We start from the raw sequence: 57671 nt of genomic DNA, 5'->3' as shown, positions 1-57671 counted from the left end.
GAACCATCCAATACAGAGAAAACGAATACACAAACTGACGCTTTCTACGTACCCGCCAGATGTAGTTCAGGTTGGTATCGATAGCTGAAATCAAAAGTAGCGCTGCCACAAACAGGAACAGCAGACCGATCGTGGTCATCTTACCGGTATTGGCAATGAACTCATTGAGCGTGGTCTGTATCGCTTCTCCTGCGGTAGGTACGAAGTTAGAGAAGATAAACGCCTGTATGGTGTCTCCCACCCCTTCAAAGGCAGGAAACTTAGACAAGGCAGTCAGTGCAACCGTGGTTAGGGGCACCAGAGAGAGCAGGGTTATATAGGTCATATAGCCTGCGTTGACAGGCAAGCGGTCATGCTTGGCCCTTTGGTATAGATACCCTGCATAGTGCAGTAACACGTGCACCTGCTTGGGTAGTTTGAGCATAAATTGCATCCTGCCGCTCACCTCTTATCCGATACTGCTGGCTAAGCCAAGCGTATGAAATCTTTTAAATTCAGTCCGTTATGCAGATATTTTAGTAAAAAAAAAGCCCCGCTGAAAGCGAGGCTTAGTATGCAATTTAGCTAATCTTATTTAGCTGCGCGAGAGGCACGTTTACGATCGCTTTCCGTTAGGAACTTCTTACGGATACGGATGCTCTCTGGCGTTACTTCTACTAGTTCGTCATCGTCGATGAACTCAAGTGCTTGCTCAAGAGTCATGATGATTGGCGGAGTAAGAACCTGTGCGTCATCCGTACCAGATGCACGAACGTTGGTTAGCTGCTTACCCTTAAGCACGTTTACAGTCAGGTCATTGTCACGGCTGTGGATACCAACAACCATACCTTCGTAAACCTCAACACCGTGACCGATAAACATACGACCACGCTCTTGTAGGTTGAATAGTGCGTTAGTTAGCGCCTTACCCATACCGTTAGAGATCAGAACACCGTTGATACGCTGACCGATTTCGCCACCTTTGTGTGGACCGTAGTGATCAAACGTGTGGTAAAGAAGACCAGAACCAGAAGTCAGAGTCATGAACTCAGTTTGGAAACCGATAAGACCACGAGAAGGCATTACGAAGTCCATGCGAACACGGCCTTTACCATCAGGTGCCATATCAGTTAGCTCACCCTTACGCAGACCAATGTTCTCCATGATGCCGCCTTGGTGCTCTTCAAGAACATCGATGGTTACCGTTTCGTACGGTTCCATTAGCTGGCCATCTTCTTCCTTAAGGATTACTTCAGGGCGAGATACTGCAAGCTCAAAGCCTTCACGACGCATGTTCTCGATCAGGATAGATAGGTGAAGTTCACCACGGCCTGATACACGGAATTTATCTGGATCATCTAGTTGCTCAACACGTAGTGCTACGTTGTGAACAAGTTCCTTTTCTAGACGCTCAAGGATGTTACGTGAAGTTACGAACTTACCTTCTTTACCAGCAAACGGAGAGGTGTTTACTTGGAAGGTCATAGTTACTGTAGGCTCATCTACAGAAAGAGCAGGAAGCGCTTCTACATTGTTCTGAGAACAGATGGTGTCAGAGATCTTAAGCTCGCCAAGACCTGTGATAGCGATGATGTCACCCGCTGCTGCTTGATCAACTTCGTGACGCTCTAGGCCAAGGTAACCAAGAACTGTACCTACTTTACCGTTACGGGTCTTACCGTCAGAACCAACAACAGTTACCTGCTGATTTGGTTTAACAGTACCGCGAGTTACACGGCCAACACCGATAACACCAACGTAAGAGCTGTAATCTAGCTGAGAGATCTGCATCTGAAGGTCACCGTCTTGGTCAACCTGAGGAGCTGACACTTCTTCAACGATGGTTTCGAACAGTGGTTCCATGCTCTCACCGATTTCGCCTTCTTCGTTAGTCGCCCAACCGTTAAGTGCAGAAGCGTAAACAACCTTAAAGTCTAGCTGTTCGTCAGTTGCACCTAGGTTATCGAATAGGTCGAATACTTGGTCCATTACCCAATCAGGGCGTGCACCTGGACGGTCAATCTTGTTGATTACAACGATAGGCTTAAGGCCGTGTGCGAAAGCTTTTTGAGTTACAAAGCGAGTTTGAGGCATCGGGCCATCAACCGCATCAACGATAAGCAGTACGCAGTCAACCATAGACATAATACGCTCTACTTCACCACCGAAGTCTGCGTGTCCAGGGGTATCTACGATGTTGATACGATAGTCATTCCAGTTAATTGCTGTGTTCTTAGCAAGAATGGTGATACCGCGTTCCTTTTCGATATCGTTGGAGTCCATCACTCGCTCTTCAACTTCGCCGCGAGTCTCTAGGGTACCGGACTGCTGCAGCAGCTTATCAACCAGGGTAGTTTTACCGTGGTCAACGTGCGCGATGATGGCAATGTTTCTCAACTTTTCAATCTGTGTAGACATGAATCGAATTCACTCAGTAAGGTCGCGGCTACTTGCCGGCAACTAGGTTTAAAATTGGGCGTAATGTAGCAGATTTTAGCCAAAATCCCAACAAGATGTGATCCAGACCAAAGTTAATCAAACTGTCTTCTAGCTTTCACTCAAAGCCACAGCTCGTGGACTACATTTGCACCGTATTTGGGCAAAATTGATTTCTTGCTGTTGTTCGCACCAAAAAGTAACAAATCTTTTCTACCCTTGCGCGCCATTATAGAACAAATGCACCAATGCGGTGCGAATACGGATCATTCTGGTGCAAATGCATTTTATGTAAACCACGCCAAATACACTAAAGCATTGATAAATATGAACTTTAAAAAGTTGGCACGGGTTTGGCATATAGGGAAGCAGTCGAAAAATATTTATTGTTCGACGACGAGTAAAGAGTGTAGATTAGATTTCAGGATTTAAACGCTCACTCGAAATTGAGCAATCACGTTTTATAAACACTGGAGGTTATCCAAGATGTCAGTAGAAAATGTACTATCGCTGATCCAAGAAAATGAAGTTAAGTTCGTTGACTTACGTTTTACCGATACTAAAGGTAAAGAGCAGCACGTATCTATCCCAGCACACCAAGTTGACGCAGACTTCTTTGAAGAAGGAAAGATGTTCGATGGTTCTTCTGTTGCAGGTTGGAAAGGTATCAACGAATCTGACATGGTTATGATGCCAGACGCGGCAAGTGCAGTACTTGACCCGTTCACTGAAGACGCAACGCTAAACATCCGTTGTGACATCCTAGAGCCTTCTACAATGCAAGGTTACGACCGTGACCCACGCTCTATCGCACACCGTGCAGAAGACTACATGCGTGCAACTGGTATCGCAGATACAGTTCTAATCGGTCCTGAGCCAGAATTCTTCCTGTTTGACGATGTTAAGTTCAACACTGACATGTCTGGTTCTTTCTACAAGATCGACGACGTTGAAGCTTCTTGGAACTCAGGTGCTGATTTCGAAGACGGCAACAAAGGTCACCGTCCAGGCGTTAAAGGTGGTTACTTCCCAGTAGCTCCAGTTGATTCATCTCAAGACATCCGTTCTGCTATGTGTCTAATCATGGAAGAAATGGGTCTAGTAGTTGAAGCACACCACCACGAAGTAGCAACTGCAGGTCAGAACGAAATCGCTACTCGTTTCAACACGCTAACTACTAAAGCGGATGAAATCCAAATCTATAAGTATGTTGTTCACAACGTAGCTCACGCTTACGGTAAAACAGCTACTTTCATGCCTAAACCACTAGTTGGCGACAACGGTTCTGGTATGCACGTTCACCAATCTCTAGCAAAAGATGGCGTTAACCTATTTGCTGGTGACAAGTACGGCGGTCTATCTGAAACTGCTCTTTACTACATCGGTGGTATCATCAAGCACGCTCGCGCAATCAACGCATTCGCGAACGCATCAACTAACTCGTACAAGCGTCTTGTACCAGGCTTCGAAGCGCCAGTTATGCTTGCTTACTCTGCACGTAACCGTTCTGCTTCTATCCGTATCCCAGTGGTACCAAGCCCGAAAGCACGTCGTATCGAGCTACGCTTCGGTGATCCAACAGCTAACCCATACCTATGCTTCGCAGCAATGCTAATGGCTGGTCTTGACGGTATTAAGAACAAGATCCACCCAGGTGAAGCTATGGATAAGGACCTTTACGACCTACCAGCTGAAGAAGCGGCAGAAATCCCAACTGTTGCAGCTTCTCTAGAGCAAGCTCTTGCTGAACTAGATGCTGACCGTGAGTTCCTAACAGCTGGCGGCGTATTCTCTGATGACTTCATCGATTCTTACATCGACCTTAAGTCTCAAGACGTTGAGAAAGTAAACATGACAACTCACCCACTTGAGTTCGAACTTTACTACTCTGTTTAATCGTCACAATTAAACGCTCAGGCCTGCCCATCGGCAGGCCTTTTTTTTACCCAAACATCGGAGGTTTGGGCAAGGATTTTGCATTGTTTATATTAGGACGCATCGCAAAAGCCATTTTGCACCATAATTGTGCAATAATTTATTCGTATAGTGCTCGTGCACCAAAATGAAACTAAGAGCAGAGAAAAGGAAGATTTGTGAACAAGCCTCTAGCAGAAACCATATTGGAACAACTCGTCACCGCAACCCTGCTTATTGATGAGTCGCTCAATATCGTCTATCTCAATCCGGCGGCTGAACAACTTCTAGGCTATAGCAAGAGTCGCTGTATCGACCAACTACTGCCTAGCCTGATAGAGCACTCTTCTATCGACTTCTCTTTGTTTGAACAGCCACTGATTTCGGGGCAGAGCATTACCGACAGTGACGTTACCTTTGTGGTTGATGGCAAACCGTTATTGCTAGAACTCACGATAAGCCCTGTCTCTTGGAGCAAGCAGCTAATGCTATTGGTGGAGCTAAAGCAGGTAGACCAACAGCGTCGCCTCAATCAAGAGCTAAACCAGCATGCCCAGCAACAGGCCGCCAAGCTATTGGTGCGAAGCCTAGCTCATGAGATCAAGAATCCGCTCGGCGGGTTGCGCGGAGCGGCGCAACTTCTGGAAAAGATGCTTCCATCTGATTCACTGCGCGAGTATACGCAGATCATCATTGAGCAAGCAGACAGACTAAGAAACCTCGTAGACCGACTACTTGGCCCACAAAGACCCGGCACCAAAAAACCAGAGAACGTCCATCTCATCTTAGAGAAGGTACGCCAACTGGTAGAGTTGGAGTCACACAACAAGATACAAGTGGTTCGAGACTACGACCCAAGCTTGCCAGACATAGTGATGGACAGCGAACAGATAGAACAATCTCTGCTGAATATCGTCAGTAACGCCGCACAGATACTACAAGGTCGATCAGACGGTGAGATCGTCCTAACCACACGAACCGAACATCAGGTGAATATCCACGGTAAGCGAGTGAAATTGGCTGCGCGTATCGAGGTAACAGATAACGGTCCCGGTATCCCAGCCGAGCTTGTGGATACCCTTTTCTACCCTATGGTCAGTGGCCGTGAGGGTGGGACAGGTCTAGGACTCTCTATCTCACAAAACCTGATAGACCAGCATCAAGGCAAGATCGATGTAAACAGCTGGCCGGGCAAAACCACCTTCACCGTCTACTTACCGATTTTAGATTATTAATATTAAGCGCTAGGAGTCTCGTTATGAGTAAAGGATACATTTGGGTGGTCGACGACGACAGTTCCATCCGTTGGGTATTGGATAAAACCCTAAGCAACGCAGACATCAAGTGCGAAACCTTTGCCGATGCAGAGAGCGTACTGCAAGCGCTAGAGCGCGAAACCCCAGATGTTATCATCTCGGATATCCGCATGCCTGGCATGGATGGCTTGGACCTCCTCAAACAGATCCAAGAATCAGAGCCTGAGCTACCGGTTATCATCATGACTGCTCACTCAGATCTGGATGCCGCGGTTAAGGCTTATCAAGAGGGTGCATTCGAATACCTGCCGAAACCGTTTGATATCGACGAGGCTCTGGCCCTTGCTGAGCGCGCAATCACTCATAGCCAAGAGCAAAAGCAGAGCCAAACGGCGCTGAATGCTAGCAAGACAGCCAGCCCAGAGATCATAGGTGAGGCACCTGCAATGCAGGAGGTATTCCGCGCTATCGGTCGCTTGTCTCGCTCGTCTATCTCTGTACTTATCAATGGGGAGTCGGGGACGGGTAAAGAGCTGGTCGCGCATGCGTTGCACAAACACAGCCCACGCAACAAAAATCCGTTTATCGCGCTGAATATGGCTGCAATCCCTAAAGACCTTATCGAGTCCGAGCTATTTGGTCACGAGAAGGGAGCCTTCACCGGCGCTAACAGTGTGCGCCATGGTCGCTTCGAGCAAGCCAACGGCGGCACCCTGTTCTTGGATGAGATCGGTGATATGCCACTGGATATCCAGACCCGACTGCTTCGTGTATTGGCCGATGGCCAGTTCTATCGCGTCGGTGGTCATCAGGCCATCAATGTGGATGTGCGCATCATAGCCGCGACCCACCAAGACCTAGAATCCTTGGTGCACGCGGGTGATTTCCGTGAGGATTTATTCCACCGCCTAAACGTGATTCGTGTGCATATCCCATCTCTGCGCGAGCGTAAGCAAGACATAGAAAAATTGGCCCTGCACTTCTTGAATCTGGCGGCAGAAGAGCTTGGAGTTGAGGTAAAAACCCTGTCTCAAGATGCCATCGATATCCTCACACGCCTTAGTTGGCCGGGTAACGTGCGTCAGCTAGAGAACACCTGTCGCTGGCTTACCGTTATGGCCAGTGGTAGCGAGATCTTACCTTCAGACTTACCGCAGGAACTGGTTGAAGAGAAGTCTCTAGCCAACACCTCAGAGAACGCCAATTGGCAGGCACAGCTTGAGAAATGGGCGCGCACCGCACTGGCCTCAGGTGAAACGGAACTGCTCTCTTACGCACTCCCTGAATTTGAGCGCATCATGCTTAAGGTTGCCCTGAACCATACCAATGGTCACAAGCAGGAAGCGGCTAAAGTTTTAGGCTGGGGACGCAACACATTAACGCGCAAGCTCAAGGAATTGAGTCTCGCCGATTGATGAGATTGTAATCGTTTGCGTAATACTGGTACTATATACGGTATATTGTTCCCTATATTCTACCAGTCATGCTAAAAATCTTCTCTGCACCTATATCACTGCGTCAGGCAGTGTTCGTGCCTCTGGTAGTTATAATACTGGCTATTGGCGTGGTGGTATCTGTGCTGCTTACCAGTCATTACGAGCGCGTAATCCATCACGTTAGCCAGAATCAACTTGAAGCCACCACTAGTAACCTGCGCTCATCGCTGAACCTTTTCCTAAAGCAGCCCTTCGATGCCAGCTTCTCCCTCGCCTACACCATAAAGGGCAGTCAGCTCTACAAACAAGGCGATGTCAGTGCCATACAAGACTATATCCATACCAGTTTCGATGAGCTCTACTCTAGGATTGATCATCTAGACGTGATTGCCTTTGGGGGCAAGCACGGAGAGTTTGTAGGTTATAGGCGTAACGACCAAGATAACTACTCTTTGATGCTCAAGGACCAAAGAACCCAAGACAATCTAGTTATCTTTATGGGCGAGGAAACCCAATCCGGTGCAACCCAAGTAACCCCTGACTATGACCCGAGAACTCGCCCTTGGTATGCCAAATTCGATGGTCCTAGTTCTTGGAAACCAAAATGGTCCCCTATCTATGTAAATTCAGATGAGAAGCAAGAAACCACACTTTCAGCCTTGCAGCCCTTAGTTGGTGATAATGAACTACTCGGGGTCCTGGTGGCGGATATCAAGTTAGATACCTTTAATAAGTTCTTGGTGGAATCGCGACGCCTTACCCACTCGCACTTCTTTGTATTCGATGACAAATACCAACTAGTGGCCCACTCAGAGCCCACTAGCATCTCAACAGGTGGCGCAAGGCTTCATATCACCAATAGCCCTACCCCGCTGAACCAAGCCATCAGTGAAGCACTATTGGAGAAGTATGAACATATCTCCAACTTCGAACAGGTATTCGAGGTAAAGAGTGACTACCAAAGATACTTCGTTAAGTTAACTCCCTATGACGATGAGAAGGGCTTAAATTGGTTTGTGGTCACCGCCATATCCGAAAGCAATCTACTCGGTACCCTATGGTATTCACAAATGAGTAGCCTAGTCACCGCCTTGCTCATCATGGTGATCGCTATCTTAGTTGCTGTATACGTGTTTGAGCGCGTCACCTCACCGATCATAGACACCGCTGATGCAGCCCGCAGATTGGCAGAAGGCGACCTACAGACGCAGATCACCACCAGCACCCGAATCCATGAAACTCGCCAACTGGTGGAAACCTTTAATGATATGGCGCTAAACCTAGACCAATCCTTCCAAGAACTGCACAAGCAGATCACCTATGACAGCCTCACGCATCTATACAGTCGTGTCGGCTTTATCGATGCATTGGAACACCATGCTTGTACTGATGGCACCCTGTATGTGATTGGTCTAAACAACTTCAAGCGCATTAACCTCACTCACGGCCACCACATCGGAGACAAGGTACTAAACCGAGTGGCGAACCGCTTAAACCGCCTTCTGGATTCGTGTGAGATATTAGGCCGAGTGGCTGCGGACGAGTTTGCTCTTATGCGATGTAAAGATGCCACTGAATATGACTTCCAGCTAATGGCCAGTAGGCTACAACAAGCCTTCATAACCCCGATTCCGGTGGAGCAGCACAGGATAAGGGTGGATATCTCCATAGGCATAGTGCGCTCTTGCCCAACCACCAATATGGAGCAATGGTTACGAAAAGGCAGTATTGCCCTTTCCCTCGCTCAGAAAGAGAAAATTGCGGTTAACTTCTATCAAGAGCAGATGTCTACCGAACATCAACGTAAAGACGAGATGCGTGACCATATCAGGCGTGGTATCGCCAACAATGAGTTTGTTCCCTACTATCAGCCTATCGTAGACCTAGATACCGACCGAATTGTCGGAGCAGAGGCCTTGGCACGTTGGCACTCCTCATATCTGGGTCTAGTCTCTCCCATCGAATTTATCCCTATCGCTGAGGATAGCGGCCTAATCAACGAGATCGGCAGGCAGATTTTGTTCGGCGCCTGTCGAGATGGCATGGGCGGAATACAGCAAGGCCTATGGGAAGATGATTTTCATATGCACGTCAACGTATCGGTAACCCAACTTAAGCAGGCCAATTTTGCTCAAGTGGTGCTAGATACCCTAGAGCAAACCCAGTTCCCTGCGCGTCAACTCACTCTAGAAATCACCGAATCACAGATCCTTGAGTCTCATCCAGATGTGACCGAAAACCTCAAACAGATCTATAAGGGCGGTATCAATATCGCTATCGATGACTTTGGCACGGGATACTCATCGTTGGCGTACCTGCACAAGCTACCATTCAGTACCCTCAAAATAGACAGGTCCTTCGTCTCAGAACTGAATGAGAGCAATGCCGATAACTCTATTGTCTCGGCCATTATCAACATCATAGATGGCTTCGATGTTACCGTAGTTGCGGAAGGAGTTGAGACCAAAGAGCAGCAAGGGATATTGCGTCACCTAAAGTGCAAGCAGGCTCAGGGCTATCTTTACAGCAAACCAATTCCATTTGATGAATGGCGTCTATCTAAAGCCCTAGATAAAGAAAACCACCTCAGTTGAGGTGGTGTCTAGAAATTAAATAACGCGGGAGAACTGCTGTTGTCTGGCTTTGGCTCGGAAGTATTTATCAAAGCTCATGCAGATATTGCGGATCAGCATACGACCACGCAGGTTAACTGCAATCTCATCGTCCGACACATCCACTAACCCATCATCGATAAAGGTTTTGAGTAGCTGTAGGTCTTCCTCAAAGTAGCTATCGAATTTCACGTTAAACTCAGCTTCGATGTCACGCTTATTAAGATGGAAGTTACACATTAGTTGTTTGATAAGCTCTCGACGAAGCAGGTCATCATGGCTTAGAGAAACCCCTTTCCACAATGCGTGGCGCAACTCGTCCATTTGAGCATAGTAGTGCTTGAGCTCTTTTTGGTTCTGCGCATAGGTGTCACCCACCATAGAGATGGCCGATACACCAAAGCCGATAAGGTCGCACTCACCCTGAGTGGTGTAGCCTTGGAAGTTACGATGAAGCTTACCCTCACGCTGAGCCACAGCTAGCTCGTCTTCCGGAAGAGCAAAGTGGTCCATACCGATAAACTGATAACCCGCATCGGTTAGGGTCTCAATGCTCTGCTGTAGGATACTCATGCGTTGCTGAGGCTTAGGTAGATCCTCTTCCTTGATCTTGCGCTGCGCGGCAAACAAAGACGGCATATGGGCATAGTTAAATACCGATAAGCGACCTGGGCGTAGGGTCAATACCTGCTCAAGAGTCTTAGCAAAGCTCTCTGGGGTCTGTAGTGGCAGACCATAGATAAGATCTAGGTTGGTCGAGCGGAAGCCGAGTTCGCGGGCACGATGCACCATATCAAAGATAAAATCTTCATCTTGCTCACGGTTAACAACCTTCTGCACCTCTTTATTGAAATCCTGAACACCGATACTCAAGCGGTTAAAGCCATGCGAGCGCAGGTGGTCCAGCATATCTAGCTCAATCTCGCGCGGGTCTACCTCGATACTGATCTCAGCAGTCTCATCGAAAGTGAACTCTTGGTAGATGGTTTCCATCAGACGAGAGATCTGTTCTTTGGTCAGGAAGGTAGGCGTACCACCGCCAAAGTGCAATTGAGTAACCGTGCGTCCACCCAGTAGAGCGGCGCGCTGGCGAATCTCAAACTGCAGAACCTCTAGGTACTCGTCAGCTTTATGCTGATGGCGAGTGATCACCTTATTACAGCCACAGTAATAACAAAGCTTGTGACAGAAAGGGATATGGATATACAGCGAAAGCGGACGCTCAGGATACTGCATATAGGCTATGTCTAGTTCAGATACAGTAAATGCCTCGTGGAACTCAACCGCAGTTGGGTACGAGGTATAGCGAGGGCCAGAGTAGTTGTATTTATCCAACATGCTCTGATCCCAAATGATTTGTTGATTAGACATAGCGAGATCCTAGGTACGACATCAGGGAGGCTATTTTGCCACAGCAAGATGGCGTACCCTCCTTATGAGCTCAAAATGTAAGCCGTAACTGTTAAGGAGATCACGCCATCAAGAGTGCATTACTGCATTTGAATGGAGATTTGATTGTTTAGGGGAGCAACACGAGACCTAAGGTCTTCAAGCTCAGTGATGATGGTGTCGGTTAGGCGACTCTCTGCCTTATGGCGGGCAAGGTTTTGGCGCATACGCTCTTGCTTCGCCAACTCTTGGCGGTCTTCGCCGCGCGCCATGTCCTTAACCACCTCGAATAACTCATGCAGTGCTGGGTAGGTTTTTGCTACATCGATACGCTGCTCACCCTGAACATAATCCAAGATGTTGCAAAGACGAATGCTGATCTCTGATAGGTCGCACTGACCCTGGATGCCCGCAAGGCACAGGGTATCCACGCTCTCAAAGATCTTGGCATTGCGCTTTTCGATAGCGAGAGCCTTATGTTGCTCTACCAGCTGATTCTGTTTACGCAGCTTCAGCAATAGGTGAGCGGCATAGCCTCCCAAGCCCAAGATAATAATCCCGCCAATGGCCGCCAGCACTAAGGTGTTCATCCGTTATTAACCCTTAAAGTCACTCAAATCTAGGTCTTCAAATTCAGATAGCAGGTCAGCTTCCGACTTCGCTGCTGCTGGTTTTTGTTTTGGTTGTGGCTCAGATTCAACCTCTGGCTCTTCATCTAGAAGACCAAGCTTCTTCATTAGAGCCTCGATGCGATCCAGCTTCTGATCCACATAAGATTGCAGGCCAGAACCCAGAGACTCACCGTTTTCAATACGGTCTAGCAACACATTTAGTTGTGCATCGTTCTCTAGAGCTTCAAGCTCTTGCTGAGCGTTTAGCTTACGTTGAGCCGGTGTCGCCTTAGGCTTCTTCTCAACGATAAGTGGAATCTTCTTCTTAGAACCGATACGTGGGTCTTTTGCTACCTTGCCCGTGATATCACGGTTATCGCTACCCTCAGAATGACGGCTACCCGTTTTCAGTCCCTTACGCTTCTTCTCTTTCTTACGCAGGCGTCCTTCAACATCCGCTTGAGAACGGTTGCGCGTTACAATTAGGTCCATATCGCCAGTAGAGCCTGGCTTTCTCGATTTTTTACGTCGACTCATGCTTCGACTTCCTCAATAAAATTACGTCGTTTCCGATAAATTCTAGATCTAGGCTATCTCGCTCAGCCAGATATTCAAATGTGGCTCGGCTAAAGAATAGTACGTGTGTCTGGTCATTTTTGTAGTGCCAGGTTGAAAAGGCTTCTACATCTTTTACGAGCTTGGTCATCAGTCCCAAATAAGCCCCCAGCTTCAATAGGCTGAGCCACTGCTGCCACACCTCGTCTGGCTGATACAAATGCTCTATTACCTCAGTCGCCATTACAAAGTCATACTGCTTTTGCAGTACCTCTGAGTGAGGGTAGTAATAGAGATCATACAGGTCTACGTTATGCCCGCGCTCTCGCATCATTTGTGCCAGTGCTGGCCCCGGACCACAGCCGAAGTCTAACCCTTGCTGATTGCTACCCAAACGCTCATCCATTGGCTCAGCAATGCGCGACAGAAAACGTCGATAACCCTGATCACCTGGGTCATTTTCATGCTGGTCATAGATGGCTTTTTCTTGCTCTGGGGTCAACCTCTGACTCGGGTCTACAAACACCAACTGACAGCTTTGACACTGTAGATACTGCCTGCGTTTATCCTCGTGGTAGAACTGGTTGTCTGTACCTTTACAAAGGGGACAAATGTACATTCGAGACGCCTGAAATCAATAAGAGGCGCAACTTACCAAAATATGAGGAAAGAGTGTAGAAAAATTCCGCAATTCCAGAAAATAAAAAAGCGATAGGTTGCCCTATCGCTCTCAAAATTCCTTTTGTTTTTAGCGCTTTCCTTGCCAGAATTTTTTGTTTTTCATCTTCCTAATGAGTTTTACAGTCCCTAGCAATTTTCCGTTTGCGGTGGCGGTTCCTTTGCCATTCCTATCTGGGTTCTCGACCTGAGAAATCAAACCATCCGATGTTTTCCCACGATTCGCGCTTTGCGAAGCCACTCCCTAAATCGTCCTGATGAAGACACCAAGCCTTTAGTGCCATCGCTTCCTTTCGACACCGCCTACTCTACTCCTGCTGTAAAAATATGCAATCCGGTTACAAACCATCCAGATCACAGTTTTATCAATTGGTAATAAAAACCATAATTTTCAGTTATTTAAGTAATAATACAAATGCAAATTTGTAGGCTAGATAGCCAATCTCTCAACGCTTTGGAGGATAAAAGACACAAAAAAGCCCCGAGAAAACTCGAGGCTTGGTCATTCGATTGGCTCTACTAGTGAAGGCCGCCAACGTACTTAGATAGAACGTCCATCTCTTCTTCAGTCAGCTTCTTCGCAATGTCGTGCATCATACCATTCAGGTCATTGTTACGCTCTGCAGAGGCAAACTTCTGTAGTGAAGCCTTAATATAATCAGCATGCTGACCTGAGATCTTAGGGAAGCCCGACAGGCTAGTACCATTACCACGCGGACCATGACAAGCCACACAAGCTGTAATGCCACGCTCAGCGTCGCCAGCTAGATAAAGCTCGCGGCCCTGCTCAACAACGTTCTCAGGAGTCGTATTCTCTGAGATAGGAAGAGAGGCATAGTAAGCAGAGATATCCGCCATATCCTCTTCGCTTAGAGGTAGAGCCATTGCACTCATCGCAGGGTCCCAACGACCTTGCTTACCGCCACTGGTTGCACCTAGCTTAAGGTCTTTAAGCTGTTTCTCAAGGTACTTGGCGTGTTGACCAGCCAGCTTAGGATAGGTGGTGATCATGCTGTTACCATCAACACCGTGACAGGCAGCACACGTTTCTGATTTTGCTTTACCCGCTTCGATATTGCCGCTCGCCATAGCCGAACAACTGACCAAAACAGAGAAGATTAGCGCTAATTTTTTCATGACATTCCATTACTTGTTTGAGCTTCCGAAACTACAATTTGCTCAGAGTTATTTATTATCGGGTTTGAAAAAAGTACCTGAAATGGGCAACTAGCCCTAGGTGCCGCCTTTTGTCGTGTTAGAATAGGCGAACTGATGCCGAGCACGGTCATTTTACACAATTTCACAAAAAAGTAATCAACCGACTACACAAAGTCGCGATGGAGTTAACAGTGAGCGCAAAAATTCATTATCAAAACACGCATTTTATAACCAGTGCGCCAGATATCCGCCATATGCCAGCGGACGAAGGCATTGAAATCGCGTTTGCTGGCCGCTCAAATGCGGGCAAGTCGAGTGCTCTAAACCGCCTCACCAACCAAAGAAGCCTAGCTAAGACCAGTAAAACCCCTGGTCGTACACAATTAATTAACCTTTTTAAGGTGGATGAAAACTGTCATATAGTGGATTTGCCAGGATACGGCTTTGCTCAAGTTCCACTGGAAATGAAAAAGAAGTGGCAAAAGAGCCTAGGTGAGTATCTACAAAAGCGTGAGTGTCTAAAAGGCCTAGTGGTTCTGATGGATATCCGCCATCCGATGAAAGACCTCGACCAACAGATGATCTACTGGGCAGTAGATTCAGGCATCCCAGTTCAGGTGCTACTGACTAAAGCAGATAAACTGAAGAGTGGCGCACGTAAAGCGACCCTACTTAAGATCCGTGAATCGTCACTGGGTTTTGGTGGTGATGTTCAGGTAGATGTTTTCTCTTCTCTAAAAGGCATCGGTGTTGACCAACTTCGTGCCAAGCTAGATACCTGGTTTGCTCCTGCATTTGAAATGGCAGAGATAGATGAAGAAGCTGGAGATGAGCAAGAGTAATCATCTTGCCTATATAGATAGACAAAACGCGACCCTAGGGTCGCGTTTTTTGTTTGTAACTTTCATACCTAGCCTTAGACGCTAAGTCGGCTGGTAGAAGCATCAATTAGGCTCTAATTGCTACGGTGTAAAAAACAGCACCTTAGTAATTATCTTATTTAGAAAACTGGCTTTGGAGCTATTAAGCTGCGGATAATAACCTTAGTAAAGCCAACCAGAGCAGTGGCTAAAACTTTCTTTAGCACAATAAAAAACGCCTCAGCCAAATAAACGGCTGAGGCGTGTGAATTTAGTAAAATTCAAATAACGTGAAACAAAAGGTCTGAAAGATGGAACATCTTACCTCTGTACCCTACGCGATTAAATTTACCCGATCTGAGACCATTTGCAAACACTTTTTGTAGTTTTTTTTCAATCAGATTGAGTTTTACAACGTACGCCAATCGATTCACCAAACTGGTGCAACTGCACAAAAAAAGAGCCAACTCTGTGAGTTGGCTCTCTGTTTAGGCGAAATATGATGAAAAACTAGACTAGTGGGCTTGATCCCAGTTGTCACCATGACCTGCATCCGCAACCAGTGGAACATCCAGTTCGGCAGCCGATTCCATCAATTTCTGTATGTTACTTTCAACATCCTGTAAGGCATCTTCACGAACTTCAAACACCAATTCATCGTGTACCTGCATCAACATACGTACTTTTGGCTCACCGGTTTGTGCTTCGATCCACTCATCAACCAGCAACATTGCCTTCTTAATAATGTCTGCTGCCGTGCCCTGCATTGGTGCATTGATTGCCGCGCGCTCAGCCGCTTTTCGACGCATTCCGTTACGAGATTTAATCTCTGGAAGATGCAGGCGGCGACCATATAGGGTTTCCACGTACCCCTGCTCGCTCGCTTGAGAGCGGGTATCTTCCATATATTGCATCACACCAGGATAGCGCTCGAAGTAGGTATCCATATAGTGCTGTGCCTCACCGCGAGGAATACCCAGCTGTTTTGCCAAGCCAAACGCACTCATGCCGTAAATAAGACCGAAGTTAACCGCCTTAGCACGGCGACGTTGCTCGCTAGAAACGCTATCGATATCAACACCGATGATCTCTGCTGCAGTCGCAGCGTGGATATCTTTACCCTCACGGAAAGCATCCAGCAATGCTTGGTCACCACTCAGATGCGCCATGATGCGCAATTCAATCTGAGAGTAGTCCACTGCTAGAATTTTCCAGCCGTGTGGCGCAACAAAAGCCTGACGAATGCGACGCCCCTCTTCATTGCGGATCGGGATGTTTTGCAGGTTTGGATCGGTAGATGACAAACGACCTGTCGCCGTCACCCCCTGATGATATGAGGTGTGCACTCGACCTGTGGTCGGGTTGATCATCTTAGGTAGCTTATCTGTATAGGTAGACTTCAGCTTCGCCAGACCACGATACTCAAGGATCAGCTTGGGCAGAGGATAGTCTAGCGCTAGCTCTTGTAGCACTTCTTCATTGGTCGAAGGTGCACCCGATGGGGTCTTCTTGATAACCGGAAGCTTCATCTCATCAAACAAGATGGCCTGTAGCTGTTTTGGCGAGCTTAGGTTGAACTCTTTACCTGCCAACTCATATGCTTTGGCTTCTAGCTCATCCAAACGCTGAGCAATCTCTTGAGATTGCGCTGATAGCAACATGTCATCGATAAATACACCAGTACGCTCGATGCGAGATAGTACAGGCACCAATGGCATCTCGATCTCTTTGTAGACGCGGTTGAGCTTTTCATCCGCCTCAAGCAAAGCATTGATATGATTGTGCAGTCTTAGGGTGACATCTGCGTCTTCCGCCGCATAAGGAGAAGCCTGCTCTAGATCGATCTGGTTGAAGGTCAGCTGTTTTTTACCTTTACCTGCAATCTGTTCGAACGAGATGCATGGATGCTGTAGGAAGCGTAGTGCCAAGCTGTCCATGTCATGCTTGCCGCCAACGCTGTTGTAAACATAAGAAGCTAACATGGTATCAAAGGCGATACCGCGCATTTCAATACCATAGCGAGATAATACCGAAGCATCATACTTCAGGTTCTGACCCACCTTGGCTTGGTTCTCATCTTCTAAAAGGGGCTTGAGCTGCTCAACCACATAGTCGCGGTCTAGTTGCTCTGGAGCATCCAGATAATCGTGCGCCACTGGAACATAGGCAGCCTCACCCTCAGCAGTAGCAAAAGAAACACCCACTAGGTTAGCTACCATGTAATCTAGGCTGTCGGTCTCAGTATCGATAGCAAACACGTCTGCCTTGGCGAGTTTCTCAAGCCAAGCCTCAAACTGAGCCTTCTCTAGGATGGTTTCATACTTGCTACGGTCAATCTTAACCGCAGCGGCTTGCGCCGCCGTTGCAGCAGGTGAAGAAGAAGCAATTCGGCCTGATTTCTCATCGGCTTTGATTTCACCGGTGCCACCCTCAAGCAGTTCGTTAAGCCAAGACTTGAACGCAAGCTGGCCATACAGGCTGATAAGCTGGTCTTTATCTGGCTGAGCTTTTACCAGCTCTTCAAGGGTAACCTCAAGCTCAACATCGAGCTTGATAGTCGCTAGCTTATAAGAAAGATATGCCGCGTCTTTGTGCTCGGTAAGTTTCTTAGCCATGGTCTTAGAACCGCGGAAGCCAAGAGGTGCAATATCATCTAGGTTGTCATACAGCGCATCTAGACCACCGATACCTTGCAACAGTGCAGTTGCCGTCTTGTCACCCACACCCGGTACACCAGGAATGTTATCCACTTTGTCGCCCATAAGCGCCAGATAATCGATGATAAGCTCTGGCGGAATACCGAACTTCTCTACCACGCCCTCACGGCCCATAACCACATTGGTCATGGTATTGATAAGGGTAACGTTCTCATCCACCAGCTGAGCCATATCTTTATCACCGGTGCTGATCAGAACAGGCATGCCCTTTTTGGATGCCGCAGCAGCTAATGTGCCGATAACATCATCTGCCTCTACCCCAGGAATTGAGATAAGTGGCAAGCCCATAGCGCGAATAAGATTGTGCAGAGGTTCAATCTGACTGCGCAGATCATCTGGCATAGGTGGGCGATTCGCCTTGTACTCAGGGTACATATCGTCCCTGAAGGTCTTACCCTTAGCATCAAAGATAACCGCGATACGCTCGCTAGAGAATTGGCGCATCATGCTTCTAAGCATATTCGCTACACCGTAAACGGCGTTGGTTGGGTGTTCACCATTACTCATGGTGCCAGGGAAAGCATGAAATGCTCGATACAGATAAGAGGAGCCGTCGATAAGAATCAACGGATTTTCAGGAACAGTGGCCATGTAATGTTTAGTCCTAATAGATCACTTAGGTATAGGATGCCATGAGTAATATTGCTTATCTACGCTAGCCCTTTTAAAGCAAGGTCAAAAAGTTGTTCTCAACAGCCTTGGCCTGTGGATAACTTTGTGTGCAAATTCTTGTATGAATAAAAAACGTTGTAGATAAACTCTAAACAAAAGACAAAAATTAATTTAAAAACAATAAGTTAAATAAGATCAACCGATCGCACATTAGATCCTTGATCGATCGCCGTATGTGGAAAAAGATTTTGTTGCGCAACGAAAGCCTTGTTCGCATTCAGATACAGCTAGGAAAATATAGTCGTTGTGAAAGTGGTTTGGGTAAGCAAACGGCTTTTATATCCCAAATGAGAAAGAACCCCCAAAAATGGGGGCTCAAAATTGAGTTTTACTTATTTCTTTTCTGCTAACCACTCTGCGACGTCTTTCGCAAAATAGGTCAGGATGCCATCGGCACCGGCACGCTTAAAGCACAGCAGGGATTCAAGTACGGTTTCGCGCTCTTTTAGCCAACCATTTTGGATAGCCGCTTTGTGCATCGCGTACTCACCAGACACCTGATAAGCGAAAGTCGGAACCTGAAGTTCTGCCTTCACGCGACGAACAACATCAAGATACGGCATACCTGGCTTCACCATAACCATGTCAGCGCCCTCAGCAATGTCTAGAGCGACTTCATGCAGAGCTTCATCACTGTTGGCTGGGTCCATCTGGTAGTTTTTCTTGTCTGCGCCCTTAAGGTTACCCGCAGAGCCGACCGCATCTCGGAATGGGCCATAATAGTTAGACGCATACTTAGCCGAATAAGCCATGATCTGCGTATTCACATAACCCGCTCTCTCTAGTGCTTCACGTATCTTACCGATACGACCATCCATCATATCGGAAGGAGCAACCACATCGGCGCCTGCTTCAGCGTGAGAAAGAGCCTGCTTGACTAGTACAGCTGTGGTTTCGTCATTCAGTACATAACCATCTTCATCGATAATGCCGTCTTGACCATGAGTAGTGAAAGGATCAAGAGCAACGTCTGTGATAACACCTATCTGAGGCACGTGTTCTTTTAGAAGACGCACCGCGCGCTGAACCAAGCCTTCTGGATTGTGAGCCTCGGCTGCACAAAGGCTCTTCGCATCTTGGTTTACCACAGGGAACAGAGCAATAGCCGGAACCCCTAAGCTAGCAAGATATTCCGCCTCTTCAAGCATCAGGTCGATAGAAAGACGCTCGATACCCGGCATAGATTCCACCGCTTCACGGCGATTTTTACCCATAAGGATAAACATTGGGTAGATAAGGTCATCGGCAGAGATCTTGTTTTCAGCCATCAGACGGCGACTAAAGTCATGCTTACGCATACGGCGCATACGGCGCAATGGAAAAGAACTTTGAATAAGTGCGGACACAACACATTCCTTGTCTATCTAATACTGGGGTAAATCATACCACTTACAGAGGTAGTTAATTGTGTCGTATACAAAAAATTAGAACCGCTTAGCGGGTTAAATTAAGCCATTTAACTATCAAAACAGGCACCTCATCCCTATTTGATAGGTTTTGCCTACTAAATCAATAGAAACTATTGAATTTATCAATGCACGCTCCGAGGGCAATATAAACCCATCAGCGCAACGGACGCTAACAAACAATCAAATAGAGAGAATTAACTTATGATCAATACGGAAATCAAACCATTTAAAGCCACTGCATTCAAAAACGGTGATTTTGTAGAAATCACTGAACAAGACGTTAAAGGCAAATGGGCTGTATTCTTCTTTTACCCAGCAGACTTCACTTTCGTATGTCCAACTGAGCTAGGTGACCTAGCGGATCACTACGAAGAGCTACAAAGCCGTGGCGTTGAGGTTTACTCAGTATCTACTGACACACACTTCACTCACAAAGCATGGCACGACAGCTCAGATACTATCGGCAAGATCAACTACTACATGCTAGGTGACCAAACTGGGACTATCACCAACAACTTCGGTGTTATGCGTGAAGGCCAAGGTCTTGCAGACCGCGCTACATTCCTAATCGATCCAGAAGGCGTTATCCAAGCAATGGAAATCACTGCTGAAGGTATTGGTCGTGATGCTGAAGACCTGATGCGTAAGGTAAAAGCAGCTCAGTATGTTGCAGCTAACCCAGGCGAAGTTTGCCCAGCAAAATGGAAAGAAGGCGAAGAAACTCTAGCTCCTTCTCTTGACCTAGTAGGCAAGATCTAAACAAATCCGTGGGTACACCTTGCCCTCGCTCCTAGGGGGATTGGTGTACCATTTTAAGTCAAAGCCACCTACCAAACGGGTGGCTTTTTTTTATTCAATTAATAGATTTTGCCTACCAATTTAATAGAAACGTTCGATTTTATCTATCAAGAGATTCACGGCAATATAACCCCATCAGCGCAACAAAGCGCACCGAATCATAAATTAAAAAAGAAATAGGGCCGACCATGCTAGACCAAGCAATGAAGCAACAACTAAAAGCATACCTTGAGAATCTAAAAACAAATGTTCAGCTGGTGCTAAGTTTAGATAGCAGCGAGACCGCAACCAAGCTGCAAGCGCTAGCCAATGATATTGCATCACTTACCGATAAAATCGACGTCGTTCTAGACGACAAGGCTAGCTCGCGTAAACCTATCATGCAGGTGGTTAATCAGGAAAAACAAACCGCTATCGGTTTTGCCGGCCTGCCTATGGGGCACGAATTTACCTCGCTAGTGTTGGCACTGCTCCACAGTGGTGGTCACCCAATCAAGCTAGATGCTGAAACTATCCAACAGATAAAAGAACTTCAACAGCCGCTAGAGGTTGAGATCTTTATCTCTCTATCATGCCAGAACTGCCCAGAGGTGGTTCAAGCCTTCAACATGATGTCAGCTATCAATCCTCTGATCCGCACCACTATGATCGACGGCGCAGCCTTCCAAGACGAGGTGAAATCTCGCGACATTATGGCGGTACCTAGTGTATTTGTGAACGGTGAGTTATTTGGTCAAGGCCGCATGTCTCTGGCAGAGATCCTAAATAAGGTAGATTCAGGCGCAGCAGAGAAGAAAGCAGCTAGCCTTAGTCAGCAAGCACCTTTCGACGTACTGGTTGTGGGCGGAGGCCCAGCAGGTTCGTCAGCAGCCATCTATGCTGCGCGTAAAGGTATTCGCACCGGTGTAGTGGCTGAGCGCTTCGGCGGACAGGTAATGGACACTATGGCTATCGAAAACTTCATCTCAGTAAAAGCCACTACAGGTCCAAAGCTTGTCGCTAGCCTTGAAGAACACGTTAAAGAGTATGGTGTCGAGGTCATCACCGAACAGCGCGCCGCTAACATCATAGATGCTGAAAATACCGATGACGGTTACATCCATGTGAAGCTAGAAAGTGGCGCAACACTGCGTGCTCGCACTGTGATTACTAGCACGGGTGCACGTTGGAGAGAAATGAACGTACCGGGTGAGCAAGAGTATCGCAACAAAGGCGTGGCTTACTGCCCACACTGTGATGGCCCACTGTTTAAAGGCAAGAAGACTGCGGTTATCGGTGGTGGTAACTCAGGTATTGAAGCTGCTATCGACCTTTCTGGCATCGTTGAGCATGTTACGGTTCTGGAGTTTGCTGATACCCTTCGTGCCGATCAGGTGCTTATCGACAAGGCCAATTCAACACCAAACATTGAGATCATCAAGATGGCACAAACCACCCAAGTGCTAGGTGACGGCAATCGTGTAACAGGCCTAGAGTACAAAGACCGCAACACAGACGAGCTAAAACAGATTGAGCTATCAGGTATCTTTGTGCAAATCGGTCTAATGCCAAATAGCGAATGGTTAAAAGAGACTCAGGTAGAGCTGTCACCACGTGGCGAGATCGTGGTAGATGCTCACGGAGCTACAAGCATGAAGGGTGTGTTTGCTGCAGGTGACGTTACAACCGTGCCATACAAGCAGATCATCATCGCTATGGGTGAAGGGGCAAAAGCAAGCCTAGGTGCCTTTGACCACCTGATCCGCAACCCTGCTCCGACGAAGACCACTGAGCAGGCGTAATCCCTTAGGTCAACAAGCCCTAGGGTCACTTTAGACAAAACCCCAACAAGTAACACGCTTGCTGGGGTTTTATTGTTTTAGTCTCAAGCAAGATAAAGGTGCCCCTGTACTCAAGCCAGTACATCCAATAGCAACTGATATATACTTGGACTATCAAGTTTAAAATCTAGTTGTATTCATGATAGACACCCACGCCCATATATATGCAAGCGAGTTTGATCAAGACCGTGAAGAGGTTGTTCAACGAGCATTAGCACAAGGCATTCAACATATCTTACTGCCGAATATCGACCTCGACTCCATACAACCTATGCTGGAAACCGAAGCGCAGTTTCCTGATATCTGCCGCTCAATGATGGGCTTACACCCATGTTATGTGGACCAAGATGTCGACAAGACCCTAGAAACCATACACTCCTGGTACGACAAACACAACTTTATCGCAGTAGGTGAAATAGGTATCGACCTATACTGGGACAAAACCTATCGCGCAGAGCAAGAGCACGCCTTCATTACTCAACTAGGTTGGGCCAAAGAGATGAATCTACCTGTGGTGATTCATACCCGTGACTCCATCCAAGAGACGCTAGCCCTTCTAGAAAAAGAGCAAGATGGTAGCCTATCTGGCGTATTCCACTGCTTCGGTGGCAGTGTGGAAGAGGCTCAAGCAATCAATGCGTTAGGCTTTCATCTTGGCCTAGGCGGCGTTACTACCTTTAAAAACGGCGGTATGGATAAGGTGGTTCCTCATCTTGACCTAAGCAAGGTAATACTAGAAACAGACTGCCCATATCTGGCGCCAGTCCCGCACCGTGGTAAGCGTAACGAACCTGCCTACACGCAGCTAGTTGCAAAACGCATCTCTGATCTCACCGAGCGCCCTATCCAAGAGATAGAAGAGATCACCAACAACAATGCTAAGGCTTTGTTTAAGATATAAAAAAATCCCCATCTGGGGATTTTTTGTTATTCCTGTTCGGTTTCTTCTTTCTCTTCCGGCTTGGTATAGAAGCGCGCAAAGAACAGACCTACCTCAAACAGCAAACACATAGGGATAGCCAGTAGCGTCTGCGAGATGATGTCAGGTGGCGTTAGAAGCATACCGATAACAAACGCCGCCACTACGATATAGGGACGCTTTGCCTTTAGCGACTGTACATCCGTTGCTCCGGTCCAGCACAGCAAGATAATGGCTACCGGCACCTCAAAGGCGATACCGAATGCCAAGAACAGCGCCAGTACAAAGTCCAGATAGCTGGAGATGTCGGTCGCAAACTCTACCCCACCTAGCGAGATGGCGGTAAAGAAGCCAAACACCAGTGGGAACACCACATAATAAGCAAAGGCTACACCGAGATAGAACAGCAGTGAGCTTGAAAACATCAGCGGCATCACTAGACGCTTTTCATGCTTATACAGACCCGGCGCCACGAATGCCCATACCTGATACAAGATCATAGGCACAGCGATAAACACTGAGGTGATCAGGGTCAGCTTAAGTGGGGTGAAAAACGGCGACGCTACATCTGTCGCTATCATGGTTGCGCCCTCAGGCAGCCTATCAATCAAAGGCGCCGACACGAACTCATAGATGTGATTTGAAAAATAGATCAGGCCAATAAAGATAACCAACACCGCACTGATGGAGCGCAATAGGCGCGTGCGCAGTTCGATTAAATGACTGATCAAGGGTTGGTTGGAATCAACCGAAGACATACCTACCTCGATTTACGAAAAAGGGGCGTAGAGCCCCTCGAATGCTATGAAGCTGTATCTGAACTCTTGGCCTTAGGCGCCTCAGCGGGAGAGCTAACCGACTCAGAGCCTTTGCTAGCATCATCCTTCTTGTAAGGCTGTTGCACACTCTGCGCCGCTTGCTTCAACTCTTCTACCGACTGCTTGAGATCCGGTGCCAACTCTTCCATGCCCATTTTCTCGGCCTTGCGAAGGTTTTCTTGCAGCTCCTGAATCTTCAGCTCATGGTCCAACTCTTCTTTCACATTGTTGGCCATAGATTTTGCTGAGTTCACGAACCGCATCACACTGCGGATAGCAACCGGAAGACGCTCTGGGCCTAACACCACCAATCCCAATATTGAGATGAGTATCAGCTCCCAAAAACCGATGTCAAACACGGGTTACGCCTGCTCTTTTTCTTTCTGCTTTTCAGATTCAGGTTGAGACTCGCTCTTCTGAGCAATGTTTTTCTGCTCAAAGTCTGCGTCTTTGTCTTTCTTCTCGTCTTCATCTGACATGGCTTTCTTGAAGCCTTTCACTGCTGAACCTAGATCGCCCCCGATACCGCGAAGTTTCTTGGTACCAAAAAGCAGTACCACAATTACTGCGATGATCAACAGTTGCCAAATACTAATTCCACCCATGATTCTTTCCTAACTGTGAGTATTCAAAAATTATTTGCGGTAAGTGAACCAACTCATGAGCCAAGCTAAGGCTCCGAGGCCACCAATTCCCGCTGAAATCAACAAGTTATTGTTAACGAATAGGATTGACGAGCATACGATAAATGTCGCACCTATTCCAAACAAAAATTGTCCTGTTGCGTGCTGACGCTTTATTTGGCGGTACCCGTGGTACAGGTGATCCACCTTCTGCGTCAATTGCTTACCATGCTTTAAATTATCGTACAAAAGTTCAGGTAACTCAGGAAGTTTCTCAGCCCAGAACGGAGCACGCTCTTTTACCGAGTTAATCACCGCCTGAGGGCCTACTTGTTCACCCATCCATTTTTCTAGGAATGGCTTAGCCGTAGCCCATAGATCCAACTGTGGATAAAGCTGTCTACCTAACCCTTCTACGTAGAGAAGTGTCTTTTGCAACAATACTAGCTGTGGCTGCACTTCCATATTAAAACGTCTTGCTGTGTTAAAAAGATTAAGAAGTACGTGCCCAAATGAAATTTCACACAATGGTTTAGCAAAAATAGGCTCACACACCATGCGAATCGCAAATTCAAACTCCTGCACATTGGTATCAGCCGGTACCCAGCCCGAATCTACATGCAGTTGTGCAACCTTGTAATAGTCGCGATTAAAGAAGGCGAGGAAGTTCTCCGCCAGATAGCGCTTGTCGTCCGCATTTAGCGTGCCAACGATGCCGCAATCCAAGCCGATCCACTGAGGGTTCTCAGGATGATCGTATTGAACGAATACGTTGCCCGGGTGCATATCCGCATGGAAGAAGCTATCGCGGAACACCTGAGTAAAGAAAACGGTCACTCCACGCTCAGCCAGTAGCTTCATGTTAGTGCCGTTGCGCTCAAGGCCTTCGATATCGGATACCTGAATGCCATAGATACGCTCAGAGACCATCAGGTTCTTGCTGCTAAGGTCGCTGATTACTTCTGGAACATACAGCTCTTCACTGCCCTCAAAGTTGCGACGCAGTTGCATAGCATTAGCCGCTTCACGGCGCAGATCCAGCTCATCGAGCAGGGTTTTCTCATACTCGGAAACCACCTCGATAGGCTTAAGACGACGTGCTTCTGGCACCATCTTGGACACGATACGCGCCATGCGGTACATCAGCTTAATATCGGCATTGATAACCGGATAGATATCCGGACGGATCACCTTGAGCACTATCTCTCGACCAGACTCTTTTAGCTCTGCGGTGTGCACTTGCGCAATCGAGGCCGAAGCTAAAGGCTCGATATCAAAGTTGTTAAACCAGTTTTCCAGCGGACCACCGAGGGCTTTTTCCATCTGCTGTTTAGCTAGGGCACCATCGAAGGGTTCGACTCTGTCTTGCAGCAGAGCTAGCTGATCAGCGATATGTGGAGGAAAAAGGTCACGGCGCGTGGACATCATCTGTCCAAACTTGATCCATACTGGGCCAAGCTGCTGCAAGGCGAGGCGCATACGCTCACCCAAAGGCTTTTCGGGATGCTTGTTCTTGATCCAAAACAGCGCTTTTCTAGCCAGCTTTGGAAGCTTTGCTAGCTCGTGCTCTGGAATCAGCTCATCGAGGCCGTATTCCAGTTGCACTTTAGTGATGTAATAGAGGCGTTTTAGCTCGGTTGGGGTCATGCTTGCTCCACCAAGCGCGTCAGGCGCTGATCTAGTTGGCGAAGCTGTTTGTTAGCTTCTTCTACTTGATCGCAAAAGTCTGCCACTGCCAATGGAGACGGTGCTAGCTTCCACTCTTCAGTAATAGCACCCGCAATATGGGTACGGTGACGTTCAGCACGCCCCTTAGCAAAATCAAAGCCGTTCTTCAGCCCAGTAACTAGCGTATGAGCCGCCACGTCGCCGATGTATTGAGACAGTATCTCGGCAAAGTCTGGTTTGCTCAGCTGGATCAGGGTCGCAAACTGCTGACCTATCTGCATATCACCCGCCACCGACAGCTTATCTTGCTTAAACAGCTCGTTAATATTGGCTTGCTGCTGAAGATCTCTTAGGGCCGTAATGCTCAGGGTTAACTCACAATCGGCTTCACCCTCAAAGGCCGCCAGTACATCCACCTGCTGACTGCAGACGAAGATTAGGCTCTTATTCAGCTCTTTAAGATTAAGGCGAACGATGCGTCCTTTTAGGCGCGCTAACTGCTTTTGACTGGCAGGTTGCTGGGCAATCAGAGCATTGAATGAGGTCTCGATAGCCGCTGTCACTAAGGTATCAAAAGGCATTAAACGTCCCTAATTAGAATTTGTAGCCACGGTGCAAAGCAACAATGCCACCGGTCAGGTTGTAGTAGTTGGTGTTCTCAAAGCCTGCCTCTTGCATCATACCTTCCAAGGTGTCTTGGTCAGGGTGCATACGGATAGACTCTGCAAGATAACGATAGCTGTCACCATCATTCGCAATCAACTCGCCCATTTTAGGCAAGATATGGAAAGAGTAGTTATCGTAAATCTTAGATAGCGGATCTAGGATAGGTTTTGAGAATTCCAGAACCAACAAACGACCGCCCGGCTTAAGCACGCGGAACATAGAGCGCAATGCCTTGTCTTTGTCGGTTACGTTACGCAGACAGAAGCTGATAGTGATGCAATCGAAATAATCGTCTGGGAATGGCAGTTCTTCAGCGTTCGCCTGAACGTAGTTAACATTTCCAACCACGCCAATATCACGAAGCTTATCGCGACCCACATTCAGCATAGAGTTATTGATATCCGCAAGGATAACGTGACCCTTTTCACCGACGATGCGAGAAAACTTAGCGGTAAGGTCACCAGTACCACCACCTAGGTCTAGGATACGCTGACCAGGGCGTGCGCCACTGCAATCGATAGTAAAGCGCTTCCACAAACGATGGATGCCACCGGACATCAGGTCGTTCATCAAATCGTATTTACCTGCAACAGAGTGGAATACCTCTGCTACCTTAGCCACCTTTTCTTCTTTCTTTACCGTTTCGAAACCAAAGTGGGTAGTTTCAGTATCGATTTGATTGCCTTGCTCTTTACCGCTCATATCCATTGTTACATCTCTAAACTTAATCTTCAGACCCGGCGCGCGGCCTAGTATCTATCAAGAATGTTGCAGTTTACTTTATACATTGTGAATTGTCTTTGCTGACTTATATCACAGCTGTTTGAAAGGGGCATAACTGTGACATAAATACTGTTGGTGAAGCACATAAAAGTCGCTAGACTGATGCTCACTCTTTTCAAACATCCAGTTTCATGAACGAACGTAAAGCCCTTACCCTCGGACTTAGCGCCGTCCTACTATGGTCTACGGTAGCCACAGCCTTTAAGCTGACTTTGGCTGAATTCACCCCTATTCAAATGCTGACCATCGCCAGCCTAGTATCGGCCATTGCACTGTTTTTGGTGTGTCATTTCCAAGGTAAGACAAGCTCTATTATGAGCACCTTCACCTCTAACCCTATGTATTACTTAGCGTTAGGCTTGATTAATCCCCTCGCCTATTACCTGATACTGTTTAAAGCCTATGATCTATTGCCAGCTTCTCAGGCGCAGCCAATCAACTACAGCTGGGCAATCACTCTAACCCTGATGGCGGCGGTTTTCCTAGGGCAAAAGATTCGAGTTCAGGACTGGATAGCCTGTGCGCTCGGTTACTTTGGGGTTGTGGTAATCGCCACTCAGGGCAATATTCTTGGATTGGAGTTTGAAAGCCCACTCGGGGTTGGTCTGGCTCTGTTATCCACCTTGCTATGGGCGGGATATTGGATATTGAACACCAAAAACAAGGCAGATCCGGTAATTGGTGTACTGCTTGGCTTCTTAGTTGCACTGCCGTTTGCCGTAGCACTGTGTATCTGGGAAGGAAGTTCGTGGGATATCTCAGGCAAGGGTTGGCTTGCGGTAACCTATGTTGGCCTATTTGAGATGGGGATTACCTTTGTGCTCTGGTTGGGCGCGCTAAAGGCTACTCAGAATACGGCGAGAATAAGCAACCTTATCTTTATCTCACCGTTTATCTCATTGGTATTACTGTGGCAGATCTTGGGGGAGACCATTCATGTCTCCACCCTATTTGGCCTAGTGCTGATTGTCAGCGGCCTAGTGATCCAGCAGCTTAAAAGAAAGAGCTAACTATTTGCGAGCAAGTTTGTGGTGGGCACGAGAAAAGTGCCCAGCACAGAAGGCACCCACAATAGACAACTCACCCGCCAAACACAAAGAAGCGGCTACTTCGGCCAAGGCCTGAGACTTACCCGCGCCATGCAGACCCATGAGGTCCAAACACGCTTTTTGGCTAGGAAGGCCAGTACCACCACCGACTGTACCTACCATAAGGTTAGGCAGGGTCACGCTAGCGTACAGATCACCAGTTTTACTTACTTCAAGGCGAGTCATACCCACCGCAGATTCCGCTACGCACGCCGCATCCTGACCACAAGCGATATACAAAGCCGCTAGCGCATTCGCATAGTGTGCATTGATACCGATAGTGCCGCTTAGGGTGCCACCTACTGTGCTCATCTGAGCAAACTGCATCATCTTCTCTGGGGTAGTGTGTAGGTATTTCTCAACCAGTTCCGCTGGGATATGCGCTTCGGCAGTCACCTTCTTACCACGCACACCGCGCAGGGTATGAGCATTGGCCTTTTTGTCACCAGAGAGGTTGCCATCAAGGAAGGCATATTCAGGCTCTATCGGCGAGTTTTGCATTATGTACTCAAACACGGCATTGGTAGCGATAGTCACCATGTTCTGTCCCGAGGCATCGCCAGTCAGAAATTCAAACACCAAGTAAACATGGTTACCCTCGATGTTTACGCTGATATCTTTCAGCTTACCGTGGGAGGTTGTAGATTCTGCGACTTCTCTAAAATGCGAATACTGAGTTACCGCCCAAGCAACGAACTGACCCGCGAGGATCAAGCTGTTAAAGGCAAAAACCGGCGTTCGAGTCACACCCTCGTTAAGCAGCATGGCAGATGCACCGCCGCTAGCAGTTAAAAGCTGTGAGCCACGGTTATAAGAAGCCACCAGCGCAGCCTCTGAGGTAGCCAGTGGGATTAAGAAATCGTCTTTAGCGAATAAACCATTAATACGCAGCGGTCCGGCAACGCCTACAGGCACCTTCACCGTACCGATAAAGTGTTCGATGTTCTTGCTGTATGCATCCATCTGCGACTGGGTATGAGAATCTAGAAGTTGACTCTGCACCTCTGGCTGATTTAGCTCTTTCCAGCGCTTAGAGACATTCTTATCCGTTAGGTAAGGGCTCTTGGTGATCTTACGGCTTGGCTTCTCGAAATGCGGACGTAACAATTCATTATCAATTGCGTCATCAAGGTGGTCACGCAAGGTAGAAGGATGTTCGTTCTGATGTAGATTTAACTTGGGCATAACTCAAACTGCGATACTAGGTTAAGAAATCACTGCCCCATAAATCCCTCTATTTCGGTGACAGAATCCCCCCTTGTGCTTGTCTGGCTCAAGATAAGGGATGCCGCAGAATACGCATAATCTATGGCAAATTCAACGCCAACCACTTGTATAGACTGAGATCTTGTCGCTCAAACCCCACAAAACCCAATACCGATATAGCTGACATTTATGTATAAAAATCAACCAAGTTATCCCGCTTTTATTTATAACTGAGTGAGCTCTGTTCTCGGAAACGCAACATTTAACCAGAAATGTAACTCAATGTTACAAGTGCAATCAGACACTTATCCAAACTATTACCAATCACAGAATGAACGGCCAATATTGGTCGAATCAAACACTGCGGTGATATAGTGCGCGGATTGCTAACATGGAAACATTATTACTATGCACTCTTCAGACGTAATCAAATTGGCTCAACTTGGTGTAAACATCGAGATCGCCAAAGACTCATCACTTCACCCTAAGGACGTTCTTGAGATCGTAAAACTGGTCACTTCAAACGGCCACACCATCACTATTCGCAAGAAATATCATATGGATACCCTGCTAGAGATCGCCGAAGTCGGCGGCGATAAAGTCACCATTGCCGTTTAGTCAGTACTAGCTCGCAAGCTCTGTTCTCATCACGTCGATAGTCGTTCGATAATCCGTGCTATCGAAGATTGCAGAGCCTGCCACAAATACGTCCGCACCAGCCTCGGCTATCTGCCTGATATTGTTAATCTTTACCCCACCATCTACCTGCAGCAGTATCTTCCTGCCCGAAGCATCTATGCGCTTTCGGATCTCTGTGAGCTTATCCAGAGAGCTTGGAATAAATGCCTGACCACCAAAGCCTGGGTTTACTGACATCACCAAGATAAGGTCAAGCTTATCAATCACATAGTCCAATACACTCAAAGGGGTAGCTGGATTCAACACCAGACCAGCCTTGCATCCATGCTGTTTGATCAGCTGTATGGAGCGGTCGATATGTTCGCTCGCCTCGGCATGAAACGAGATATAACTGGCTCCAGCATTGGCAAACTGCTCAATCAGGGCATCTACAGGTTTTGCCATCAAATGAACATCGATGGGAGCGGTAATGCCGTAATCTCGAAGCGCTTGGCACACGGGTGCACCAAAGGTCAGATTAGGAACATAGTGATTGTCCATTACATCGAAATGAATAAGGTCAGCACCCGCATCTAAAGCCTTTTGTACATCGGCACCAAGGTTTGCAAGATCTGCGGAGAGTATAGATGGAGCAATTAAAAAGTTTTTCATATTGTCACGGCCATAGAATGAAAAAAGTGCAACACAGGGGGGATGCATTGCACTTAGGTTTGCCAACTTAGGAGCGGCGTTTAATCAAAGAGTTGTGGCAATCCAGCATGGTCGCATGCCTGATTCAAACGAGTCTGAGCGATACGAATGTTCTGCTTCCAGTTTTCATCCTGCGCCCACATCTCAATCACCAAGGGCACCACACATTCGGTCTGCTTCAGGGTGTCGAAGATGGCATTGAAGTCCACTTCACCCTCACCGATCACTAGGTCTCTAAACTGCCCTTTGTAATCAGCGGTCACCTTGTAGGTATCCTTCAGATGGATCTGCGTAATGTGTGGTTTACTTAGCTTTAGCTCAGTCACTATGTCGTAATTCCAGCCTGAGATATTGCCCACATCTGGATAGGCGGTGAAAAACGGAGAATTTACCTCACGATTCAGCACCTCAAACTTACTCAAGGAATTGAGATAGTCGGTATCCATGATCTCAACCGAGAGCATGATGCCGGCACGCTCTGCCATCTTGGCCGCATCTTTCATGCCTTGGATAAAGCGTTGATGGGTCTCCTCGCTCTTTGGCTCATAGTAGACGTCGTAGCCCGCTAATTGGATATTGCGAATACCCAGCTTATAGGCCAATGCAATCGCCTTCTCCATATGGATATAGGCTTGCTTATGAGTCTCAGGGTTTAGTGAACCAAATGGGAATTTACGGTGTGCGCTCAGGCACATGGACTGCAATGGCAGTTCGTACTTCTCACACAGCCTGCGCAATGAATAGATTGTTTCATCATCCCAATCCAATCGGCTGCGGCGCTCATCGGATTCATCAACAGAGATCTCTAGAAAATCGAAGCCAAGCTCTTTAGCGGTCTCAAACTTCTCTTCCCAACTCAGCTCATTGGGGAGGGCCTTTTCATACAGGCCCACTCGATGTCTTTGTAGGTTTTGATACATACAGACTCCAATCAGTTCCAGAAGCGATCGATCTGCGCTTTAAGAGCCTCTGCAGTCTGCTTACCCTTCTCACCTGCCAATGCACGGCCAGCGATAAAGGTCTTGGCATTAATGCCCTCAAACAAGTAGATGTCTTCCGGCACTATGCCACCTGTGATTGATAGCTCGATACCCAACTCAGACAGAGCGCGCATCTTATGAAGGTCAGCCTGGGTCCAACCCACGCCCGCCAGTTCCGCGTCACGAGATCTGTGGTAGATAGCCTGCTTAACTCCCAGATCAACCCAAGCCTGAGCGTCTTCTAGTGTCCAGTTGCCATAGATCTCAATCTGGATTTCACCACCAAACTCGTCTGCTACCTTCTTACACGCCTCGATAGTGGCGATATGCGCAGCGGCTGAAACCGTAATCCAGTTTGCGCCGGCCTCGAACGCCATGCGCGACAAGATTGCGCCACCATCTGTGGTCTTCATATCACACACTAGGATATGGTCAGGGTGGTTCTTGCGCAGGGTAGATACCGCATTCATGCCGTCGGCAAACGCCAGAATCGTGCCCACCTCGATTACATCAACAAAGCTCTCTACATTTTTCGCTACTTCAATCGCCGCAGGTAGGTTGGTTTGGTCTAGAGCGATTTGGATCATAGGTTTAGTCATGGAATTATCCTTTAAAATTTTCACGTATTAGATGGGCTAAGCCATCCTTGTTGTTATCTGTTTTACATACCGCTTGGGCGTGGGATTTCACTAGGTCATCGGCGTTTTTCATTGCCACGCCTAGGCCGGCAAACTTGAGCATTGAGATATCGTTGTGGTTATCGCCCACAGCGATGACTTGTTCCGCATCTAGGCCAAGCTCAGAGATATACTCGGCAAGACGAAGCCCTTTGCTGTTGCCTTTGGCGGCGAAGTCCACACGGTTTGACCATGAGCGCTCGCCATTAAACGCCTCTTGCACCCAAGGGTGTTTTACTAATTTATCTACCGACTCAGGCTCTCCCTCGACCACGAATTTCCAAACGTGCTCGCTGTTTTTCACCATCTCGGCGAAGGAGTCGATCTTGAATATCTTGGGCCTATGCTGCTCAGGCGCCGTCAGAGCCCATTCCTCCAACACCTCCATATAGGTGATAGGGTTGTAGTTGGAATAGGTCATGGCATCGGTAACGTACATCACCATCTTGACTCCAAACTCTTGGGTCAACTCGATAAACTTAAGAGCACTCTCTTTTTCTATCGCCTGATGCTTGAGTACCGACTCGGTGGCATAGTCGTAGATGTAGGTGCCATTGCAACAGATGATCGGCGTATCAAGGCCCAACTCGTAGTAGTAGGGTCTCGCGGCAGTATGGTGTCTGCCGGTGACGATCAGCACATGCCACTGTTTTTGAGCCTCTGTAATGGCCTGTTTTACTTCAGGATGGATACCGTGCTCATCATTAAGCACAGTGCCATCTAGGTCCAACGCTAAGACTTTGTACATAGGGAAACCTCAAACTTGGATTAGTTCTGGCCGTAGTAAGCATTCTCACCGTGTTTGCGCAGGTAGTGCTTATCCGATAGCTCCGGCTGGATCTTGATGTTCTGATTCAGTGAGCGCGTAGCCAGTGCCATAGCCGACACTTCTTCGAGGACCACGGCGTTGTGCACCGCATCAAAGGCATCTTTACCCCAAGAGAATGGCGCATGCCCACTCACTACTACACTCGGTACCGCCGCAGGGTCTAGGTCGCGCTTACTAAACTCTTCGATGATTACTGTGCCTGTGTGTCGCTCGTATTCATCCTTGATTTCTTCCGCTGTTAGGGGACGAGTACATGGGACGTCTCCGTAGAAGTAATCCGCATGAGTGGTGCCAAGTGCTGGGATATCCAGACCGGCTTGAGCCCAAATAGTGGCATTTCGAGAGTGGGTATGAACTATGCCTCCCACACCAGGAAACGCCTTATAGATTTCAATATGGGTCTGGGTGTCGCTAGATGGATTGAGCGTACCTTCGATGCGATTGCCTTCAAGGTCTAGGATCACTATGTCCTCAGAGGTCATAGCGTCGTACTCCACGCCCGATGGTTTGATGGCAATCACGCCTGCTTCGCGATCAATCTCAGAGACGTTGCCCCAGGTGAAAGTCACCAAGCCATATTTAGGAAGCTTGAGGTTTGCCTCTAGCACCCTCTTTTTCAGTTCCTGATACATATCTGCCCCCTTAAGCGAACTCTTCTGCCGCCATCAAGGCTTCTTCAATCAGGTTCGCTACCTGCGCTGGAGTCTTACACGCACGCAACTTAGAGAAGTCTTCATCAAACTCAATTAGATTAGCCACCTGCATAGTGCCCTCGATATGCTCATCAGAGTCTTTACCCGCAAGGGTTACTAGCACATCAACAGGCTCATCCACACCCTCGAAATAGATAGGCGTCTCAAGCACAGTCAGGGCAAAACCTGTTTTGATAACTCCGTCCTCTGGGCGGCAATGAGGCAGAGCAAAAGCGTCATGGATACAGATGTAAGGGCCTTGCTCTTCGATAGCTGTGATGATTGCGTCATAGTAGCGAGGCTCTACTACGCCAGCCTTAACCAAGGCATCTGTGCCCAGCTTGATTGCCGATTTCCAATCGCTCGCTTGAGCGTTAAGTAGGATAGAGTTGTTTGAAGTTAGGGAATCTTTCAGTTGCATAATCTTACTCACTTATAATCTGTTTTATGGTGCGCTCAGCAATCTTACTGAGCGCTATTGTTGTTATTTGTGGAAGTTGTTCTTGATGATTGAAACTAGGTCATCAGCAAAGGTCTTAGGCATAATCATGTTCTTCACGCCTAGCTTGAACTTGCCCTCTGGCAGTTCAATAACCTGCTCAGCCAGCGCTACCGAGGTGACTATGATGTCGAAGCTATCGACACGAGACTTGTGGTCTGTAATGGCACAGTTGCTGGTTGTGCTTGGGATACCTTGCTTATCTAGATAAGACTTAATCTTCTTAGAGCACATCATTGATGAGCCTTGCCCAGAGCCGCAACACACTAGGATGCGCACTGGTTTTTGTTCTACTGCTTGGCCTGAAGTCACTTGAGTTGCTTCACGTTCCGCTTTTACCTCAACCTCGAAGCCTTCTGGGGTTACTGCTGTCATGGTTGCGGCTTTCTCTGCATCCTCTTCAGCGCGTAGCTTGGCTGATGCGAAGTACATATACACACCTGCTAGCGCCACGACTACGAAGAAGAACATGCTCGATACAGACAGGCCTTGCATAATAGGTGGGAATACCAGAGCCCAGTCCGCCATACCCATCCAGCCATTAAATTCAGTGCCTGATTGAGCGAAGATATGGATAGCCCATGCAGAACCAACAACTTCGATGATGCCCATCACGAAACAGATCTTCATAACCGCTTTCCAGCCACCGAAGTGGTTAGCGAATACGCCAATGGTTGCGTTGGAGAAGAACATAGGGATGAAGCCAGGGATGATCATAATTGGCGCATCGAACGCTAGCAGAGCCAGAACCGCGACGAATTGACCTACCGCACCCCACATGAAGCCGAATACCATAGCGTTAGGCGAGTATGCGTAGATAGCCGCACAGTCGATAGCCAGGACCGCATTAGGGATAAGACGCTCAGAGATACCGTTGAATGCCTCAGACAGTTCAGCAACGAACATACGCACACCGGTTACGATAACCTGGATAGCTACGGCAAATTTAAGACCAGTTTCAAAGATATAGATAAGCCAGTGAGTGCCACCTGCCATCTCTTGCAGGTTATCAAGGCCGAATGACAGCATGATGATGCCGAAGAACACCGTCATTACGATAGTGGTCGCCGCTATGCTGTCGTGGAATATGTGCAGCCATTTAGGCAGGTTGATGTGGTCTACGCTGTCATTCTTGTCACCAAGTTTTGGGGCAACCTTAGTAGCAATCCATGATGCGAACTGTTGTTGGTGACCGATAGAGAAGCCAGCACCGCCAGTAACCTCTTCTGTCGCCTTGAACATAATGTTTGAGGAGATACCCCAGTATAGCGCCATCAAAATCGCAGAATAGATGATGGTCTCCCACATGCTTGCACCAAGCACGAAGTAGAACACCGCGATCAAACCTGCTTGCTGGAACATGATGTGTCCAGTCAACATAATGGTTCGGATACCGGTAAAGCGGCGGAAAGCCACCAGAAGAATGTTAAGGCCCAGGGCTAACAATACTGCATAGCCTACCCATGAGTAGTTCTCACCCATGGTTTCCATGGTGGCCATCATCGAGGTGTAGGGGTCGATAACCGAGCCGGTTAAACCGTGGATTTCACTTAGCTTTTCTATAACAGGTTTGAAGCCAGCTACCAGAGTGCCTGCACCCACCTGAACAATCATAAAGCCTACGATAGTCTTGATGGAGCCGGAGATGATGGTAGTAGCGTCACGCTTGAGAAGAATATAACCGAGACAGGTAACTAAGCCGAGCAGGAGCGGGGCTTTGGTCATGACTTGGCTGTAAAATATATAGAAGATATCGTACAAGAACTCCATATCTTTACCCTTTTGATTAATTTTTTAATTCTATTTAGTTGTAGGTTCGAGTGATTCCTTCTTTGAGAAATCTACCCTCTGTTTGCTCACGTAAAGATAATTAACAATCACAAATAATCATTCAATGCACATTTGTGATTAGATTGATTTCGGTCAATTTTCACCCCATAAAACTCCTACTATTGAGCACTAGATCACGACAATTTAAATTAAACCAATAAAATCAATCACTTATAAATATACACATTCTAGGTCACATTTTTACCGATGCAAAGTTTGACAATCAAATTGGTGAGCAATATAATCAAAACAAATCAAAAGTAATCATAAAGCAATCACACACTAGTATTGCGAAACGCTCAGAAATGAGCACAAGGTGATGGCATGAACGAAACGCAAAGACATAACGGGATTCTGTCTCTATTAGAAGAGAACAAATCCATTAATGTCTCCAACATAACCGAGAACTTTAATGTCTCTCCTGCGACAGCTCGCCGAGACATCTCCAAGCTGGACGAACTGGGCAAGCTACGTAAGGTTCGCAATGGTGCAGAGCGCGTTCAATCGAACAAAAGCAACTGGTCACCGCTGACGATCAACAGTACAGAGTACTATGAAGAGAAGACGTTGATCGCAATCAAGGCCGCAGAACTTTGTCAGGCGGGAGACAGCGTAGTTGTGAACTGTGGCTCAACTGCTTTTCTATTGGGACAGCAATTATGCGGACGTGATGTACAGATCATCACCAACTACTTCCCACTAGCCAGCTATCTAATTAATGAAGACCACCAAGATGTGATCATCATTGGGGGTCAGTACAACAAGTCTAAGAATATTTTCCTTAACCCTACCCCGGATGTGCTAAACGGGTACGCAGGCAACTGGATGTTCACCTCAGGCAAAGGTTTAACTGAAACTGGCCTATATAAGGCGGACATGCTAACTGCAGTAGCGGAGCAGCAGATGCTAGAACAGATAGACAAGCTCGTGGTGGTGGTGGACAGCTCTAAGGTAGGACAGAGAACCGGAATGCTTTTCTGCCCTGCTCAAAAGATAGATGTGGTGATCACAGGCAAAGATGCCAACCCAGAGGTCATCGAAGCTATCAAGCGGCAAGGAACTGAGGTCATCCTAGTGTGACCCTAGCCTAACCCTCTAAACCCAATAACAACAAAATACGCTAAGTGCCTTAAATTTTAAGGTGCTCGGCCCCCTACATCCTGAATATATAAAATCGTGAATAAAAAGGTGCTGAAATGAGCAACGTAAATGAAATTACTCGTGAGTCTTGGATTCTTAATACTTTCCCTGAGTGGGGTACCTGGCTGAACGAAGAAATTGAAAACACTAAGGTTGAGCCAAACACTTTCTCTATGTGGTGGCTAGGTTGCACAGGTATCTGGCTAAAGAGTGAAGGCAACACTAACATCTCTATCGACTTCTGGTGTGGTACTGGTAAGAAGACGCAAAAGAACCAGTTCATGAAGAACCAACACCAGATGATGCGTATGGGTGGTGTTGAAGCGCTACAACCAAACCTACGTACCGCTATCTTCCCGCTAGACCCGTTTGCAATCAAAGAGATCGATGCAGTTCTAGCCTCTCACGACCATGCTGACCATATCGACGTAAACGTAGCAGCAGCGGTACTGCAAAACTGCGGTAGCCATGTGAAGTTTATCGGTCCACAAGCCTGTGTTGACCTATGGACTGGTTGGGGTGTGCCAGAAGAGCGCTGTGTTGTGGCTAAGGTTGGCGATGTGCTTGAAGTGGGCGATATGAAGATCCGCGTTCTAGATTCATTCGACCGTACTGCTCTAGTTACTCTACCTGAGGGCACCTCTTCTCATGATAAAGAGATCCTAGACGGTATGGACAAGCGTGCAGTGAACTACCTAGTCGAAACCACTGGTGGCTCTGTATACCACTCAGGTGACTCTCACTACTCAAACTACTATGCGGCGCACGGCAACGAGTATCAAATTGACGTGGCACTGCTTTCTTTCGGCGAAAACCCACGCGGTGTAACCGACAAGATGACCTCATCAGACATCCTACGTGCTGCTGAATCTCTAGACTGTGACGTAGTGATGCCGTTCCACCACGATATCTGGGCGAACTTCCAGAACGACCCTCGCGAAATCGAGGTGCTGTGGAATATGAAGAAAGACAGACTGCAATACAACTTTGCCCCATTCTTCTGGCAAGTAGGCGGTAAATACACCTACCCAACGGACAAGGGTCGCATGCACTATCAGCACTTCCGTGGCTTCAAGGATATCTTCCTGAACGAGCCAGAACTGCCATACAAAGCGTTCCTATAACCCCTCAAAGTGGAAGCTCAGGCTTCCACTTTTGCCTTTAGCCAACCGAACTAGGTAGAAGAATGACAAATATACTGGCTCAACTGAGTGAGCTCACCACCATAGTGGCAGATACAGGCGAGATTGAGGCGATAAAAAAATACCAACCTCAAGACGCCACCACCAACCCATCTCTTATTCTAAAAGCGGCCCAAATCGATGAGTACCAAGGGCTTATCCAACAGGCCATCGAATACGCCAAGAATCAAAGCCAAGATAAAGATGAGCAGGTTCAATTTGCCTGTGACATGCTGGCGGTCAACATAGGCAAAGAGATCCTAAAGACCATTCCTGGACGCATCTCCACCGAGGTGGATGCGCGTCTCTCCTATGACACAGAAAAGAGTGTGGCCAAGGCTCGTCAACTGATCGCTATGTATAACCAAGCGGGGATTTCCAATGAGCGTATCCTGATCAAGCTAGCCTCTACTTGGGAAGGTATCCGCGCCGCAGAAATCTTGGAAAAAGAGGGCATTAACTGCAACCTGACCTTACTGTTCTCTTTTGCTCAAGCCCGCGCCTGTGCTGAGGCAGATGTCTATCTGATCTCCCCATTTGTTGGTCGTATCATGGATTGGTACAAGGCCAAAGAAGGTCGCGATTTTGAACCTAGCGAAGACCCAGGAGTGATCTCCGTTACCCAGATATACAACCACTACAAACAGCACGGCTACAGCACAGTAGTTATGGGTGCAAGCTTTAGAAACATCGATGAGATTCTCGAGCTTGCGGGCTGTGATCGCCTGACTATCGCACCACCTCTTCTAGCAGAGCTTGAAGCAAGCCAAGGCAAAGTTGAGACTAAACTTGTGGACTCGAAAGGCACTACTGAGCACCCTGTCCCTATGACCCAAGCCGAATTCCTATGGCAGCACAATCAAGACCCAATGGCGGTAGAAAAGCTGGCGGAAGGCATCCGTAACTTCGCTGTTGACCAAGGTAAGCTTGAGTCGATGATCGCTGAAAAGCTGTAAACCACACAAATAACCAAAGGGAGCCCGGAGCTCCCTTTTGTATCTAAATACTGGAAACAAATATGGACAGAAAAAACCTCGCCAATGCAATCCGCGCGCTAAGTATGGATGGTGTACAAAAAGCTAACTCTGGTCACCCAGGCGCCCCAATGGGGATGGCTGATATTGCCGAAGTATTATGGCGTGGTCACTTGAACCACAACCCTTCAAACCCAGAGTGGGCTGACCGCGACCGTTTTGTACTTTCAAACGGCCACGGCTCTATGCTGATCTACTCTCTGCTTCACCTATCAGGTTACGAGCTATCTATCGATGACCTGAAAAACTTCCGTCAGCTTCACTCTAAGACTCCTGGTCACCCAGAGTATGGCTATGCACCGGGTATCGAGACTACAACTGGTCCACTAGGTCAGGGCGTGACTAACGCAGTAGGTATGGCAATTGCTGAGAAAGCGCTAGCTGCTCAGTTCAACAAGCCAGGCTTTGATATCGTTGACCACTTCACTTATGTATTCATGGGTGATGGCTGTCTAATGGAAGGTATCTCTCACGAAGCGTGTTCTCTTGCAGGTACTCTAGGCCTAGGCAAGCTGATCGCATTCTGGGATGACAACGGCATCTCTATCGACGGTGAGGTTGAAGGCTGGTTCTCTGACGATACTCCTAAGCGTTTTGAAGCGTACGGCTGGCACGTAATCCCAGCAGTAGACGGTCACGATGCTGAAGCTATCAATGCAGCAATTGAGGCGGCTAAGGCGGACCCACATCCTACTCTTATCTGTACTAAGACCATCATCGGCTTCGGTTCTCCAAACAAAGCAGGTTCTCACGACTGCCACGGCGCACCACTAGGTGAAGCAGAAATCGCAGCGGCACGTGAATTCCTAGGTTGGGAGCACGCACCATTTGAAATCCCTGCTGACATCTACGCTGAGTGGGATGCTAACGAAGCGGGTAAAGCGAAAGAAGCGGCTTGGAACGACAAGTTTGACGCCTACGCAAAAGAGTTCCCAGCGGAAGCCGCTGAGCTTAAGCGTCGTGTAAACGGCGACCTTCCTGCTGAGTGGGAAGCGAAGACAGCAGAAATCATTGCTGACCTTCAAGCAAATCCTGCGAACATCGCATCACGTAAAGCATCTCAAAACGCGCTAGAAGCGTTCGGCAAGATGCTACCTGAATTCATGGGCGGCTCTGCGGACCTTGCACCATCAAACCTAACCATGTGGTCTGGCTCTAAGTCTCTTGAAGCTCAAGACTTCTCAGGCAACTACATCCACTACGGTGTGCGTGAGTTCGGTATGACAGCGATCATCAACGGTATCACACTGCACGGTGGCTTCGTACCTTACGGTGCAACCTTCCTAATGTTCATGGAGTACGCGCGTAACGCTATGCGTATGGCAGCTCTGATGAAGGTTCAGAATATTCAGGTTTACACTCACGACTCAATCGGTTTGGGTGAAGATGGCCCAACGCACCAACCTGTAGAGCAACTGGCTTCTCTACGTGTAACTCCAAACATGAGCACATGGCGTCCATGTGACCAGGTTGAGTCTGCAGTGGCTTGGAAATTGGCTATCGAGCGTAAAGATGGTCCTACATCTCTGATCTTCTCTCGTCAAAACCTTGCACAGCAAGAGCGTGACGCTGAGACTCTAGCAAATATCGCTAAGGGTGGTTACATCCTGAAAGATTGTGAAGGTACGCCTGAGCTAATCATCATTGCAACCGGTTCTGAGGTTGAGCTAGCAGTAGCAGCCCAAGCTGAACTAGCAGCCCTTGGTAAAGCAGTACGCGTAGTGTCTATGCCTGCAACTGACGTGTTCGACAAGCAAGACGAAGCATATCGTGAAGCGGTTCTACCATCTTCAGTAACTAAGCGCATCGCAGTTGAAGCGGGCATCGCTGACTACTGGTACAAGTATGTTGGCTTCGGTGGCAAGATCATCGGCATGACCACCTTCGGTGAGTCTGCACCAGCAGATGAGCTATTCAAGATGTTTGGCTTTACTACAGAGAATGTGGTGAAAAGTGCACAGGAACTTTTAGGCTGAACAGCCGTGAATTGAGGAAAACCGAGTCACATGACTCGGTTTTTTAAAATTATTTTCCTGAATAGAAAATAGCCAACTCATTGATATGAATGAAGATCACACTTTCGTGCAATATTTAGACACTCATTTTTCATTTTTGGGACTTGATTAAAGTTTGTACAAGTGCAAAATACGCGCACCTGAATAGTCTTCCGAGGGTGTGAGCTAAAGATGTTGTTTTTCTACGCTGTTGCGACCGCTTCTGCGACCGCATTGAGTCTACTGAGCATTAAACGATTCACCGAAACAAGAAAGAAACAAAGTGTAGAAAGTGAAATCCAGCAACAACTAAGCCAATACCTCAACATCTATATCGATGCTGAGCGCAAATACGATGCTATCAAGAGTGAATTTGCAGTGAAGTCTCGCTTCTATCAGCAAACCCCGGTTACAGTTCGTGGCGAGTATTCAGATGAGATGATGGTGCTACAAGCACAACTTGAAGCACACAAACACCGCTACTTTGAAGCGAAGCGCAATTACCTAAGCCTAGGTAAAGCTCTAGTTTGATAAGCAGGCCTTTCGGCCTGTTTTTTATGCGTTCTGCCCAGCTACGAAGCCTGAACTCCAGCACCAACAGAAGTTGTAGCCACCAAGCCAACCGGTAACATCCATCACCTCACCGATGAAATACAGACCTGAGATAGTCTTACACTCCATAGTCTTCGAGGAGAGATGATCGGTATCTACACCACCCAAAGTGACCTCAGCAGTTCGATACCCTTCTGTACCATTTGGCACGATCTGCCAACCCTCTAACAGCTCTACAATCTGATCGTACTCTTTATGATTCAACTGCTTAAGTGGTTTGTCGGTCAGCTGTTTACGCTCAATCAGCACCTCAACCAAGCGCTTTGGCAGTACTTTGCTTAGGGTGTTCTTAGTGGTCTGGTTTGGGTGTTTTTCGCGACTCTGCACTAGCAGTTCTTTAACATCAGCTTCTGGCACCAGGTTGATAGTCACCTTCTGTCCCGCTTGCCAATACGATGAGATCTGCAATACCGATGGCCCAGACAAGCCTCTGTGAGTAAACAGCAAAGCTTCTTTAAACATGGTGCCATCTTCAGCGTAGATCTCAGCTGGAATCGCAATACCCGATAGCTCGCTAAAATCGATCTTGTCTTGTTTGTGCAAAGTGAATGGCACTAGGCCCGCCGTGGTTGGTACCACACTTAAGCCAAACTGCTCAGCCAATTGATAACCAAATGGAGTCGCTCCCAGCTTAGGCATAGAAAGACCACCGGTGGCAACCACCAGCGATTCACATTCGATACGATGACCATTAGCAAGCAAGGTAAAACCAGAGCCGATCTTTTCGATATCGGTAACAGCTATCTGATAGCGGAACTGAACGAAGTTACTGTCGCACTCATCCAGAAGCATCTGCACGATTTGCTTGGCAGAATCGACACAAAACAACTGCCCATGGTCGCGCTCTTCAAACTCAATACCATGCTTGCTCACCATAGAGATAAAATCCCAATTGGTATACTGAGATAGAGCCGATTTTACAAAGTGCGGGTTGCTACAGATGAAGTTTGCCGCAGACACGTCGTAGTTACTGAAATTACAGCGACCACCACCAGAGATAAGGATTTTTCGACCCGGTTTCTTAGCATGATCCAGCACCAAAACCTTACGTCCACGCTTCCCTGCTTCGGCGGCACACATCATTCCTGATGCGCCAGCACCAATTACCACAACATCAAAGCGTTCACTCATCTCTCTACTCTCTGCGACCAAAAAACAAAAAAGGACATGCGCAATACGCATGCCCTTCGCGGGTGTATTGTACTCACTTGCTTGTGACTTGCAATCTAGACGCTAAATGCAGCAATCAGGGTTACGAACAGTAAGGCACAACTCAGTATGAAGAGCTCTCGGACCTTATCGCATTTCTCAACGAATACAGGGTCATGATGTTCTTTGTATTCGCGACCGCGAAGATAGTGGAAGAGTCGGAACTGTTTGACCACGTTTCCTTGAGTAGTAAAGAAACCGCGCCCGTCTACCTGTTGATATAGTAAAGGGTGAGCTTCTCGCATTACGAATATGAGCGTTCGCAACGTGCTGATATAACGGACAAAATTGACTGTTGTTACAGTCAAAAGCGCAAAAATAATCAAATCCCCACTGATCATCTCTCTTCCTCCCTAAGCCTCAAGGAGTAGCCAGACGATCAGTGCAAGATCGTTAGAGTCGAGTAGCTGAAGCCTACTCTGCGGCTACATCCATTATTGAGGTTGAACCTTCTTTCGCCATGGTCGCTAGGTCTTTGTCGATGAAGAACAGAGCTTGGCCGTTCTCACCTACTAGTTCTAGCTTGTCTAAAATCCCTTTAAACAATTTCTCTTCTTCGTGTTGTTCTGCCACATACCACTGCAAGAAATTGAACGTTGAGTAATCTTGACTAACAAAGGCAGCATGCGCGAGTTTGTTGATTTTTTCCGTAATCATACACTCGTGCTCATATGTCTCGCGGAACACTTCACCTAAAGTAGCGAACTCAGAGCGCGGAGCTTCTATCGTACCTAAAATAGGCATTGACCCTGTCTCGCTAACGTAAGTGAAAAGTCGCTGCATGTGCTCCATTTCTTCGGTGGCATGTTTGCGCATGAACTCAGCCGCGCCCTCGAAACCTTTGTCTTCGCACCAAGCACTCATTTGTAAGTATAGATTGGATGAGAAAAATTCTAGGTTAATTTGCTCATTTAGTTTATCTACCATTTCTTGTGCCAGCATAAGACGTTCCTCTTGTTCTCTAAATACCGCTGATTAGCAATAAATATAACACGCTCACCGTTGCCGATTGCTAATAAAAATTGCTCCAAATCAAAAATCCCGTCCATTAAGTAGTGAAATCTTGCAACTTTGGATCACTCTAGCAGAATCAATTTTACGGACTGCTAAACTGAAAATAGAGAATAAAAACAACAAGGAGACCGTCATGAGCTATCAACACATAGTAGTCGCTGTAGACCTAGGCGATCACAGTGAATATCTAGTAAAGAGAGCAGCCAACCTAGCCAAAGCGGTGGGTGCTGAACTTTCTCTGATCCATATCGATGTAAATTACAACAACATCTACGCTGGACTTATCGATGTAAACCTTGTAGATAATCAGGCTGCAGTGACCAAGCACTCGACCGATAAACTACAGACCTTGGCTGAGCATGTAGATTATCCAATCGCTAACGTTATGGTTGGACGAGGAGACTTAGCAGAAGAGTTGTCAGATGCTATTAAGAAGCAGGGCTTCGACCTAGTTGTATGTGGTCACCACCACGACTTCTGGGGCAAGTTGCTGTCGAACACTAGGCATTTGGTACACGATATGCCAATCGATCTTTTGGTTGTACCGCTCGATTAACACAGAAAGTAAAAAGGCCCTCACTGAGGGCCTTTTTTAATGTAGATGTTTGCTGCTGGCTTGTACATTTGAGGCTTCGAAGACCTCGTTTAGATGAGCATCCAGTTTTGCTCGCTTCTGAGTCAGTTTCTGCTCTTTTTTTAGGAGCTTCTTAAGTTTCTTATACAGCTTTTTCTGTTGCTTTAACGCTTTACGCTGTTTCTTCAGCGCTTTCTCGTTGATACGCGGTTCAAGCTCTACCACCTCGGCAGTTTCCGTTCGCTTCATTTTTGCCTTAGCAACCGCTCGCTCTGCACGCTTGATCTGCGGCTTGCTTGGTTTGACCTCAACAACGGTTTTTTCTGGCTTCTTAACCTCAGAAATCGTCTGAGTCTGCTTAGCTTCTGCTACCAGTGCGCACTCTTCTACTATCTCTAGAGATGGATTCGCACTGCGACATGCCTTGGGAGGTATCGGAGTAGGCTTGCACAAATTGGCACTTTTATCCGCAGAGCGGGCACAAGAGCGACACACAAACTTAGGTTCAGCCACGATGGAATAGACTGCCCCCATACTCGCTGCAATAGTGCGTCGGTTTAATTTGCACATTTTCTTAGCCATAACACCTCACTAGCCAAAGAAGAAATAAGAATGATTATTACTTAGATATAGTGGCGAGGTAAAGGCAATTCAAGTTTTAATTTTGGCTATCCATGGCCGACTTCACATACACGTCAAAGCGGTTCTTTTTAGTCTCTATAGCCATGCTAGGTTTTTTCTCATCGAGCCAGTTCGCATAATCGGGACGCTTAACCACAACCCGCTTGGTTGCAAGCTCAAGGGCTGGTGTTAGCAAACCATCAGCATCGAGATCAGCGCCCACTAAGTGCTGGAATACGCGCATCTCTTTCTTTACCAGAGCACTTTTCTTTTTGTTCTCTGGGTGAGGATACATAGGGTCGAGATAGACCACATCAGGCTTCACGAACCCTAAATCTTCTGCCAGTTTAGATAGCGCATCTAGGCTTGAGGCGTGCAGAAGGCTCATTCGTTCGCTCACCCAAGTACCAATCTCAGGATCTGACTTGGCGCGCTTAAGGCCATCATCAAGAAGAGCGGCAACCACAGGGTGGCGCTCCACCATCTGCACCTTGCATCCAAGAGAAGCGAGAACAAAAGCATCACGGCCAAGGCCTGCGGTGCCGTCTAGCACATTCGGAGTCACACCCTTGTTAAGGCCAGCGGCCTTGGCAATAGCCTGACCTTTACCGCCACCGAATTTACGACGGTGAGCCACAGCGCCACCAGCGAAATCAACAAAGATAGAACCCAGCTTAGGTTCATCCAGCTTCTTCAGCTCAAGCTTATCTTCTAGAACCAAGGCAAAAACGCTCTCTGGGTCGTGCTTCAATCCCCAGCGCTCAGCCAATTCATTCAGCTCAGATTGACGCTCTTGGGATGCCAACAGTTGAATCTGCAAGCTCTTCTCTCTTCAGTAATTTTTCAAACAGGATATAGTTTATCTTATTCCACTATAAGTTTCGGGGAAATCTAATGAATCCAACACCTCTGCTCGATCAGTTGGACAAAGACATTCTAAAAACCTTGATGATAGATGCTCGCACTCCCTATGCAGAGATGGCGAAGCAGTTTCATGTCAGCCCAGCAACTGTGCATGTGCGCATTGAGAAGATGAAAGGAGCTGGAGTCATTGAAGGGACTGAGGTGGTCGTGAATACCAAGATGCTTGGCTACGACGTGTGTTGCTTTATCGGCATCAACCTCAACGCGGCTAAAGATTATCACTCGGCTCTAGAGAAGCTTAATGCCCTAGACGAAGTGGTTGAAGCTTATTACACCACAGGTGCCTACAGCATTTTCGTTAAGCTGATGTGCCGCAGTATTGAAGAGCTGCAACACGTGCTGATCAACAAACTTCAGGCTATCGATGAGGTGCAATCTACTGAAACCCTTATCTCGCTACAGAACCCAATCAACAGAAATGTGAACCCATAAAAAACGCCAGCTGATGCTGGCGTTTTTAGTTCTGTTAGGCGCTGATGCCTGAGTGTCGAAGCAAGGCATCGATCTCTGGCTCACGGCCACGGAAGCGTTTGAATAGCTCCATAGGCTCCTCACTGCCACCCATCTCAAGGATGTTGTTGAGGAAACTCTTACCTGTAGTCTCGTTGAAGATGCCCTCTTCCTCAAAGCGAGAGAACGCATCTGAAGACAGCACCTCAGCCCAAAGATAACTGTAGTAACCCGCGCTGTAGCCACCAGCAAAAATATGGCTAAATGCGTGGGAGAAACGGTTCCACTCTAGGCTAGGAAGAACGGCTACCTTCTCTTTCACCTCAGCCAGTGTCTCAAGAACGCGAGCACCTATCTCTGGATCGAATTCGGTATGCAGAGTGAAGTCAAACAATCCGAATTCTAGCTGACGCAGGATAAACATCGCCGACTGGAAGTTTTTCGCTGCTAGCATTTTCTCGAGCATTTCTTTCGGAAGTGGCTCACCGGTTTCGAAGTGACCCGAAATAAAGGCTAGCGCCTCTTCTTCCCAACACCAGTTTTCTAGGAACTGACTTGGCAATTCAACCGCATCCCACGGCACGCCATTGATACCAGACACTGAAGACACATCGATCTGGGTCAGCATGTGGTGGATACCATGGCCAAATTCATGGAACAGAGTGGTTACTTCGTTGTGAGTAAACAGCGCAGGCTTGTCACCCACTGGCTTGTTGAAGTTACAGGTTAGATACGCCACTGGCGTTTCTAGCGTGCCATCGATGGTGGTACGACGTACTCGGCACTCATCCATCCATGCACCACCACGCTTGTGTTCACGGGCATACAAATCAAGATAGAAGCTACCACGAACTTCTCCCTGCGGGTTGTAGATATCAAAGAAGCGCACAGATTCGTGCCATACATCCACACCCTTGCGCTCTTGTACTGTCATACCAAAGACGCGCTTAAGCACCTCGAATAGACCAGAAATCACTTTATCTTCAGGGAAGTATGGGCGCAGGTCTTCGTCAGAGATGCTGAATAGACTCTGCTTCTGCTTTTCACTGTAGTAAGCAATGTCCCATAGGTTTAATTCATGAACGTCATACTCCGCATGGGCAAACAGTGCTAGCTCTTCAACCTCGCGCTCACCTTGTGCTTTGGCCTTGGTTGCTAGGTCATTTAGGAAACCAAGTACCTGCTCGGTAGACTCTGCCATCTTAGTGGCAATGGAACGTTCACTGTAGTTAGAGAAGCCCAACATACGCGCAATCTCATGACGAAGCTTAAGCTGCTCAGCCATGATCTCTGAGTTATCCCACTGACCAGCATTTGGACCACGATCAGACGCACGGGTGTTGTACGCTTCATACATCTCACGGCGCAGTTCTTGATTGTCACAGTAAGTTAATACTGGAATATACGAAGGCATCTCTAGTGTTAGTAGATAACCCTCAAGCTCTTTCGCCTCAGCCGCCGCTTTAGCTGCCTCTAGTGCAGACTCTGGCATACCTGAAAGCTCAGATACATCTGTGATGTGCTTTGACCAACCCATGGTGGCATCAAGAACGTTGTTTGAGAACTTAGACGCAAGCTCGGAGAGTCGCTTACTGATCTCACCGTATCTGTGCTGTTCATCTGCAGGTAGACCAATACCAGATAGCTCGAAATCACGCAGTGCATCGGTAATAGATTTTTGCTTAGCCTGAGACAGACGCTCAAACTCACCAGAGTTCTTGATGGTCTTATAGGCTTCGTACAATCCCTTGTGCTGACCAACCCAAGTGCTGAACTCAGACAGTAGTGGCAAGCAGCTCTCGTACGCTTCACGAAGTTCTTCACTGTTAGCAACCGAGTTCAAATGGCTCACAGGAGACCAAAGGCGAGAAAGAACCGAATCGGTTTCATCGATAGGCAAGCAGATGTTGTCCCAAGTTGGATTTTCATTCCCTTCTAGAACCAGGTCAATCTTATGACGGCAGTCTGCGATTGCCTTTTCCACGGCAGGCTTAACATGCTCAGGCTTAATGTCCGAAAACGGAGGTAAATCAGTAAAATCAAGCAACGGGTTAGGCATTGGAAGTTCCCTTTTGTTTTATCTTATAGATACTTAGATTGCGACAGCTTAGGCGTTTTTCAAGTATACTGGCGTGAGACTCTATATCGATCATTCCTAGGAGATACTGTGCTCAGTTATCGCCACAGCTTTCATGCTGGCAACCATGCAGACGTTGTTAAACACATAGTTCAAAGTCTAATCCTAGATGCGCTAAAGCAAAAGGATAAGCCCTTTGTATATCACGATACCCATTCGGGTGTGGGTCGCTATGACCTAACCCATGAATGGTCTGAAAAAACCGGTGAATACAAGCAAGGTATCGCTAAGATCTGGCAACAAGCTATGCCAGAAGAGCTAACCAGCTATCTAGACTCTATTCGCACCCTAAACCAAGGCGAAGACCTAAGATACTATCCTGGCTCTCCACGCGTTGCGCGTGCACAGCTACGCAAGCAAGACCGCATGGTTTTAACTGAGCTGCACCCGAGTGATTTCCCACTTCTTGAGCAAGAGTTCCACCGTGACCGTCAGGTACGCATCTACAAAGAAGATGGCTTTAAGCGCCTAAAGGCGAGCCTTCCACCTCAAGAGCGTCGAGGCCTGGTACTTATCGACCCACCGTATGAGCTAGCCAAAGAATACCGCGATGTTGTAAATGCCATTGCACAAAGTTACAAACGCTGGGCTACGGGCATCTATGCGATTTGGTATCCTGTGGTGAATCGCTACGATATCGATGACATGCTTGAGGGCCTCGAAGGCCTTGGCATTAAGAAGATTTTGCAGATTGAACTAGGGGTGTCCCCAGACACAAACGAACGCGGCATGACGGCATCTGGCATGATCGTCATCAACCCGCCATGGAAGCTAGAAAGCCAAATGAAAGAGATTCTGCCATTGCTTAAGCAAGCAATCGCACCTTCAACTGGTCACTTCAAGGTTGAATGGGTTGTACCTGAGTAAAAGGCACCCCATATAAAAAATACACAAGGAATTTGGAGAAAATAATGGCAACTCATTTTGATTACATCTGTATTGGTGGCGGCAGTGGCGGCATCGCTTCTGCAAACCGAGCGGCTATGTATGGTGCTAAGGTAGCTTTGATTGAAGCGAAAGACCTTGGCGGTACCTGTGTGAACGTTGGCTGTGTGCCTAAAAAGGTAATGTGGCACGGCGCTCAGGTAGCTGAGGCGATGAACCTATACGCTGAAGACTACGGCTTTGATGTGGATGTAAAAGGCTTCAACTGGTCTACCCTAGTGGAAAGCCGTCAGGCTTATATCGGCCGTATCCACCAGTCTTATGACCGTGTGCTAGGCAACAACAAGGTTGAGGTAATCAAGGGCTTTGCTAAATTCGTTGACGCGAAAACCGTTGAAGTAAATGGCGAGCATTACACCGCTGACCATATCCTTATCGCCGTTGGCGGTCGCCCAACTATCCCAAATATCCCTGGTGCTGAACACGGTATCGATTCGAACGGTTTCTTCGACCTAACCGAGCAACCTAAGCGTGTTGCGGTTGTTGGTGCGGGCTACATCGCGGTTGAGATCGCCGGCGTTCTAAGTGCACTTGGTACTCAAACCGACCTATTCGTGCGTAAAGAGTCTCCACTTCGTAGCTTTGACCCTATGATCATCGAGACCCTTACTGAAGTAATGACGGCTGAAGGTCCAACCCTTCACACTCACTCCGTACCAAAAGAGGTAGTGAAAGAGGAAGATGGCAGCCTAACTCTGCACCTTGAGAACGGCAACAGCCACAACGTTGATACCCTAATCTGGGCTATCGGTCGTCACCCAACCACAGACGCGATCAACCTAAATGCGACAGGTGTAGAAACCACTGACCGTGGCTACATCAAGGTAGACGAGTATCAACAAACTAACGTTGACGGTATCTACTGCGTAGGTGACATCATGGAAGGCGGCATCGAACTAACGCCAGTTGCAGTTAAAGCGGGTCGTCAGCTTTCTGAGCGTCTATTCAACAACAAACCAGACGCTAAGATGGACTACAAGCTAGTCCCGACTGTGGTATTCAGCCACCCACCAATCGGCACTATCGGTCTGACTGAACAAGAAGCAATTGCAGAGTTTGGCGAAGAAAACGTTAAGGTGTACACCTCTAGCTTCACTGCCATGTACACTGCAGTAACTAAGCACCGTCAACCTTGTAAGATGAAGCTAGTATGTGCCGGCGACGACGAGAAGGTTGTTGGCCTACACGGTATCGGCTACACAGTTGATGAGATGATCCAAGGCTTTGGTGTTGCTATGAAGATGGGCGCAACTAAAGCTGACTTCGACTCTGTTGTGGCTATCCACCCAACGGGCTCAGAAGAGTTTGTTACCATGCGTTAATCGCAGGTTTTGAAACGAAAAAATGCCAGCAGTGTTGCTGGCATTTTTTTATATCTCGAACCTAGTTGGTTGATACCGATGCTGTATCTGTAACTAAAGGAGGTTCATACTGATGAACGTTAAGAAGTTCATTCACACCCGCTACTTCTACGCTAGTGATAGTAAGAGCAACATCTTCATTAGAAACCTTAAAGTTAATCGTACCTAGCGTCAGTTCCTCTTGCGCTGGAACTCCGTAGAATAGGTCTCCTAACTCTTCACTAACCGCGTAAAGGATCACATAGCCCTGTTGCTTATCACCATCAGAGCCGGTCCAGACAATCTGCTCACCAAGGTCATTTTCCAATGCTTGGAACATCCCATGACCCGTTACGGTTGAATTTGCAGTGTCGAGGGAACTCGCCTCTACCTCAAAAGCCACCTTGGCATTTAATACACCACTGCTGTGAGGCATAGTAAGGGCAAAACTAGCGAAACTGTCTCCTTCAGCAGACTGAGTTGATTGAGCAGTTGATGATGGTTTCACCGCAAATACGTTCTCAGATAAGCCCTCGACAGTAACTACCGACTCTATGGTATTTCCATTGCTAATACTCGCCGTAATGGTTGCGCTGCCATAGTCGAGTGCTTTCACTCTGATTGCTGAACCGCCTTGCTCGATCGAGCTTATCTCTAGCACAGAGGTATCGCTAACAGACCAATTTATCTTACCTGGGTCTCCCGCATTGCTCGCAATGACATCATAGGTCACGTTTTTCTCAGCATCCCAAGCCTCTTCAACATTTAAAGAGATATTCCCCTGTGAAACCTCAGCAGCAGATTCATCATCACAGCCCGCTAGAGCAAAACACGTAGCAAGCAGAGCAAACAGCAGTTTATTTTTAGTCAACATATCAATCATGGCTCCCTTGTTATTTGTGCATGTCTAGTTCTTGATAAATGGTATAGAAATCTTTCATATCGATAACTTCATCCCCATTAACATCAGCTCGAGAAGAACCCCAGCGGATATGGCGCCAGTAGTCATCCCCAAGGCTTGAGTTTGAACCCATAAATCTTTGCACCATAGCTAGGTCAGCAAGGTCAATTTTGGTATCGCTAATAAACTCGCCAGCAGTCGCTCCACCAGCCACATCTCCAAATGGGTAGACTGATTTAAACGCCACTCTATCTTTGATTTCCATGGCATAGGTAGGCGTTTGCTCTAGAGTCTGCTGATTGTTTACTGACAGGCTAGTAATTTCGATCTCGGTGTAAGAGTCATCTTTACTCGCTTTACCGGTTGATACCTCTGGGTTGGTTTCAAAGCTGATGCTTGCAATGGATTCTTTAGTCATATCTGATGTACAAGAACCCTCCACACACTGAAGATTCACAGTCATCTCTACTCTTGCCCCTAGCTCAGGGTCTTCAGCATCAACAATAGGCTCATAAGAGTAATCCAATACACTGAAGCCATTCAGTCCTTCGATAAATGCAGTATCTGCATAAACGCTGTCTGTCACCTCAACCTTATCGTCCTCGATGGTTTTGGTATGAATGGTAAATTTCAGTTCCACATCTTGAACTTGCTGTAGCGATGACATTTCTAGATCAAATGAGACTGTCTCTCCTGGCTCTGCAAAAGCCTGATTGTTCTCATTTAGAACTTTAAGCGCATAGATGTTGTTTACTGGCTCAGTAACCGTAACCTTTATCGGTTCAGATTCAGAACCTTGAGCTTCAGCCGTAATAAGAGCAACACCAGGATTAAGAGCCTTAATCTGTACCTCGTTGCTAGATGGGCTCTCAATCAGTTCTACAACATTCTCATTTGCACGGCTTAAATTTTCGATATTCCACTCAAGCTCAACACCTTTAAGAGAATTCACCTCAGGGGAAGCCTTAGCGGTGATGGTTTCGTAAGTGCCTGCAGGCAAAGTTGTCTCAGTCTTAGTCAGCCATTTGTTACCGCCAAACTCTTCTGGATCATCGTATTCAATTTGAATGTCTACCTGCTCTATCTCGGTTGGTTCAGTCTCTCCAAATCTTTGAGCGAAATTGATGTAATCATCGAAGTGATTCCACTTATCGAGGAAGAAGCCTTCCTCACCAGTAGTGTAATCACCATCACCTTCTAGTTCATCGATATGGGGTGAGTAAGACCTGTGAGAGATGGTGTTGTTCGCCATATCAATATTCATGATACGCAGATAGCCTTTGCCACTTTTCTCTCCACAGTTTTCTGGGTAGACATCACTGCAGGTCTCGTCGTCTTCATAGAGATTTTGGTAGTCGACTAGAATCTGATTTACCGGGAGGCCATTGGCATTGGTTCTCACTATGTTGTACGCACCATTGGATGGCGCTGGAGAGGAGTGACCATTGATAGTCATAAAGATCTGGTCTTCGTGTTTAATAAACTCTTCCCACATCTGGATAGGGTCTTTGGTTTCAAAGCCAGAGAAAACATTGTTGGTAAAGCCTAGGTCGCCATTCTCGCCCACTAATCGATGAGTCACGAGAATGGTAGGCAAGTTCGGATAGCTGCGCAGGATAGCCCGCCCCCAATCCAAGTGCTCTTCGGTTGGGTCGATAGACATATTCAAAATAAGGAAGTCACGACCCGTAGCAGAAAACCTAAATGCCGTTACCAGTCCATCTTCTGAAGCACCCAAGAAATCATCACGACCCTCGAAGCGGTGTGGTCCGTAGTGCTTTATAAAATTATCGGCATTGACCAACTCCCAAGAAGAAGCCGTTTTATCAATGTCGTGGTTACCAATCGTGGTGCTGTAAGGGATACCAGCATCATCCAACACTTTCATCGACTCGTTGGCGTGCTCCCACTCCCACTCGTTCTGGCCTTTCTGGACGATATCGCCCACATGAATAACAAACTGAATATCCTCTTTGGCTGCATTGGCGGCCAACCACTCAGTCTGCTTAGTAAATATCTCTGGGTAGTTAAAGGTGAGGTATTGCGTGTCCGGTAGGATCGCAATCTTAAAGTTATCACCAAGGTCCACGTCCGCTCTTTCTATTCCCGGAGCCTCAGCAAAAACAGCCTGAGAGGCAAGTCCAGCAATCGAAAGCGCCAGTGCCTGTTTCTTAAGTTTTTGTATGCCCATTACTTCCTTTCAACTCCTTGTCAGTTAATGGAATAATCTGGCGGAAGTTTATAAACAGGCTTTATTACATTTTGTTACAGGCGAGGTTTCAGTAATATTACTGGGAGTCTAAAACCATTGAGGAAAGTAATATCTAGCGATGAAAGAATAAGTCTTTGATTATGACTTTGAATCAAGCAAGAGTGTACAAGCGTCTGATAAATATGAATTTATACGCATAGAGGTTAGATGGCTCGGTTTACGTAAATATCAAGGCCCGTGAAAGCACATTTACTATCTGGCGTACCAAATGTTTTGGGCTATTTTTTATTTTTTGAGGCTCACAAAAGTGTCAGTAGAGCAGTTATTTGCGCACTTCCCTAATAAACGCACTCTCAAAACCAGTCACTGTTTTTAGTTGGGTTAACTCAAGACGAACTTGGGAGAAGTCATCGTAGGGACCGATAAGGCATCGCATGCCCTTTTTCTCCTGCTTGTTCCAGATCGATGCTGACACATTAGGATAAAGGGTTTCGACCTGCCCCATGGTGAGACCTTCAGGGAATAGACCACACTGGATCCAGAAGGTAGAATTTTTATGCTTGGGTTTGCTATTGCCCCATAGTGCATTCCCTACTGGGCACTCTTCACCAAGTTCTGCGGGCTTCTCATAGGAAGATTGAGTGGCCGAGCAAAGATATTGACCAGCCTGAGCCCCAAAACTCAAGATGCTTGCTACCAAGACTGCTAGAACACCAATACCCTTTGCCATTCGTTAACCCCTTCAATCCATTGAAAGAAATACTGTTCTGAATAGTGTAAGCGGTGTGCAATCTTTTTCAAACCGCTCGCATAATATTAGAGCTTGCTTGAATCATTGGTAGCTGACTTAAATATGCATCACACCTTTCTTCACCCAGCTCATGTCTAAATTCACGTACCAACATATCAAGCAAAGAAATCAGTATCATCACCTCTCGATAGGCTTGTGCCAGGCAGGCTTCAGGGGAGTTGAACAAGGTATTGTCAGCATTTACGCCAATGCGGGTCATGATCTGATGCAACGAATAACGCACCTGACGCACACGATACTCGCTGACGCTCCCACCTTGTCTTTCTAGACTTGATAGCACCAGATAGTCCTGCTTAGCCTCATCGAACTGCTTGAGTTGTTTTTCAAAGAAACAACTTGAGATGGGTGCGACACCATTTTGAATACTGGCACCACGGAAGATGTTCATGTAGGCATCTTTCTTGCTGAAATAAACCAGCTTCAGGCTGCGATCTTCATCGAAAACCTTCTCTATCACCTCTTTTATCGCCTTGGTGTAGAAATCGTAATGAGAAAGAAATAGCTCCGCATTATTCTTCACCTCAGACATCTGTATCTGCTTTTCGACCTTAGAGATCTGTTTTTCCGTCTGCTTGGCTCTATGAATCGAGGCCACCAGCGCCATCATGGGAATAGACGCCCACATGATCATAAAAGGGAAGCGTGAGGTCTCGTACAGCGCCTGCATGCCTTCGGCATCAAAGGTAATAGCAACATCTTTAAAAGAGATCAGAAATACCACCATGGCCCAGAAGAAGGGCACGGTCAGGGCAAGATAGAACACCGGCTGAGACAAGATAGACTCGTCGGTAATGGTCAGCAAACCTAGGGATGGGGACTTGTTCTTACGCTTGCAGTAGATGCTGTAGATAAGACGGATACAAAAGGCGTTAACTCCGGCGAAAATGAACAAGATCACCGGGAAATAGTTCAGTGTGGAGACTTCCACCAATAGCAAGATCAACACAATAAGTGCGATGAGTTTATATCTGTATTCAACGATTAACTGATTTGCCGACACTGCGTGACCTAGATCTCAATTTGCAACCCAGCAAAGACTAGCAATACAGCAACGAACATTGTTAAAAGTACGTCAAAACAGAGGCTTACGGACAAAAAAATGACCGTCACTTGGACGGCCATTTTTACAACAAATGGATATTAACCCTTATAGATTTTCGGGTTGAATACATCACGTAACCAGTCACCTAGAAGGTTGATTACCAGAACTAGGGTTACTAGTACGATACCTGGGAAGGCAGTAATCCACCAAGCACCAGAGAAGATGTAGTTAAAGCCAGTACTGATAAGTGCGCCCAGAGACGGTTGGTCTACCGGTAGGCCAAGACCTAGGAAAGAAAGCGCAGCCTCTGACATAATGGCGTTTGCAATCTGTACCGTAGAGATAACCAAGATTGGTGACAAGCAGTTTGGCAGGATATGGCGGAACATGATGCGCGGTGCTTTAAAGCCCATTACACGCGCCGCTTCTACATACTCTTTCTTCTTCTCTGCCAACACAGATGCACGGATAGTACGCGCATACTGAGGCCATTCCGCGATACCGATTATCACCACCAGCATGACCACGGCGTATTGGCTATAGAACTCACCACCGAAGCTGGCCTTGAAGATAGCCGATACGATGATCGCAACCATCATGGTTGAGAATGACAGCTGGATATC

At 47.3% G+C, this 57671-nt stretch carries 52 protein-coding genes and 1 pseudogene (2 of these 53 cut by a window edge); 19 read left to right on the top strand and 34 right to left on the bottom strand.

Translation table 11 applies throughout. From position 1 onward, the window contains the following. Together Pcarn_RS00540 and typA are read right to left on the bottom strand one after the other, a co-directional pair. Positions 1-424: pseudogene (locus tag Pcarn_RS00540) on the bottom strand (virulence factor BrkB family protein); its annotated part reaches 384 nt to the left of the window's first position; the annotation flags it as partial. Positions 425-570: 146 nt separating this feature from the next. Then, complete coding sequence (typA, locus tag Pcarn_RS00535; RefSeq protein WP_261834475.1) at positions 571-2397, bottom strand: translational GTPase TypA; 1827 nt, start codon at positions 2395-2397, stop codon at positions 571-573. 504 nt (positions 2398-2901) lie between these two features. Here typA and glnA point away from each other — a divergent pair. The 4 genes from glnA (at position 2902) to Pcarn_RS00515 (ending at position 9615) form a co-directional block, all read left to right on the top strand. Beyond that, complete coding sequence (gene glnA / locus Pcarn_RS00530) at positions 2902-4311, top strand: glutamate--ammonia ligase (protein ID WP_261834474.1); 1410 nt, start codon at positions 2902-2904, stop codon at positions 4309-4311. A gap of 197 nt (positions 4312-4508) precedes the next feature. Next, positions 4509-5564 carry a nitrogen regulation protein NR(II) gene (gene glnL / locus Pcarn_RS00525; protein ID WP_261834473.1) on the top strand — a complete coding sequence of 352 codons (1056 nt, stop codon included), beginning with the start codon at positions 4509-4511 and terminating at the stop codon, positions 5562-5564. Between the two features lie 23 nt (positions 5565-5587). Next, positions 5588-7000, top strand: a complete 1413-nt coding sequence (glnG, locus tag Pcarn_RS00520; RefSeq protein WP_261834472.1) for a nitrogen regulation protein NR(I) — start codon at positions 5588-5590, stop codon at positions 6998-7000. Positions 7001-7116: 116 nt separating this feature from the next. Continuing rightward, positions 7117-9615 carry a bifunctional diguanylate cyclase/phosphodiesterase gene (locus Pcarn_RS00515; RefSeq protein WP_261834471.1) on the top strand — a complete coding sequence of 833 codons (2499 nt, stop codon included), beginning with the start codon at positions 7117-7119 and terminating at the stop codon, positions 9613-9615. A 15-nt stretch (positions 9616-9630) separates the two neighbouring features. Here Pcarn_RS00515 and hemN read toward each other — a convergent pair whose 3' ends face one another. From hemN to Pcarn_RS00490, 5 genes are all read right to left on the bottom strand, one after another. Then, on the bottom strand, positions 9631-11004 hold the full coding sequence (gene hemN, locus Pcarn_RS00510; protein ID WP_261834470.1) for an oxygen-independent coproporphyrinogen III oxidase: 1374 nt from the start codon (positions 11002-11004) through the stop codon (positions 9631-9633). A 119-nt stretch (positions 11005-11123) separates the two neighbouring features. Next, positions 11124-11612 carry a DUF2489 domain-containing protein gene (locus Pcarn_RS00505; protein WP_261834469.1) on the bottom strand — a complete coding sequence of 163 codons (489 nt, stop codon included), beginning with the start codon at positions 11610-11612 and terminating at the stop codon, positions 11124-11126. A 6-nt stretch (positions 11613-11618) separates the two neighbouring features. Next, positions 11619-12170 (bottom strand): Der GTPase-activating protein YihI, encoded by a 552-nt coding sequence (yihI, locus tag Pcarn_RS00500; protein ID WP_261834468.1) that lies wholly within the window; start codon positions 12168-12170, stop codon positions 11619-11621. Next, positions 12157-12807 (bottom strand): class I SAM-dependent methyltransferase, encoded by a 651-nt coding sequence (locus Pcarn_RS00495; protein ID WP_261834467.1) that lies wholly within the window; start codon positions 12805-12807, stop codon positions 12157-12159. Before Pcarn_RS00495 ends, yihI begins: the two co-directional genes overlap by 14 nt. 578 nt (positions 12808-13385) lie before the next feature. Then, on the bottom strand, positions 13386-14003 hold the full coding sequence (locus Pcarn_RS00490; protein WP_261834466.1) for a c-type cytochrome: 618 nt from the start codon (positions 14001-14003) through the stop codon (positions 13386-13388). A gap of 200 nt (positions 14004-14203) precedes the next feature. Between Pcarn_RS00490 and yihA the strand changes: the two genes are divergently transcribed. Further along, positions 14204-14866, top strand: coding sequence for a ribosome biogenesis GTP-binding protein YihA/YsxC (yihA, locus tag Pcarn_RS00485; protein ID WP_261834465.1), 663 nt, complete (start codon positions 14204-14206; stop codon positions 14864-14866). A 533-nt stretch (positions 14867-15399) separates the two neighbouring features. Here the strand turns inward: yihA and polA are convergent. Both polA and hemB read right to left on the bottom strand, forming a co-directional pair. Beyond that, positions 15400-18192, bottom strand: coding sequence for a DNA polymerase I (gene polA / locus Pcarn_RS00480; RefSeq protein ID WP_261834464.1), 2793 nt, complete (start codon positions 18190-18192; stop codon positions 15400-15402). A gap of 413 nt (positions 18193-18605) precedes the next feature. After that, positions 18606-19619, bottom strand: a complete 1014-nt coding sequence (gene hemB / locus Pcarn_RS00475) for a porphobilinogen synthase (protein ID WP_261834463.1) — start codon at positions 19617-19619, stop codon at positions 18606-18608. Positions 19620-19883: 264 nt separating this feature from the next. Here hemB and ahpC point away from each other — a divergent pair, with 264 nt between their 5' ends. The 3 genes from ahpC to Pcarn_RS00460 all read left to right on the top strand — a co-directional run bounded on the left by ahpC (position 19884) and on the right by Pcarn_RS00460 (position 23201). Next, complete coding sequence (gene ahpC, locus Pcarn_RS00470) at positions 19884-20441, top strand: alkyl hydroperoxide reductase subunit C (RefSeq protein WP_261834462.1); 558 nt, start codon at positions 19884-19886, stop codon at positions 20439-20441. A 227-nt stretch (positions 20442-20668) separates the two neighbouring features. Further along, positions 20669-22261, top strand: a complete 1593-nt coding sequence (gene ahpF / locus Pcarn_RS00465) for an alkyl hydroperoxide reductase subunit F (RefSeq protein ID WP_261834461.1) — start codon at positions 20669-20671, stop codon at positions 22259-22261. A 178-nt stretch (positions 22262-22439) separates the two neighbouring features. Next, a complete protein-coding gene (locus Pcarn_RS00460; RefSeq protein WP_261834460.1) occupies positions 22440-23201 on the top strand; it encodes a TatD family hydrolase in 762 nt (253 codons plus the stop codon). 26 nt (positions 23202-23227) lie between these two features. Here Pcarn_RS00460 and tatC read toward each other — a convergent pair whose 3' ends face one another. Genes tatC through ubiE form a run of 6 tightly spaced genes read right to left on the bottom strand, consistent with a single transcriptional unit; the run spans position 23228 to position 27696 of the window. Then, entirely contained in the window at positions 23228-23977 is a 750-nt protein-coding gene (tatC, locus tag Pcarn_RS00455; RefSeq protein ID WP_261834459.1) for a twin-arginine translocase subunit TatC, read from the bottom strand. Between the two features lie 44 nt (positions 23978-24021). Then, entirely contained in the window at positions 24022-24396 is a 375-nt protein-coding gene (gene tatB, locus Pcarn_RS00450; RefSeq protein WP_261834458.1) for a Sec-independent protein translocase protein TatB, read from the bottom strand. Positions 24397-24399: 3 nt separating this feature from the next. Then, positions 24400-24642: a Sec-independent protein translocase subunit TatA gene (gene tatA / locus Pcarn_RS00445; RefSeq protein ID WP_261834457.1), complete on the bottom strand. Its 243-nt coding sequence runs from the start codon at positions 24640-24642 to the stop codon at positions 24400-24402. A 30-nt stretch (positions 24643-24672) separates the two neighbouring features. After that, positions 24673-26307: a ubiquinone biosynthesis regulatory protein kinase UbiB gene (gene ubiB / locus Pcarn_RS00440; protein ID WP_261834456.1), complete on the bottom strand. Its 1635-nt coding sequence runs from the start codon at positions 26305-26307 to the stop codon at positions 24673-24675. Then, the gene (locus Pcarn_RS00435) at positions 26304-26909 is read right to left on the bottom strand and encodes a ubiquinone biosynthesis accessory factor UbiJ (RefSeq protein ID WP_261834455.1); all 606 of its coding nucleotides are present in this window, start codon (positions 26907-26909) and stop codon (positions 26304-26306) included. The genes ubiB and Pcarn_RS00435 overlap by 4 nt, the downstream gene beginning before the upstream one ends. A gap of 13 nt (positions 26910-26922) precedes the next feature. Then, positions 26923-27696 (bottom strand): bifunctional demethylmenaquinone methyltransferase/2-methoxy-6-polyprenyl-1,4-benzoquinol methylase UbiE, encoded by a 774-nt coding sequence (gene ubiE / locus Pcarn_RS00430; protein WP_261835619.1) that lies wholly within the window; start codon positions 27694-27696, stop codon positions 26923-26925. Between the two features lie 212 nt (positions 27697-27908). Between ubiE and Pcarn_RS00425 the strand changes: the two genes are divergently transcribed. After that, positions 27909-28787, top strand: a complete 879-nt coding sequence (locus Pcarn_RS00425; protein WP_261834454.1) for a DMT family transporter — start codon at positions 27909-27911, stop codon at positions 28785-28787. On the opposite strand, the gene Pcarn_RS00420 is transcribed toward Pcarn_RS00425, so the two are convergent. Beyond that, the gene (locus tag Pcarn_RS00420; protein ID WP_261834453.1) at positions 28788-30050 is read right to left on the bottom strand and encodes a hydroxymethylglutaryl-CoA reductase; all 1263 of its coding nucleotides are present in this window, start codon (positions 30048-30050) and stop codon (positions 28788-28790) included. A 429-nt stretch (positions 30051-30479) separates the two neighbouring features. Here Pcarn_RS00420 and Pcarn_RS00415 point away from each other — a divergent pair, with 429 nt between their 5' ends. After that, positions 30480-30689 (top strand): hypothetical protein, encoded by a 210-nt coding sequence (locus Pcarn_RS00415; protein WP_261834452.1) that lies wholly within the window; start codon positions 30480-30482, stop codon positions 30687-30689. A gap of 6 nt (positions 30690-30695) precedes the next feature. On the opposite strand, the gene rpe is transcribed toward Pcarn_RS00415, so the two are convergent. The 7 genes from rpe to Pcarn_RS00380 form a co-directional block, all read right to left on the bottom strand. Next, positions 30696-31361 (bottom strand): ribulose-phosphate 3-epimerase, encoded by a 666-nt coding sequence (rpe, locus tag Pcarn_RS00410; protein ID WP_261834451.1) that lies wholly within the window; start codon positions 31359-31361, stop codon positions 30696-30698. An 80-nt stretch (positions 31362-31441) separates the two neighbouring features. Further along, positions 31442-32320 carry an L-ribulose-5-phosphate 3-epimerase gene (locus Pcarn_RS00405; RefSeq protein ID WP_261834450.1) on the bottom strand — a complete coding sequence of 293 codons (879 nt, stop codon included), beginning with the start codon at positions 32318-32320 and terminating at the stop codon, positions 31442-31444. A gap of 11 nt (positions 32321-32331) precedes the next feature. Beyond that, a complete protein-coding gene (locus Pcarn_RS00400) occupies positions 32332-32979 on the bottom strand; it encodes a 3-keto-L-gulonate-6-phosphate decarboxylase UlaD (RefSeq protein ID WP_261834449.1) in 648 nt (215 codons plus the stop codon). 4 nt (positions 32980-32983) lie between these two features. Next, entirely contained in the window at positions 32984-33805 is an 822-nt protein-coding gene (locus Pcarn_RS00395; protein ID WP_261834448.1) for a Cof-type HAD-IIB family hydrolase, read from the bottom strand. Between the two features lie 20 nt (positions 33806-33825). Then, a complete protein-coding gene (locus Pcarn_RS00390; RefSeq protein WP_261834447.1) occupies positions 33826-34518 on the bottom strand; it encodes an L-ribulose-5-phosphate 4-epimerase in 693 nt (230 codons plus the stop codon). A 10-nt stretch (positions 34519-34528) separates the two neighbouring features. Beyond that, positions 34529-34999, bottom strand: coding sequence for a PTS sugar transporter subunit IIA (locus tag Pcarn_RS00385; protein WP_261834446.1), 471 nt, complete (start codon positions 34997-34999; stop codon positions 34529-34531). A 63-nt stretch (positions 35000-35062) separates the two neighbouring features. Then, positions 35063-36847 carry a PTS ascorbate-specific subunit IIBC gene (locus tag Pcarn_RS00380; RefSeq protein ID WP_261834445.1) on the bottom strand — a complete coding sequence of 595 codons (1785 nt, stop codon included), beginning with the start codon at positions 36845-36847 and terminating at the stop codon, positions 35063-35065. A 384-nt stretch (positions 36848-37231) separates the two neighbouring features. On the opposite strand from Pcarn_RS00380, the gene ulaR reads away from it, so the two are divergent. The 5 genes from ulaR (at position 37232) to Pcarn_RS00355 (ending at position 42787) form a co-directional block, all read left to right on the top strand. After that, positions 37232-37987 carry an HTH-type transcriptional regulator UlaR gene (ulaR, locus tag Pcarn_RS00375; protein ID WP_261834444.1) on the top strand — a complete coding sequence of 252 codons (756 nt, stop codon included), beginning with the start codon at positions 37232-37234 and terminating at the stop codon, positions 37985-37987. A 116-nt stretch (positions 37988-38103) separates the two neighbouring features. Then, on the top strand, positions 38104-39171 hold the full coding sequence (ulaG, locus tag Pcarn_RS00370) for an L-ascorbate 6-phosphate lactonase (protein WP_261834443.1): 1068 nt from the start codon (positions 38104-38106) through the stop codon (positions 39169-39171). Between the two features lie 62 nt (positions 39172-39233). Beyond that, the gene (gene tal / locus Pcarn_RS00365) at positions 39234-40184 is read left to right on the top strand and encodes a transaldolase (RefSeq protein ID WP_261834442.1); all 951 of its coding nucleotides are present in this window, start codon (positions 39234-39236) and stop codon (positions 40182-40184) included. 62 nt (positions 40185-40246) lie between these two features. Then, positions 40247-42238 (top strand): transketolase, encoded by a 1992-nt coding sequence (tkt, locus tag Pcarn_RS00360; RefSeq protein ID WP_261834441.1) that lies wholly within the window; start codon positions 40247-40249, stop codon positions 42236-42238. Positions 42239-42448: 210 nt separating this feature from the next. Further along, complete coding sequence (locus Pcarn_RS00355; protein WP_261834440.1) at positions 42449-42787, top strand: hypothetical protein; 339 nt, start codon at positions 42449-42451, stop codon at positions 42785-42787. Positions 42788-42811: 24 nt separating this feature from the next. On the opposite strand, the gene Pcarn_RS00350 is transcribed toward Pcarn_RS00355, so the two are convergent. The 3 genes from Pcarn_RS00350 to ftnA all read right to left on the bottom strand — a co-directional run bounded on the left by Pcarn_RS00350 (position 42812) and on the right by ftnA (position 45019). Further along, positions 42812-43999 carry a BaiN/RdsA family NAD(P)/FAD-dependent oxidoreductase gene (locus Pcarn_RS00350; protein WP_261834439.1) on the bottom strand — a complete coding sequence of 396 codons (1188 nt, stop codon included), beginning with the start codon at positions 43997-43999 and terminating at the stop codon, positions 42812-42814. Positions 44000-44094: 95 nt separating this feature from the next. Next, positions 44095-44418 (bottom strand): universal stress protein UspB, encoded by a 324-nt coding sequence (gene uspB, locus Pcarn_RS00345; RefSeq protein WP_261834438.1) that lies wholly within the window; start codon positions 44416-44418, stop codon positions 44095-44097. 73 nt (positions 44419-44491) lie between these two features. Beyond that, positions 44492-45019: a non-heme ferritin gene (gene ftnA / locus Pcarn_RS00340; protein WP_261834437.1), complete on the bottom strand. Its 528-nt coding sequence runs from the start codon at positions 45017-45019 to the stop codon at positions 44492-44494. A gap of 205 nt (positions 45020-45224) precedes the next feature. Between ftnA and Pcarn_RS00335 the strand changes: the two genes are divergently transcribed. Then, positions 45225-45647 (top strand): universal stress protein, encoded by a 423-nt coding sequence (locus tag Pcarn_RS00335; RefSeq protein WP_261834436.1) that lies wholly within the window; start codon positions 45225-45227, stop codon positions 45645-45647. Between the two features lie 36 nt (positions 45648-45683). On the opposite strand, the gene Pcarn_RS00330 is transcribed toward Pcarn_RS00335, so the two are convergent. Both Pcarn_RS00330 and Pcarn_RS00325 read right to left on the bottom strand, forming a co-directional pair. Further along, positions 45684-46247, bottom strand: a complete 564-nt coding sequence (locus Pcarn_RS00330; protein ID WP_261834435.1) for a hypothetical protein — start codon at positions 46245-46247, stop codon at positions 45684-45686. Between the two features lie 76 nt (positions 46248-46323). Then, positions 46324-47106 (bottom strand): class I SAM-dependent methyltransferase, encoded by a 783-nt coding sequence (locus tag Pcarn_RS00325; protein ID WP_261834434.1) that lies wholly within the window; start codon positions 47104-47106, stop codon positions 46324-46326. Between the two features lie 74 nt (positions 47107-47180). Here Pcarn_RS00325 and asnC point away from each other — a divergent pair, with 74 nt between their 5' ends. Beyond that, a complete protein-coding gene (gene asnC / locus Pcarn_RS00320) occupies positions 47181-47642 on the top strand; it encodes a transcriptional regulator AsnC (protein ID WP_261834433.1) in 462 nt (153 codons plus the stop codon). A 34-nt stretch (positions 47643-47676) separates the two neighbouring features. On the opposite strand, the gene prlC is transcribed toward asnC, so the two are convergent. Further along, positions 47677-49719 (bottom strand): oligopeptidase A, encoded by a 2043-nt coding sequence (gene prlC, locus Pcarn_RS00315; RefSeq protein WP_261834432.1) that lies wholly within the window; start codon positions 49717-49719, stop codon positions 47677-47679. 108 nt (positions 49720-49827) lie between these two features. Here prlC and Pcarn_RS00310 point away from each other — a divergent pair, with 108 nt between their 5' ends. Together Pcarn_RS00310 and gorA are read left to right on the top strand one after the other, a co-directional pair. After that, complete coding sequence (locus Pcarn_RS00310; RefSeq protein ID WP_261834431.1) at positions 49828-50664, top strand: 23S rRNA (adenine(2030)-N(6))-methyltransferase RlmJ; 837 nt, start codon at positions 49828-49830, stop codon at positions 50662-50664. Positions 50665-50708: 44 nt separating this feature from the next. Further along, positions 50709-52064 carry a glutathione-disulfide reductase gene (gene gorA / locus Pcarn_RS00305; protein WP_261834430.1) on the top strand — a complete coding sequence of 452 codons (1356 nt, stop codon included), beginning with the start codon at positions 50709-50711 and terminating at the stop codon, positions 52062-52064. A 61-nt stretch (positions 52065-52125) separates the two neighbouring features. Here gorA and Pcarn_RS00300 read toward each other — a convergent pair whose 3' ends face one another. The 5 genes from Pcarn_RS00300 to Pcarn_RS00280 form a co-directional block, all read right to left on the bottom strand. Next, positions 52126-52956 (bottom strand): Ig-like domain-containing protein, encoded by an 831-nt coding sequence (locus Pcarn_RS00300; protein ID WP_261834429.1) that lies wholly within the window; start codon positions 52954-52956, stop codon positions 52126-52128. 19 nt (positions 52957-52975) lie between these two features. Continuing rightward, positions 52976-55174 (bottom strand): metallophosphoesterase, encoded by a 2199-nt coding sequence (locus Pcarn_RS00295; RefSeq protein WP_261834428.1) that lies wholly within the window; start codon positions 55172-55174, stop codon positions 52976-52978. 343 nt (positions 55175-55517) lie between these two features. After that, positions 55518-55925 (bottom strand): SPOR domain-containing protein, encoded by a 408-nt coding sequence (locus Pcarn_RS00290; protein ID WP_261834427.1) that lies wholly within the window; start codon positions 55923-55925, stop codon positions 55518-55520. A 67-nt stretch (positions 55926-55992) separates the two neighbouring features. Beyond that, a complete protein-coding gene (locus tag Pcarn_RS00285; protein WP_261834426.1) occupies positions 55993-57006 on the bottom strand; it encodes a hypothetical protein in 1014 nt (337 codons plus the stop codon). Positions 57007-57146: 140 nt separating this feature from the next. Then, a protein-coding gene (locus tag Pcarn_RS00280; RefSeq protein WP_261834425.1) for an ABC transporter permease crosses the window boundary here: on the bottom strand, positions 57147-57671 show its 3' portion. 414 nt of this gene lie beyond the right edge of the window; only the last 525 of its 939 coding nucleotides appear in the window; its start codon lies off the right edge, out of view; it ends in the stop codon at positions 57147-57149.

The organism is Vibrio ishigakensis, from assembly GCF_024347675.1.
GTDB classification, from domain to species: Bacteria; Pseudomonadota; Gammaproteobacteria; order Enterobacterales; family Vibrionaceae; genus Vibrio; species Vibrio ishigakensis.
This window is presented reverse-complemented; position numbering and strand designations above follow the sequence as displayed.

Bases quoted from the DNA above. Each gene is read 5' to 3' on its own strand.
- Pcarn_RS00395 (WP_261834448.1), bottom strand. From the start codon at position 33,805: ATGTACAAAGTCTTAGCGTTGGACCTAGATGGCACTGTGCTTAATGAT.
- Pcarn_RS00460 (WP_261834460.1), top strand. From the start codon at position 22,440: ATGATAGACACCCACGCCCATATATATGCAAGCGAGTTTGATCAAGAC.
- tkt (WP_261834441.1), top strand. From the start codon at position 40,247: ATGGACAGAAAAAACCTCGCCAATGCAATCCGCGCGCTAAGTATGGAT.
- asnC (WP_261834433.1), top strand. From the start codon at position 47,181: ATGAATCCAACACCTCTGCTCGATCAGTTGGACAAAGACATTCTAAAA.
- prlC (WP_261834432.1), bottom strand. From the start codon at position 49,719: ATGCCTAACCCGTTGCTTGATTTTACTGATTTACCTCCGTTTTCGGAC.
- Pcarn_RS00355 (WP_261834440.1), top strand. From the start codon at position 42,449: ATGTTGTTTTTCTACGCTGTTGCGACCGCTTCTGCGACCGCATTGAGT.
- Pcarn_RS00405 (WP_261834450.1), bottom strand. From the start codon at position 32,320: ATGTATCAAAACCTACAAAGACATCGAGTGGGCCTGTATGAAAAGGCC.
- Pcarn_RS00490 (WP_261834466.1), bottom strand. From the start codon at position 14,003: ATGAAAAAATTAGCGCTAATCTTCTCTGTTTTGGTCAGTTGTTCGGCT.
- Pcarn_RS00335 (WP_261834436.1), top strand. From the start codon at position 45,225: ATGAGCTATCAACACATAGTAGTCGCTGTAGACCTAGGCGATCACAGT.
- ubiE (WP_261835619.1), bottom strand. From the start codon at position 27,696: ATGAGCGGTAAAGAGCAAGGCAATCAAATCGATACTGAAACTACCCAC.
- uspB (WP_261834438.1), bottom strand. From the start codon at position 44,418: ATGATCAGTGGGGATTTGATTATTTTTGCGCTTTTGACTGTAACAACA.
- Pcarn_RS00300 (WP_261834429.1), bottom strand. From the start codon at position 52,956: ATGTTGACTAAAAATAAACTGCTGTTTGCTCTGCTTGCTACGTGTTTT.
- Pcarn_RS00330 (WP_261834435.1), bottom strand. From the start codon at position 46,247: ATGGCTAAGAAAATGTGCAAATTAAACCGACGCACTATTGCAGCGAGT.
- ulaR (WP_261834444.1), top strand. From the start codon at position 37,232: ATGAACGAAACGCAAAGACATAACGGGATTCTGTCTCTATTAGAAGAG.
- Pcarn_RS00435 (WP_261834455.1), bottom strand. From the start codon at position 26,909: ATGCCTTTTGATACCTTAGTGACAGCGGCTATCGAGACCTCATTCAAT.
- Pcarn_RS00400 (WP_261834449.1), bottom strand. From the start codon at position 32,979: ATGACTAAACCTATGATCCAAATCGCTCTAGACCAAACCAACCTACCT.
- ftnA (WP_261834437.1), bottom strand. From the start codon at position 45,019: ATGCTGGCACAAGAAATGGTAGATAAACTAAATGAGCAAATTAACCTA.
- Pcarn_RS00420 (WP_261834453.1), bottom strand. From the start codon at position 30,050: ATGCCCAAGTTAAATCTACATCAGAACGAACATCCTTCTACCTTGCGT.
- Pcarn_RS00415 (WP_261834452.1), top strand. From the start codon at position 30,480: ATGCACTCTTCAGACGTAATCAAATTGGCTCAACTTGGTGTAAACATC.
- tatC (WP_261834459.1), bottom strand. From the start codon at position 23,977: ATGTCTTCGGTTGATTCCAACCAACCCTTGATCAGTCATTTAATCGAA.
- glnG (WP_261834472.1), top strand. From the start codon at position 5,588: ATGAGTAAAGGATACATTTGGGTGGTCGACGACGACAGTTCCATCCGT.
- ahpF (WP_261834461.1), top strand. From the start codon at position 20,669: ATGCTAGACCAAGCAATGAAGCAACAACTAAAAGCATACCTTGAGAAT.
- Pcarn_RS00380 (WP_261834445.1), bottom strand. From the start codon at position 36,847: ATGGAGTTCTTGTACGATATCTTCTATATATTTTACAGCCAAGTCATG.
- Pcarn_RS00385 (WP_261834446.1), bottom strand. From the start codon at position 34,999: ATGCAACTGAAAGATTCCCTAACTTCAAACAACTCTATCCTACTTAAC.
- tatA (WP_261834457.1), bottom strand. From the start codon at position 24,642: ATGGGTGGAATTAGTATTTGGCAACTGTTGATCATCGCAGTAATTGTG.
- yihI (WP_261834468.1), bottom strand. From the start codon at position 12,170: ATGAGTCGACGTAAAAAATCGAGAAAGCCAGGCTCTACTGGCGATATG.
- yihA (WP_261834465.1), top strand. From the start codon at position 14,204: ATGGAGTTAACAGTGAGCGCAAAAATTCATTATCAAAACACGCATTTT.
- Pcarn_RS00505 (WP_261834469.1), bottom strand. From the start codon at position 11,612: ATGAACACCTTAGTGCTGGCGGCCATTGGCGGGATTATTATCTTGGGC.
- Pcarn_RS00350 (WP_261834439.1), bottom strand. From the start codon at position 43,999: ATGAGTGAACGCTTTGATGTTGTGGTAATTGGTGCTGGCGCATCAGGA.
- tal (WP_261834442.1), top strand. From the start codon at position 39,234: ATGACAAATATACTGGCTCAACTGAGTGAGCTCACCACCATAGTGGCA.
- polA (WP_261834464.1), bottom strand. From the start codon at position 18,192: ATGGCCACTGTTCCTGAAAATCCGTTGATTCTTATCGACGGCTCCTCT.
- typA (WP_261834475.1), bottom strand. From the start codon at position 2,397: ATGTCTACACAGATTGAAAAGTTGAGAAACATTGCCATCATCGCGCAC.
- ahpC (WP_261834462.1), top strand. From the start codon at position 19,884: ATGATCAATACGGAAATCAAACCATTTAAAGCCACTGCATTCAAAAAC.
- Pcarn_RS00295 (WP_261834428.1), bottom strand. From the start codon at position 55,174: ATGGGCATACAAAAACTTAAGAAACAGGCACTGGCGCTTTCGATTGCT.
- ubiB (WP_261834456.1), bottom strand. From the start codon at position 26,307: ATGACCCCAACCGAGCTAAAACGCCTCTATTACATCACTAAAGTGCAA.
- glnA (WP_261834474.1), top strand. From the start codon at position 2,902: ATGTCAGTAGAAAATGTACTATCGCTGATCCAAGAAAATGAAGTTAAG.
- gorA (WP_261834430.1), top strand. From the start codon at position 50,709: ATGGCAACTCATTTTGATTACATCTGTATTGGTGGCGGCAGTGGCGGC.
- Pcarn_RS00425 (WP_261834454.1), top strand. From the start codon at position 27,909: ATGAACGAACGTAAAGCCCTTACCCTCGGACTTAGCGCCGTCCTACTA.
- ulaG (WP_261834443.1), top strand. From the start codon at position 38,104: ATGAGCAACGTAAATGAAATTACTCGTGAGTCTTGGATTCTTAATACT.
- Pcarn_RS00290 (WP_261834427.1), bottom strand. From the start codon at position 55,925: ATGGCAAAGGGTATTGGTGTTCTAGCAGTCTTGGTAGCAAGCATCTTG.
- rpe (WP_261834451.1), bottom strand. From the start codon at position 31,361: ATGAAAAACTTTTTAATTGCTCCATCTATACTCTCCGCAGATCTTGCA.
- hemN (WP_261834470.1), bottom strand. From the start codon at position 11,004: ATGTCTAATCAACAAATCATTTGGGATCAGAGCATGTTGGATAAATAC.
- Pcarn_RS00495 (WP_261834467.1), bottom strand. From the start codon at position 12,807: ATGTACATTTGTCCCCTTTGTAAAGGTACAGACAACCAGTTCTACCAC.
- Pcarn_RS00390 (WP_261834447.1), bottom strand. From the start codon at position 34,518: ATGTATCAGGAACTGAAAAAGAGGGTGCTAGAGGCAAACCTCAAGCTT.